Raw genomic sequence first — 57,419 nt, 5'->3', positions numbered from 1 at the left:
CTCTGTCTGGATCCACTTGCCCATCGGTTATGGCAAGACCATGTGGAGCCCTCAATACAACTGGCGTTTCGAGACAGACCCTGACCCCAATATGAACGGACGAAGAATCTATTGGCCCAGAGGCAAGACCTTGGGTGGAAGCAGTTCCATCAACGGCCTGATCTACGTGCGAGGCCAGGCACAGGACTACGATCACTGGGCCGCGCTGGGCAACCCGGGCTGGTCTTATGAGGATGTGCTGCCCTACTTCATCAAGTCCGAAGGCAATGCACGCGGCGAGTTTCCCTCGCATGGCGGCACAGGCCCTCTCAGAGTCTCCGACATCGGCGCAAAACATGAGCTGATCGAAGCCTTCATCGGCGGAGCTCAGCAGATTGGCGTGCCCCGCACCGATGACTTCAACGGCCGTCTGCAGGAAGGTGCCGGCTACTACCAACTCACCACCCACAAAGGCCTGCGCTGCAGCACCGCCAAAGGCTATCTGGGGCCGGCTCGCAACCGCCCCAATCTGCACATCGAAACCGATGCCATGGCAACCAGCTTGATCATGCGAGGCAAACGGGCCATAGGCGTGAACTTCTTTCAGCGCGGGAAGACACGCAAAGCCATGGCCAATGCCGAGGTCATTCTGAGTGCGGGAGCCATACAGTCCCCCCAGCTCATGCAGCTTTCAGGCCTGGGGCCACGTGCGCTGCTGCAAAGCAAAGGGATCCCCGTGGTGCTGGACTTACCGGGCGTCGGCGAGAACCTGCAGGACCATTTGCAGATTCGTCTAAGCTTTGAATGCAGCAAACCCATTACCACCAACGATCAGCTGAATTCCTGGATAGGTACAACAAAGCTGGGGTTGGAGTGGCTGCTGTACCGATCTGGCCCGCTGGCCGTGGGCATCAATCAAGGCGGCTGTTTCATGCGTGCACTCAAGCATGTGGATGGCCGGCCCGTGGCGAGCACGCCAGATATTCAATTTCACGTCTCCACGCTTTCGGCAGACATGGCGGGTGGCAAGGTGCATCCCTATTCGGGCTTCACCATGTCGGTATGCCAGTTGCGCCCCGAGTCGCGCGGCCATGTGCGCATACGCTCACAAGATCCGTTTGAGCCGCCATCGATGCAGCCCAACTACCTGAGCACCGAACTCGATCGCCGCACCAATGTCGCTGCCGTGCGCGCGGCCAGAGAGATTGCGCAGACCTCGGCCATGGCGCCTTATGTAAAGCAGGAAATCAAGCCTGGCCCGGCTCAGCAAAGCGATGAAGAGCTGCTGGAGTTCTGCCGTAACAACGGGGCCACCATCTTCCACCCCAGCGGCACCTGCAGCATGGGCCCGGCCCAGAACCCCATGTCCGTCGTAGATGCCCGCCTGCGCGTGCACGGAATTCAGGGTCTGCGTGTGGTCGATTGCTCGGTCATGCCCACTCTGGTCTCCGGCAACACCAACGCCCCCGTCGTGATGATGGCCGAGAAGGCCGCAGACCTGATCAAGGAAGACGCAAAGCAGTTCCAAGTCGCATGACTGCTTTTATTCCAAGAAACCGCGACAAGACACCAGGAGACATCATGGCAAAAGACAGTGATCCCAAGGTCGTTCGTAAGGTAGTCACCTCTGCTCTCATCGGCGCCACCATCGAGTGGTATGACTTCTTTCTTTACGGCGTTGTCGCCGGCATCGTTTTCAGCAAACTCTACTTTCCCGGAGAAGACCCGCTCATCTCCACCTTGCTGGCCTACACCACATTCGCGGTCGGCTTTGTCACGCGCCCTCTTGGCGGCATCATCTTCGGCCACTTCGGCGACAAGGTGGGTCGCAAGAGCATGCTGGTCATCACGCTCATGATCATGGGCGTTTCTACCTTTCTCATCGGACTGACTCCGACCTACGCGCAAATCGGCATCGCCGCACCCGTTTTGCTGTTGCTGCTGCGTATCGCGCAAGGCATAGGGCTAGGCGGAGAATGGGGCGGAGCCGTGTTGATGGCCTATGAATATGCACCCAAGAACCAGCAAGGCTTCTACGCATCACTGCCTCAGATCGGGCTGGCCATAGGCTTGTTCATGGCATCGGGCGTCGTGGCACTGCTGTCCTGGCTGTGTACCGACGAGCAGTTCATGACCTGGGGCTGGCGCATCGCCTTCCTGATATCGGGACTGATGGTACTGGTAGGCATGTACATCCGCCTGCACGTCAAGGAGACGCCGGAATTTGCTGCCATCAAGGAGCGCAACGCAGAAACGGCGATTCCCTTTTTTGACATGATGCGCCGCTATCCCGGCAACGTGCTCAAGGGCATGGGAGCCCGCTATATCGACGGCGTGTTCTTCAACGTCTTCGGCGTGTTTTCCATCAGCTACCTGACCAACACTGTGAAGATATCGCGCACCGATGCGCTGATGGGCGTAATGCTGGCGGCCGTGGTGATGTGCGTGACCATCCCGTTCTTTGGCCGTATGTCGGACAGACTGGGGCGAGCCCGCACCTATATGTGGGGCTCACTCATTACTGCCATCTCGGCTTTTCCAGCCTTCTGGCTGATGACGAATAGCAACGGCAATGCGATGCTGATCTGGGCTGCCATCGTCATTCCGTTTGGCGTGCTTTATGCATCGGTCTATGGTCCGGAAGCAGCGCTTTTCTGCGACCTTTTCGACGCCAAGGTTCGCTACACCGGCATCTCCTTCGTCTATCAGTTCTCGGGCATCTTTGCGGCGGGCATCACTCCCATCATCGCGACCAGCCTGATCAAGGCAGGTGACGGCTCGCCCTGGCTGATCTGCCTATACGTCCTGTTTGCCGGCCTGGTCTCCGCCTTGTGCGCCATGTCCATAGGCCGCAGCCCGCAAGCGCAGGCTGAAAGCCAGCCCGACACTCGCCCGGCAAGCACGTACAGAAGCGCTTGAACGTCGATCCGAGACGGGGCAATACCCGACCCTGGGCCACGGCATCAGCCTCTGCCCAGCACAGGCGCCAGTGCCTTGCCGGTGTGGGTGCCGATGCTGACCAGCGCCTCGGAGGTTCCCGTAACCACGCGCGTGTTCATCACCGAGCTGACGCGCGAGATGCCGCTGTTCCTGCTGGCCCACTTCGTCGTGCTGTGCCTGCTGACCTTCATTCCGGCACTGTCCACCTGGCTGCCGCATACGCTGGGCTTCCAGTAAAGCGGACTGTGCTGGACCACAAGGCCTGCGTGCATCACGCGGGCCTTTTTTCGATCAAATAATCGGTGCCGCGGCCCCATGAACACCATGCACCTGCCTTGGCAGAAATGGCACTGGTGATGCGTGATGATGGTGAGGTGTGTTGTGGAAGGACGCGCTACAAGCGACGTTCGCTCACTTCCACGCGCGCGCCCAGCGCCCCGAAATGCTGCACCAGGCGGTCCTTTTGCAAGGCGCTGACGCTATCGTCGAGCAGCGTCAGCGGCAGCCTGGTCTTGAGTTTCAGCAGCTCCTGCACAGACAGCGTCGTGAAGATTTTCCTGAGCGCCAGCATGACCCTGGCCGGATCGGGCCCCAGCTCCAGCAGGCGCACGGTGTAGAAGATGGTGGAAGAGCGCGTTTCACGCGGCACCAGTGGCGCTTTGGCTGCCTTGGCCTGCACATGCGCCATCAACTCCTCGAGCGAGGCGAACAATGGCCTGGCAGCGCGGTGCGGCTCGTCATGCCACTTCCACAGCACAGGCACTTCGGGCCGACTCATGTCACCGATCAGCGGGTCGCCATCCAGGCCATGGGTCAGCACCAGCCAGTGCGGGCTCCAGCCATCCGCCATCGCACCATCGATCCAGCGCAGATCACCGGTCGTGCTGGCCTTGAGGTCCAGGCCGAAGCGGTACTCACCAGTCTGAGACCACAGCCCTTCCGCATCGGTGGCACGCTGCATCGCGAGCCAGTTGCCTGCGCCTTCACGCCATGCAGGAAGCTGCAACCACGGCATCGCATCCCTGCAGCCAAGCGCCCAGGTCATCCAGGTCTGCACCGCCGGCGGCAGCGGTGGGCGCGCGATCTGCGCCATCCACGCGACACGCGAGGCCGCCAGCTCAGCCGGTGCAGGAAAGTTGCTACGCGAGAAGGACATGGTGCGCGCCGCCTCTTACCGCGCCAGGACCGGCGCCAGCGCCTTGCCGGTATGGGTGCCGATCTTCACCAGCTCCTCGGGAGTTCCCGTGGCCACGATGCGCCCGCCGTCCTTGCCGCCTTCGGGGCCCAGATCGATGATCCAGTCCGCCTCGGCAATCACGTCGAGGTCATGCTCGATGACCACCACGCTGTGGCCGCCGTCGACAAGGCGGTGCAGCACATGGATGAGCTTGTCCACATCGGCCATGTGCAGGCCCACGGTGGGCTCGTCCAGCACGTACAGCGTGTGCGGAGCCTTCTGCCCGCGGCGGCCGATATCATCGCGCACCTTGGTCAGCTCGGTCACCAGCTTGATGCGCTGGGCCTCGCCGCCCGACAGCGTGGGCGATGGCTGACCCAGGGTGAGATAGCCCAGGCCCACGTCTTTCAGCAACTGCAGCGGATGGGCAATCGAGGGCATGGAGGCGAAGAACTCCACGGCCTCGTCGACCTCCATCTTCAGCACATCGCCAATGCTCTTGCCGCGCCAGCTCACGGCCAGGGTTTCGGGGTTGAAGCGCGCACCATGGCAGACCTCACAAGGCACTTTCACATCGGGCAGAAAGCTCATCTCGATGGTGCGCACGCCCTGGCCTTCGCAGGCCGGGCAACGGCCTTCGCCGGTGTTGAACGAGAAGCGGCCCGCCGCATAACCCCGGGCCTTGGCTTCCAGGGTCTCGGCAAACAGCTTGCGAATCGTGTCCCAGAAGCCGATATAGGTCGCAGGGCAGGAGCGCGGTGTCTTGCCGATCGGCGTCTGGTCGACTTCGAGCACGCGATCAATCGTCTCGAAACCCTTGAGTCCCTTGCAGCCCACGAGCGCCGGCGACTTGCCGTCATCCATGGCATCGCGGCCGGCCTTGGTCGAGCGCTGCTGCACCCAGGCCGCCACATTGCTCAGCAGCACATCGCGCGCCAGCGTGGACTTGCCCGAGCCGGACACCCCAGTCACGGCTACCAGCCGCTTGAGCGGAACCCGGGCCTCCACGCTCTGCAGATTGTGCAGATTCGCGCCCAGCACCGTGAGCCAGTGCAGTGCGTCGCTGTCTTGCTGCACCACATTTTCAGTAGCAGCTACCGCTTTCTTTTTCTTGGCTTTGGATGGTTTCGTATCTGAAACCGCCTTATCACCAGCGTCAGCAGCTTCTGTATTAATAGCATCTGGCTGCACCGGAGGCTCACCCTCGCCCACCCACAGACGCGGCTTGAAAGGGTGGCGCATGGCGTGCAGCAGATAGCGCCCCGTGACCGAGTCCTTGGCCGCCATGATGTCATCCACCGTGCCCTCGGCCACCAGACGGCCGCCGCGAATGCCGGCGCTGGGGCCGATGTCGATCACGTGGTCGGCGCGGCGAATCGTGTCTTCGTCGTGCTCCACCACCACCAGCGTGTTGCCCTTGTCGCCTAGCTTGTGCAGGGCATTGAGCAGAATCTGGTTGTCGCGCGCATGCAGGCCGATGGTGGGCTCATCCAGCACATAGCAGACGCCTTGCAGATTGCTGCCCAGCTGCGCGGCCAGACGGATGCGCTGGGCTTCGCCCCCGCTCAGCGTGGGTGCGCCGCGATCCAGCGTCAGATAGTTGAGACCGACTTCTTCAAGGAATTCGAGACGACTCTGGATCTCGGGAATCAGATCGCGCGCAATATCGGCTTCGCGGCCCGTGAGCTCCAGGCTCTGTATCCAGTGGCGCACATCGCTGACCGACAGTTGGGCAATATCGGTAATCGCCTCGTCGTGAAACTTCACGGCTCGCGCCACAGGGTTCAGACGTGTGCCATGGCATTTGGGACAAACGACTTCAGCCAGGTCTTCCACTTCCTGGCCTTCGAACTTCACCTCACGGCCCCGGTTGTCGTCGGCCAGCAAGGTGTCGTCATAGACCTTGCGCTGGTCCTTGGTCAGCTTCACGCCCGTGCCCACGCAATCGGGACACCAGCCATGCTTGCTGTTGTAGGAGAACAGACGCGGGTCCAGCTCGGCATAGCTGGTGGCGCAGACCGGGCAGGCGCGCTGGGTGGAGAACACCTGCAGCGCACCGATGCCGGCCGTGCTCCGGCCGCCCTGCATGGCGTCGGCCAGATTCTCGATGCCCGAGAGTACATGCAGCACGCCCTTGCCGATCTCCAGCGCCTGGCGCAGATGGCCGCGCAACTCCTTCTCGTTGGCCGCTGTCACCGTCACGCTGGCCACGGGCAGCTCGATGGTGTGCTCCTTGAAACGGTCTATGCGCGGAAAGCCCGTGGTCGGCAGAAACTCGCCGTCCACGCGCAGATGCGTGTAGCCCTTGGGTCTGGCCCAGTCGGCCAGCTCGGTATAGACGCCCTTGCGGTTGACGACCAGCGGACTCAAGAGGCCTATGGTCTGGCCACGGAAGTTCGTCATCAGCTGCGCGGCAATGCTTTCCTCGGTCTGCGGCTGCACGATGGCATCGTCGTGTATGCAGTGCTGCACGCCCAGCTTCACATAGAGCAGACGCAGAAAGTGCCAGACCTCGGTGGTCGTGCCCACCGTGGACTTGCGCCCGCCGCGCGACAGGCGCTGCTCGATGGCCACCGTGGGCGGAATGCCGTAGACCGCATCGACCTCGGGACGGCCCGCAGGCTGCACGATGGAGCGCGCATAGGCATTGAGCGATTCGAGATAGCGACGCTGGCCTTCGTTGAACAGAATGTCGAAAGCCAGCGTGGATTTTCCGGAACCCGAGACACCGGTCACCACATTGAACTTGCCGCGCGGCACATCGACCGTCAGCGACTTGAGGTTGTGCTCCTTGGCGTTGACGATTTCAATCGAATTCTTGGCCTGCAGCGCTTGTGCGGCCTTGGCTTTGCGCTCTGGTTTGTAGAGCATGGGCGCGACTTCGCGCACCGCCTCGCCGCCCACGCCCATGGCCAGGTCGTATTCACGCAAGGCCTGGGCCGTGTGCGACTCTTGCACATGGCGCACATCTTCAGGCGTGCCCTGGGCCACTATCAGACCGCCGCCATCGCCGCCTTCGGGGCCCAGATCGATGAGCCAGTCACTGGCGCGAATCACGTCCAGGTTGTGCTCGATGACGATCAGCGAGTGGCCCGCTTCAAGCAGCTTGCGCAATGCGCGCATGAGCTTGGCAATATCTTCGAAATGCAGGCCGGTCGTGGGCTCGTCGAACAGGAACAGCGTGCCTTTCCTGGCCAGCGACTGCTTGGATTTGGACTGCGCCTTGGCCGCCTCGGCCAGGAAGCCTGCCAGTTTCAAGCGCTGCGCCTCGCCGCCCGACAGCGTGGGCACCGGCTGGCCGAGCTTCACGTATTCCAGGCCCACATCGACGATAGGCTGCAGCGCGCGGATCACATCGCGGTCCTGCGCAAACAGCAGCGCGGCTTCGGCCACCGTGAGCTCCAGCACATCGGCCACATTCAGCGGCTGGCCGTTGCGCTCGATTTTCACCTCCAGAATCTCGGGGCGATAACGCGTGCCGTTGCAATCGGGGCAGCGCAGATAGACATCCGAGAGGAACTGCATCTCCACATGCTCGAAGCCCGAGCCGCCGCAGGTCGGGCAGCGGCCGTCGCCGCTGTTGAAGCTGAACTTGGCAGCCGTGTAGCCGCGCTGGCGCGACAGCGGCGCCACGGCGAACAGCTCGCGGATCGCATCCCAGGCGCCCACATAGCTGACCGGGTTGGAGCGCGCCGTCTTGCCGATGGGCGACTGGTCCACGAACATCACATCGGCCAGATGGTCCGCGCCCAGCAGGCGCTCGAACGCGCCCGCCGCATCGGTGGGCTTGCCGAAATGGCGCATCAGCGCTGGCACCAGCACATCCTGGATCAGCGTGGATTTGCCCGAGCCCGAAACGCCGGTGATGGTGACCAGGCGCTGCAGCGGAAAGTCCACGCTGATATCGCGCAGATTGTGCTCGCGCGCGCCTTCGAGAATCAGGCGCGGCGTGCTCTCGGTCACCATGCGCTTGAGACCGAAGCCCACCTGCTTGCGCCCGCCCAGATAGGCGCCGGTGAGGGTATCGGCCTGGCGCAGATCCTCGGGCGTGCCGTCGAACACGATCTGGCCGCCGCGTGCACCGGGGCCCGGCCCCATGTCTATCATGCGGTCGGCGGCAAACATCACGGCCGGGTCATGCTCCACCACAACCAGCGTATTGCCCGCATCGCGCAGGCGCTGCATGGCCTCGGTGATGCGTTCCATATCGCGCGGGTGCAGACCTATCGATGGCTCGTCGAGCACGAACAAGGTATTGACCAGCGAAGTGCCCAAAGCGGTGGTCAGATTGATGCGCTGCACCTCGCCACCGCTCAGCGTGCGGCTCTGACGGTCCAGCGTGAGATAGCCTATGCCCACATCGCACAGATACTGCAGCCGCGTCATGACTTCTGCATGCAGCATCTTCAAGGCCTGGGCTTCACCATCATTTTTAACGGCGTTGTTGTCTGGCGCCAGCTGCGCAAAGAAGTCACGCAGGCGCGTGATCGGCAGGCGCATCAGGTCATGCAGACACAGGCCAGGCAGGCTTTCCAGCTGCTCGCGGCTCCAGCCCACCGCCTGCGGCATGAAGCGCTGGTATCTGCCGCTCTCGTCGCCGGGCGGCAGCACGGCATCCGCAGCCTGCTTGCCGCCTATGCGCCAGAGCAGGCTTTCGGTCTTGAGACGCGCACCTCCGCATGTCGGGCATTCGGTATAGCTGCGGTACTTGGACAGCAGCACCCGGATATGCATCTTGTAGGCCTTGCTTTCGAGATACTCGAAAAAGCGGCGAATGCCATACCAGGTCTGGCTCCACTTGCCGTTCCAATTGGGCGAGCCTTCGATCACCCAGTCCTTCTGCGCCTGGGTCAGCTTGGACCAGGCCGTATCGCGTGGAATGCCCTCGGCCTCGGAATGGCGCATCAAATCGTCCTGAATCTCCTTCCAGGCCGGCGTCTGGATCGGCTTGATGACACCGGTGCGCAAGGTGAGCTTTTCATTGGGAATCACCAGTCCCCAGTCCACCCCTATGACTCGGCCGAAACCACGGCAGGCATCGCAGGCGCCCACCGCGGAGTTGAAGGAAAACAGCGAGGGAATCGGCTCCTGATAGGTCAGATTGCTCTCGGGGCAATGCAGACCCAGCGAGAACTTCCACAGCTCGGGCTCGGCCGACTCAACACCGCTTTCAGGCAACACATAGACCGTGAGCCTGCCGCTGCCGCGCTTGAGGCCCACCTCGATCGCCTCCATGGCGCGGGACCGCTCGGCCTTGCCGAGGCGAAAGCGGTCGGCAATCACATCCAGCACCTTGATCTTCTCGGGGGCTGGCTTGGCCTTTTTCTTGCCCTTGGCGACCTCATCAGCTGCTGGGTGAGCGCGCTCCACTTCGCGCTCGGCCTGCACCTTGGTGAAGCCGCTGGCAGACAGCCATTGCTCCACCTCTTCGGCCGAGGTATTGGCCGGCAGCTCCACCGGGAAGGTGATGGCAATGCGCGGATCGCCCGCGGCCTCGCAGCGCTGGGCCAGTTCGGCATAGATGCTGTCCGCCGTATCGTGGCGCACCGGCAGGGCCGTCCTGCTGTCGAACAACTGGGCCGCGCGCGCAAACAGCAGCTTGAGGTGATCGTTGATCTCCGTCATCGTGCCCACGGTGGAGCGCGAGTTGCGCACCGGGTTGGTCTGATCGATGGCAATCGCGGGAGGCACACCCTCGACCTTGTCCACGGCCGGCTTGTCCATGCGATCGAGGAACTGGCGCGCATAGGCGGAGAAGGTCTCGACATAGCGGCGCTGACCTTCGGCGTACAAGGTGTCGAACACCAGACTGGACTTGCCCGAGCCGCTGGGGCCGGTGACCACGGTCAGCTCACCGGTACGGATATCGATGTCCAGATTGCGAAGATTGTGCTGGCGAGCACCACGGATACGGATCAGGCCCTGCGTCATGTTCTGCGGTCTTTTCTATGGAGGCCAAACATTCTAGGCAGTCCTGACAAGAGCCTGGGGTGCGCATGTGCATTACCGTTTCAACGTGCAGCCAGGGCCTCCACAAAAAAGCCCCGGCTGGCGGGACTTTGATCGAGAGCTGCTGCCCTCATTTGGATTCTGCCGGTGCATGAATCGCATCCGCACCATGCTTTTCTCCACTCATATCCACCTTGTCGCCCGCCTTCATGATGACAAACAGCGCCACGGCAGCAAACACCACAAAACCAATCGCCAGCTTCCACATATCAGTCTCCAGAGTGTTATGAATAAGCAGCTGGTGCAGCCGCTCGTGCCACGCCAGTCAGCACGACCATTGAGCCTGAGCGAGTTTGCGCGTGGCTTACTGCCAGACAGGCTGCACATAAGAAAAAACCCCATGCCTTGCGACATGGGGTATGAACTTGGAGTAATGGTCTGCATTATCAGCTGCAGCTGCTGGAGACACCGCTTACGCGGTGCACAAATTAGAAGTTGTGGCGGATACCCACGGCGATGGAGCTGAAGTCCTTGCCAGCTGGTGCGTTATATGCAGCACCGCTGTCGTTGTTCACACGGGTGTAGTAACCGTAAACCTTGGAGCGCTTGCTCAGGTTGTAGTTGTAGCCCAGAGTCCACTGGGTAGCTGCGGAGTCGGCAACCTTGCTCCACTTGTTGGCGTGACCAACGTTCACGTGGAACTCGGAAGCGCCCATGGTGTACATACCGGACAGGCGGAAGTTGTTGCGTGTGCCGATCAGGTCTTGGTCATTGCGCTGGTAGTAGGCGCCAACCGTGAACTGACCAAATGTGTACAGACCGCGCAGTGCGGCTTGCCAGTTATCGCCCACCTTGCTGAAACCGGCACCCAGGTGCAGAGGACCGGTGGCGTAGTTGGCGGCCAGATCGTAGCCGTTCTTGCGGGGACCGACCGTGGGGTCCTTCTCGTGCATGGACACGGAGGCATCCACCGTCAGGCCGCCCATGCTGGGAGTGCGATAGCCGATCTTGTTCTTGGTGCTCAGACCGCCGAACCAGACGGGATCGTAGTACAGCGCATCGGAAGAAGAACCGGTGTTGTGGTTGTGCATGCTGATGTAGTCAGCAGTTGCGTAGTAGGACTCGGGAACGAAGTTACCCAGACGGATCATGCCGAAACCGCCGGACAGGTTCACTTCGCTCTGACGTGCAAAGGACATGCCGGTGGTGGGGTGGGTCCAGGCGGAACCGGTACCGGTGTCGGAGTTGAAGCCGGACTCCAGGGTGAAGCCTGCCTTCAGGCCGCCACCCAGATCCTCGGTACCGCGAATGCCCCAGCGGGAAGCATTGTTGTACAGGCCGGACACCGACTCATCACCCACCTTCTGGCGTTCGACTGTGGTGTTGATACGGCCATACAGCGTCACGCTGCTCTGTGCCATTGCGGTGGTTGCGCCCATCACAGCCAGTGCGGCCAGTGCGATGCGAGTCATCTTGGTCATTCAATGCTCCTATGTTCTGGGATAGTGTTTTTTGCACCGCATTGGCTTGTAGGTTGTTGGCCCTCTCGCGGCTAGGTGTGATTCTAGGTTGCCCCCTCTCAAAAGCATGATTTCCATCGCAAAAAAGTAACGCAATGATGCTTTGTTGCCACACTGCTGTAACCCATTAGTGCCGAAGCAAACAAAAAAGACCTGCAAAGCACAAGCCTTGCAGATCTTTGATGCGATGCTGCATAAATTGCAGCATCAGCGCCCGGCATCAGTCTTCGGCGTAGATGTCGCGATCCTTGGTTTCGGGCACGAACAGCGTACCGATCACGGCCGTCACACCAGCGATGATGATGGGGTACCAGAGACCGTTGTACATATTGCCGGTCTGCGCCACGATGGCGAAGGACATGGTGGGCAGCAGACCGCCAAACCAGCCGTTGCCGATGTGATAGGGCAAGCTCATCGAGGTGTAGCGGATGCGTGTCGGGAACAGCTCCACCAGCATGGCCGCGATGGGGCCGTAGACCATGGTCACCAGCAGCACCAGATAGGTCAGGATCACGACCATCATGACCTTGTTCATCTTGGCGGGGTCGGCCTTGGTGGGATAGCCATCCTTGGCCAGTTCTTCAGCCACAGTCTTCTTGAACGCACCGTCCTTGGCCTTGGCGTCTTCAGGGCTCAGGCCCTTGAGCGAGAACGAAGGAATCTCGGTCGCACCGATACGGATCATGGCCTGCGTGCCTGCAGCAGCCTCTTCGGTTTCATAACTCACGGAACCCGCAGCCAGCACCTGCTTGGCCACGTCGCAGGAACTGGTGAACTTGGTCGTGCCTGTGGGGTTGAACTGGAAGGAGCACTCCGCAGGATCGGCCACGATGACCACCTTGTTCTTGGCTTGAGCCGCAGCCAGGTCTGGGTTGGCGGCTTCGGTCAGCGCCTTGAAGACCGGGAAGTAGGTCAACACGGCCAGAATGCAGCCCAGCATGATGATGGGCTTGCGACCGATCTTGTCGGACAGCGTGCCGAAGATCACAAAGAAAGGCGTGCCGATCAGCAGTGCGGCGGCAATCATCAGATTGGCCGTCACGGCATCGACCTTGAGCTGCTGCGTCAAAAAGAACAACGCATAGAACTGGCCGGTATACCAGACCACAGCCTGGCCGGCAGTCAGGCCGACCAGCGCCAGAATCACGATCTTGAGGTTCTTCCACTGACCGAACGACTCAGTCAGAGGCGCCTTGGACACCTTGCCCTCGGCCTTCATCTTCTGGAAGGCTGGAGACTCGGACAGCGTCATGCGAATCCAGACCGAGATGGCCAGCAGCAAAATGGAAACCAGGAAGGGAATACGCCAGCCCCAGTCGGCAAACTTCTCTTCGCCCATCGAGGTACGCACACCCAGAATCACCAGCAGCGACAGGAACAGGCCCAGCGTTGCCGTGGTCTGAATCCACGAGGTGTAAGCACCGCGCTTGCCATGCGGCGCATGTTCTGCCACATAGGTGGCAGCGCCGCCGTACTCACCGCCCAGGGCCAGACCTTGCAGCATGCGCAGCGCGATCAGGATGACGGGAGCGGCCACGCCAATGCTGGCGTAGTTGGGCAAGATGCCGACGATGAAGGTGGACAGGCCCATGATCAGAATCGTCACCAGGAAGGTGTACTTGCGCCCGATCATGTCGCCCAGACGGCCGAACACCAGCGCGCCGAAGGGGCGCACGATGAAGCCTGCCGCAAAGGCCAGCAACGCGAAGATGAATGCCGATCCTGCATCCAGACCGCTGAAGAACTGCTTGGCGATGATGGCTGCCAGAGATCCGTACAGATAGAAGTCGTACCACTCGAAAACGGTTCCGAGGGAAGACGCAAAGATGACTTTGCGCTCTTCCGGGCTCATCGGCCTTGGGGCCGATTTACCTCCCATATGTGCTGTCGCATTGATGGCCATGTTTGTCTCCTAGGTTTTGGAATTTCAGGCGCTGCCAACTCACCTGTTTGCCCAATATCAAAGCGACAACTGACCGCTAACTTACAAAAAAATGCTTCTCAAAAATTCAAGACTGGGCATTACCCGACCCTCTCCGCACTTACCCGGATTGGTTTTTTTTTGATGTGAAAAACCAGGGGCAAACACCGATATCGTAAGTAAGGAGACGGTCAGACGGGCTTCTCAGAATGCATCGCAAGCAAGCCACCGAGCACCTGATGGCAGGCTGGAAAACTTCAAAGGAGACAACGCTGTGCGAGACCCGGTGATAGAGACCATCCAAAGCAACCCCGCCTACCAGCAGCTGCGCCGCAAGCGCAATCGCCTCGGCCTGGCGCTGACCGTCCTGATGCTGATCGTGTACTACGGCTATGTCGCGCTGATCGCATTCGACAAGGAATTCCTGGCTCGGCCCATAGGCGCTGGAGTGACCACGCTGGGCATTCCCATCGGCATGGGCGTCATCATTTTTTCCGTGATCATTACCGGCCTCTATGTGCGCCGCGCCAACAACGAGTTTGATCAGCTCACCCGCGACATTCTCAAAGGCATCAAGCAATGAAGCAGCGCATCTCTTCCCAATGGCTGGCGGGCGCTGCGGCGCTGGTCGCGACAGCTCCCGTGCTGGCCGCTGGCGGCGACGTCGGCAACGCCGCCAAGCAGGCCACCAACTGGACGGCCATCATCATGTTCACCGCCTTTGTGGTGGCAACCCTGTGGATCACCAAATGGGCGGCGGGCCGCACCAAGTCGGCTTCCGATTTCTATACTGCAGGCGGCGGCATCACCGGCTTTCAGAACGGTCTGGCGATTGCGGGCGACTATATGTCCGCCGCCTCCTTCCTGGGCATCTCGGCCTCCGTCATGGCCAGCGGCTATGACGGCCTGATCTACTCCATCGGCTTTCTGGTCGGCTGGCCGATTCTGACTTTTCTGCTGGCGGAACGCCTGCGCAATCTGGGCCGCTTCACTTTTGCCGACGTGGCCGGCTACCGTTTCGAGCAAAAGCCCTTCCGGATTTTTGCCTCCTGCGGCACGCTGGTCGTGGTGGCCTTCTATCTGATTGCCCAGATGGTGGGCGCAGGCCAGCTGATCAAGCTGCTGTTCGGTCTGGACTACTGGATTGCCGTGGTGCTGGTCGGCGGCCTGATGATGATCTATGTGCTGTTCGGCGGCATGACGGCCACCACCTGGGTGCAGATCATTAAGGCCTGCCTGCTGCTGGCCGGCGTGACCTTCATGGGCTTCATGGTGCTGGCCAAGTACGGCTTCAGCCCCGAGGCACTGTTTGCCGAAGGTGTGAAGGTTCGCACCCAGATCGCCGCAAATGGCGGCGCAGAGCCATCCGTGGCGGAAAAGCTCGGCCTGGCCATCATGGGTCCGGGCGGCTTCATCAAGGACCCGATCTCCGCCATCAGCTTCGGCATGGCGCTGATGTTCGGCACCTTGGGCCTGCCCCACATCCTGATGCGCTTCTTCACCGTGCCTGACGCCAAGGAAGCACGCAAGAGCGTGTTCTGGGCCACGACCTGGATCGGCTACTTCTATGTGCTGATCTTCATCATCGGCTTCGGCGCCATCACCCTGGTGCTCACCAACCCCGAAATGGCGGACACGGCCAAGGGCGTGATCCACGGCGGCGCAGGCACGGCCAATATGGCGGCCGTGCTGGTGGCCAAGACCGTGGGCGGCGATGTGTTCTACGGCTTCATCTCGGCCGTGGCCTTTGCCACGATTCTCGCCGTGGTCGCAGGTCTGACCCTGTCCGGCGCCTCGGCCGTCTCGCACGACCTCTACGCCACCGTCATCAAGAAGGGCAAGGCCGACAGCGCCTCCGAACTCAAGGTCTCGCGCATCACCACGCTGTGCCTGGGCTTTGTGGCCGTGCTGCTGGGCATCGTGTTCGAGAAGCAGAACATCGCCTTCATGGTCTCGCTGGCCTTTGCCGTGGCGGCTTCGGCCAACTTCCCGCCGCTGCTGCTGTCCGTGCTGTGGAAGAACTGCACCACCAAGGGCGCCGTCATCGGCGGCTTCATGGGCCTGGTCTCCTCCGTGGGCCTGACCATTGTGTCGCCCTCGGTATGGGAAGGCACCTTGGGCAACCCGGCCGGCTCGGCATGGTTCCCCTACGCCTCGCCTGCACTGTTCTCCATGGCGATCGGCTTCTTCGGCGTGTGGCTGTTCTCCGTGCTCGACAAGAGCGCTCAGGCTGCCAAGGAGCGCGCCGTGTTCCCTGCGCAGCAAGTGCGTTCGGAAACCGGTCTGGGTGCGGCAGGCGCATCCGGCCACTGATGATGTGAATGGCCCGGCGCCATGCCGGGCCCCGGCAGGAATCTGCCCTCACCTCGGCCCGCAGAAACCGCCACGGTTTCTGCGGGCCGCGCTCATTCCACGTCCATCCCGCCGGCCTGCGCCAACTCGAACAACAGCTCTCGCGCCCACTGGTGCCCCGCAGAGCGATGGGTGCGCGCATGCCAGGCAGCCGTCTTGGTGAAGCCCGGAATCTCCAGCGGCGGATCCAGCACTACCAGCCCCGAGTCGGGCTTGACCAGACGCCGCGGCACGACGGCAATCAGATCGCTGCTGCGCAGGATTTCGGGCAGCACCAGAAAGCTGGTCACGGACAGCGCCACGCGCCGGCGCCGCCCCAATCGCTCCAGCGCCTCGTCCGTCACACCATGAAAACCGCCTCCGTCATAGGACACCAGCGCATGGTCCAGAGCGCAGAAACGCTCCAGTGACAGGCCACGCCGGCGCGCATCGGGATGGCCCTGGCGCATCACGCAGACATAGCGTTCATCGAACAGCCGGCGCGCATGCAGATCGGGGGCCGTGCGCTCCGGCGTAACCAGCGCCAGATCGATATCGCCGCGCTCCAGTCGCTCGTGCAGCGGCAGATGCTGTGCCGGTACCACGGCCACACACAGACCGGGCGCGCGTTGGCGCAACACGGCCAGAAACGGCAGCACCACCGCCTGCAGCGCGTAATCCGTGGCGGCAATGCGCAGCGTCATATGTGCTGTGGCCGGATCAAAGGCCTGGGGACGCAGCAGCGCTTCGGCATTGCACAGCAATTCCTTGAGCGGCCCTGCCAGTGCCAGCGCGCGCAGCGTGGGGGCGATGCCGCGCTGCGTGCGCACTAACAAGGGATCGTCGAAGCTCTCGCGCAGCCGCGTCAGCATGCCGCTGACCGCCGGCTGGGTCAGCGCCAGACGCTCGGCCGCGCGCGTCACGCTGCGCTCGTCCAGCAGCGCATCCAGGGCCTTGAGCAGATTCAGGTCCAGACTCTTGATATCAGTCGGCATGATTTCACAAATCAGAAATATCGATTGGATTTATTTCATCACAGACCCCATCATTTCCCCACTCCCTTCGACAGAAGCCCTGCATGCACCGCATTCACTGGCCCGCCGACTACATGCCGGGCAACACCGAAAACTTCGCCTCCGGCGAGATCATTGCCCAGGACCTGTATCCGCCGCTTTCCGAACCCGCTTTCCTTGATTTTTTGATAGCTGTCAGCAACTTCATTCATTGGGTTTCAGATTGATTTCATTCTGAAAACAAGCAATGAAAAGCGCTAGTCGCTATCAAACCTTTTGCATCCTGCATTGCCACAGGACTGCTGGCTCACTCCATTCGCACCACCGCTACTTCGCATGTCTGCACTCTTTACCCCTTTCACCCTCAAAAGCCTGACCCTGCGCAATCGCATCGCCATTCCGCCGATGTGCCAGTACAGCGCCGTGGACGGTCTCACCAATGACTGGCACCAGGTCCACTACGCCTCCATGGCGCGCGGCGGCGCGGGGCTGGTGATTGTCGAAGCCACGGGCGTGTCGCCCGAGGGCCGCATCTCGCCCGACTGCACCGGTCTTTGGAACGACGGCCAGATCGAAGGCATGTCGCGCATTGCCGCCGGCATCAAGGCCGCAGGCGCTGTGCCCGGCATCCAGATCGGCCATGCCGGACGCAAGGCCAGCGCCAACAATCCCTGGGAAGGCGACGACCATATTGCCGAAGGCGATGCCCGAGGCTGGCAGCCGATTGCGCCATCGGCCATCGCCTTTGGCGGCGGTCTGCCCCGTGTTCCCCGCGCTATGACGCTTGCGGACATCGCCCGCGTGCAGGACGACTTTGTCGCGGCAGCCCGCCGCGCCCTTGCGGCCGGTTTCGAATGGCTGGAGCTGCACTTTGCCCACGGCTATCTGGCGCAGAGCTTTTTCTCGCCCCACAGCAACCAGCGCGACGACGCCTATGGCGGCAGCTTCAGCAACCGCGCCCGCTTTCTGCTGGAGACCGTGGCCAAGGTGCGCGAGGTCTGGCCCGAGCATCTGCCGCTGACAGCGCGTTTCGGCGTCATCGAGTACGACGGCCGCGACGAAGAAACCCTGGAGGAATCCATCGCCGTCACGCGCCAGATGCGCGAGCGCGGCCTGGACCTGCTCAATGTCAGCGTCAACTTCGTGATTCCCGATGTGAAGATTCCCTGGGGAACGCCCGCCTTCCTCGCTCCCATTGCCCAGCGCGTGAGCCGCAGCGCCGGCCTGCCCGTTGCCTCAGGTTGGGGCATGGATGATCCACAGATTGCCGAGCGCATCGTGGCAGACGGCCAGGTGGACCTGGTGATGATCGGCCGCGCCCATCTGGCCAACCCGCATTACACCTATCAGCTGGCGCAAAGCCTGGGCGTGGACCGCCCCGACTGGACCTTGCCCGCACCCTATGCCCACTGGCTGGAGCGCTATCGCGGCGCGGCCAAGCAGGCCGCAGCCTGAGTCGGCCGTCGCCCCTCGACGCGCCACAGATATCGACCGCAAGGAGGCCGGGCTGCCTGCGCTCCTGCGCTCCCGCGCCATGCAGTCGGCCAAGGTTTTCACCGGCGGCCCGCCCCACGACCTGCACCGCAGAACTGGACGCCACCGCGCGCTAGGGCGGGAAAGAGCGCACCGCATCGATGCCTCACCCGCCCGCAGCAAAGCCCGCAACCAGTCTCATCGGCCTTGCAAGGCAGGCGCCGGCTCAGGAGACGCTCGCGCGCTCCAGCACCGCCAGCACGTTGCGCGCCGCTCCCACTCCCATGTTCACATAGGCATCCGAGGTCACGCCGCCGATGTGCGGGCTGAGGATGAAACCCGGCTGGTGCAGGAACGGGTGGCCAGCCGCCATGGGCTCAACGGCAAAGCTGTCCAGGCCCGCGGCGCTGACCTGGCCTTGCTGCACGGCGGCCAGCAGCGCGGCCTCGTCGATGAGACCGCCGCGCGCGGTGTTGACCACAATCACGCCGCGCCTACAGCACGCCAGGGTTGTGGCGTTGAGCAGATTGCGGTTGTCGTCGGTCAGCGGGCAGTGCAGCGAGATCGCATCGCTTTCGCGCCACAGCGTATCCAGGTCCACGGCCTGCACGTAGCTGGGCAGCTGGCCCGCAAAGGGATCAAAGCCGATCACGCGCATGCCCAGTGCATCGGCCATCTTCGCAAAGCGCAGGCCTATGGCGCCCAGGCCGACCAGGCCCACGGTGCGCCCGGCCAGCTCCAGGCTTTTGTGCGTGGCCTTGTCCCAATGGCCGGAGTGCATGCGCGAGTCCAGTTGCACCACCGACTTGGCGCAGGCCAGCAGCAGGGCCAGAGCCTGTTCGGCCACGGCCGCCGCGTTGGCGCCAACCGCAGCCACGACCTCGATGCCGCGCTGCGCGGCCTCGGCCTTGTCTATGGTGTCCGTGCCGCTGCCGTGCTTGGAAATCACCTTGAGCGAAGGTCCGGCGTCCATGACCGCAGCCCCCACCTTGCCGTAGCGCACGATGATGGCGACGGGATCATGCCGGCGGCACAGGGCCACCAGGTCTTGCTCGGTGGGCGTCTTGCCCGCGTAGACTATGTCGTGGCCTTGCAGCAAATCCAGTGCCTGCTGCGCCAGGTCAGCGCCCGTGACGATGATGGTGCTCACAGCGTCTCTCCTTCCTTGAGCACGCCGGCCGCGCGCAGCGCAGCGGGCAGCCACCTCGAGGCCGTGTCGCCGCGGGCGATGGCCTCGATGCGCGCGGCCTCGTCGACCACTTTCCTGTCGGCCAGCGCCAACATGGCGGGCGCCTTGGCGCGCTCGATCACGACCACGCCGTCGGCGTCGCCCACCACCAGGTCGCCCGGGTTCACCGTCGCACCGCCGCAGGAGATGGGGTGGTTGATGCGACCGGGCACGAACTTGGTCGGACCTGCAGGATTGAAGCCGGCGCTGAACACCGGAAAGCCAAGCTCCAGCAGCTCGAGCTTGTCGCGGATCGCGCCATCCACGATCACGCCGCCAAGGCCTGTCTTCTTGCAGGCGCTGAGCATCAGCGTACCCATCAGGGCCGCAGTCTGGTCTCCCTTGCCGTCGATGACCAGGATATCGCCGGGCTTGGCCAGGGCGATGGCGGCGTGGATCATCAGGTTGTCTCCGGGGCGCACCTCGACGGTGAAGGCCGGACCGGCGAGCTTCATATCCTGATGCACGGGCGCCACGCGTGCGTTCATGGTGCCGCGGCGGCCTGCCACGTCGGCCAGGATGGCGGCCTGGAAGCTCGATGCCTTCTGGACGACCTCGGCGCTGACGCGCTCGATGTCACGGATGATTTCTGAAAGTTGGCTCATGATGGTTAGGTCCGCGGTTCGGTCCGGTTGCAGGGGTGAAAGTAAAGAAGGAGCAGGAGTGGCAGGGCGCACGGCGTCCTGCCCACAAGGGCACATGCCAGACATATGCGCCAGGCATGGCGCGCCAGGTGGGCTGGGTGGGTGGCTTGTTGGCGCGATGACGCGGTGGCGTGATCGGACTCAGTCCAGGCTGGCGCCCGAGTCCTTGACGATGCGGCCCCAGCGCGGCACCTCGGTGCGCAGCAGCTGGGCAAAGGCCTGGGGCGTGCCGCCCAACACATCGCCGCCCTCGGAGCGCAGTTTCTCGGCCACATCGGGCTGCTTCAGGGCCAGGTTGATGGCCTTGTTGAGCTGCTGCACGATGGCCTCGGGCGTGCCCGCGGGCGCCAGCACGCCGTACCAGGAGCTGGCCTCGAAGTCCTTGTAGCCGAGCTCGGCCAGCGTGGGCGTGTCGGGCAGCTGGCTGGAGCGCGCCAGCGAGGTCACGACAATGGGTCGCAGCTTGCCGTTGCGCACCTGGCCCAGCAGCGTGGGAATGGCGGACATGTACAGGTCGATCTGTCCGCCCACCAGGTCCGTCATGGCCTGGCCTGCTCCCTTGTAGGGCACATGGCGCAGGCTCATGCCCGAAATCTTCTGGGCCTGCTCGCCCGCCAGATGAGCCACGGTGCCGTTACCCGAATAGCCCAGGGTGATGCCGTCGGGCCTGGCCTTGGCCGCCGTCACCAGCTCGGCAAAGGTCTTGTAGGGCGTGTTGGCGGGAGCGGCCATGACGATGGGCGCCGAGGACACCAGGGCCACGGGCGCCAGGCTCTTGATCGGGTCGTAGGGCAGTTTGGCGTAGAGCCTGGGGTTGATGGCGAGATTGCTGGTCTGGCCCATGACCAGGGTGTAGCCGTCGGGCGCGGCCTTGGCCGCGGCGTCCACGCCCAGGTTGCCGCCCGCGCCGGGGCGGTTGTCCACCACCACGCTCCACTTGTTCTGCTCGGCCATCTTCTGCGCCACGGTGCGCGCAATCATGTCCGTGCCGCCGCCGGGCGGGAACGGCACGATCAGGCGGATCGGCTTGGCCGGATAGGCGGGCTGCGCCAGCGCGCCGGCGAAGGGGGTGACTACGGCCACGATGCCGAGCACGGCGGCATGCAAGGCGCGCGAAAGCGGGCGAAAGTTCATCTGTTGTCTCCTGTTGGTCGCTTTGAAGCGTGTTCTGATGCGTGCGGCCGGAAGCCCGACCGCTGGAGGCGACTTTAGGCAAACGTTTCAACCCATACAATGCTGTTTCGTAGAATGAAACACATTGCATCATGAGCAACCCAACCCAATCCGCACAGAAGTCCGGCGACGGCGTCATTGCCGTCACCCGCGCACTGCAGCTGCTAGAGGCCTTTGCGCTGGGCGAATCGCATCTTTCGCTGGCCGAACTCAGCCGGCGCTGCGGCCTGCACAAGACCACGGTGCTGCGGCTGGCGCGCACGCTGGCCCGGTCGGGCTACATGGTGCAGCGCGAGGACGGGGAATGGCGGCTGGGTCCTTCCTCGGGCTGGCTGGGCGCGCGCTACCAGGCAGGCTTCGATGTGCAGAACGTGCTGGAGCCCGCGCTGCGCGAGCTCACACAACTCAGCGGCGAGAGCGCCGCCTTCTACGTGCGCGAGGGCCATGTGCGTACCTGCCTGGTACGCGTGGAAGGGCCGCAGGCCCTGCGCCACCATGCGCGCATGGGCGAGGGGCTGCCACTGGACAAGGGCTCGCCGGGCCGCGTCATCCTCGCGTTCTCGGGCGAGCCCGGCGAGATCTACGAGCAGATCCGCCAAAAGGGCTACCACTGCTCCATCGGCGAGCGCGAGCAAGGTGTGGCGACGGTCTCGGCGCCGGTGTTCGGCATGCACTGGCGGCTCATGGGGTCGGTCTGCATCTCGGGCCCCGCATCGCGACTGCCCGAGGCCAGGCTCGAAGCCCTGGCCCGGACCGTGATCGCCGCAGCCAACAAGCTGTCCTATGCGCTGGCCGGCAACTCCGCCACACCGGCCGCCAGCCCTGTGCGCGCGACGCAGTGGCATCCCTGAGGGCAGGAAACCAGCCCCCGAAAGGATTCATTTTTGTCGGAATGAAGGTTCAAAAAACAATAGCTTTTCTCGCTTATTGAAATTGAAACTCAGATACTTTTGCATCTGAATTACTTATCCATAAAGCGGCAGAAGCTATCTTTTTATGCAATGACTGCGCTCGGGTGAGCTCAGCGCGCCCAGGCGCAACCGCCATCCACGACCAGGGTGGAGCCCACCACATAGTCGCCGGCGCGCGAGGCCAGGAAGATGGCGGCGCCAGCCATATCCTCGGGCTCGCCGATGCGGCCCAGGGGCACGCGCCCCGCGGCCTCGTCCGCATGGTCGCGCGCGTTCTTGTTCATCTCCGAGGCGAACGGGCCGGGCGCGATGGCGCTGACCACGATGCGCTCGGGCGCCAGGCGCAGGGCCATGCGCTTGGTCAGGTGGATCAGGCCGGCCTTGCTGGCCGCGTAGGAGTAGGTCTCCCAGGGGTTGACGGAGACGCCGTCGATGGAGGCAATGTTGATGACCTTGGCCAGCTGCGCGCCCGCGGCCGACTTGCGCAGCATGGGCGTGAGCGCCTGGGTCAGGAAGAAGGGCGACTTCATGTTCAGGTCCACGACCTTGTCCCAGCCGCTTTCGGGAAATTCGTCATAGGGCGCACCCCAGGCCGCGCCCGCGTTGTTGACGAGGATGCCCAGCTCGCCTTCGTGCGCCGCATAGGCATCGACCAGCGACTTCACGCCGTCCATGGTGGACACGTCGGCGGGCAGCGAAACGCAGTGGCCCAGCTCCGACAGCTCGCGCGCCGTCTGGTCGCAGGCCTCGGCCTTGCGCGCCGAGATGTACACGCGCGCGCCCTGGCGCACAAAGCCTTCGGCGATCATGCGGCCGATACCGCGCGAACCACCGGTGACAAGAGCCGTGCGGCCCTTGAGCGAAAACATCTGCAGGGTATCCATGGTGCGGTCTCCTTGATGGTCTTGAAAACCGCACCAGCTTATGCAAGGCCCGCCACGCCCGGCGTCGCCTAGGCGCCATGGCCGATGCCAGAGAGAAAGCACCGTCCTGCGTGTCGATCCCGGCTCCGGCCCGTACCTGCCGCCCTACTCCAGCCCCCAGGACACGCCGGCTGCGGCCTCCCACTGCTGCGCAAACCACTCATCGCCACGCAGATAGGCCTGCAACATGGGCAGGCCATCCAGGCCCCAGAATACATGGCCGTCCACTACCCAGGCCGGCACGCCGAACACGCCGGCCTGCTGCGCCTGCTCCGTATTGCTGCGCAGCCATTGCTTGACCTCGGCACTGTCCTCTTCCTTGCGCAACTGCTCCTTCAGCTGCTCGCGCAGCTCCTGCAGGCGCTGCGCATCATTGGCCTCCTGGCCACCCTGCCAGACATGCTGCATCACGGCCTGCGCCACAAAGCGGTTGATGCTGCCGTCACGCCCATGGGCCAGCGCCAGCCGCAGCAGCGGCAGCGGCTTGAACGGATGCCGGGCCGGCATCTGCAGAGGTATGCCCAGCGACCGGCCAAGCCATGTGACATGGCGGTAGGTCCAGGTGCGCTTTGCAGGAATACCGGCCGGTCCGGGGTTGGCATTGCCTTGCAGCAAGGCACCCAGCAGCACCGGGCGGTAATCAACGTGATAGCTGAGCCCTTGCAGCGCCTTGGGCATTTGCTCCAGCGCCAGCCATGCATAGGGCGACACAAAGTCCAGATAACAGGTGATGTGCTTCATGTCGGCTCTCCTCAAAGGGTGATCAAATCTCGGCTTTGCGCGGGTCCTCGAGGCCGGCGCGCTGCAGCAGTTGGCCCCAGATCTCCAGGCGCAGCTCGGCATCACCCTTGGACCAGGCGCGAATCTCGTCAATGGTTCTGAAGCAGCCCTGGCAATGGCTGCGGTCCGCCGTCATGCGGCAGACGTTGATGCAGGGCGAAGCCACGGGCTGGTCGGCCTCGGCCCAGACCAGGGCCACTTCGGCCTTGGCGGCAAGTTGTGCCAGTTGCTGAGCCTGCTGGGCCTGCTGTTCCTGAAGAAGTTCGGTACTCATGCCTGCTCCACCACATCCGACCAGGGGGCGGCAGTAAGAGCCTGCAGCTGCGCAGGCGATGCGGGAAACACGCCGTGCGGATGGCCTGCTGCGGCCCACACCGTCTCGAAGCGCTGCAACTCGGCATCCATCAAGGTCACTACCTTGGTTGCATGGGCCACGGGGCTGACGCCGCCAATCGAGAAGCCGGTGCTGGACTTGACGAAATCCGCATCGGCGCGACCGACCTTGCCCACCAGCTGCGTCACTTTCTTTTCATCGACACGCCTGTCGCCCGAGGCCACGACCAGCACGGCCGCGCCATCGCTCCTGCGCTTGAAGATGATGCTCTTGGCCACCTGCCCGACCAGAATGCTGAGCTGATCGGCTGCCTCCTGGGCGGTACGCGCCGCGCCGTCCAGCATCTGCGGCGCATGCGGATGACCGGCATCCTGCAAAAAGCGGCTGACGCGCTGCACGCCTTCCGGCAGCGCATGAAGTTCTGACCCACACATGATGTTTTCCTGAAAATCGCGCCGCCATCCGGCAGCGTCACGGCCCCTACTGTGCCAGCTTGAGCCTGAGCTGCACCAGCTCCAGCTGCAAATCACGCAGGTCTTTCTGGACATAGGCGATATGTCCGGCACTGTTCTTGGCGTCACGCGCCTCGCGCAGCTCTTTTTTCTTGGCCTCGATGCGGCGCTCCAGCTCAAGCACCGACTGCCTGTCCTGATAGCGCTCGCGCGCCGGCGCATAGCCTTGCAAAAACGCGGCCTCCAGCGGCGCCGGGCAATAGCCCAGCTGGAACTTGCGGCCGGCTTCCGCATAGGCCTTGCCGCTTTCCGGGGTGCAGAAATCCTGCAGGCCGCGCAGCCAGCCCTGCTGATAGGCCCGCGCATCCATCTGCACGCCCTGGTCCTTGCAGGCCTTGAAGTGGCGTCTGGCGCGGGTGGACAGGTCCAGCCTGCCGTCCATGGCATCGAGCTGGCCCAGATAGGCCCAGTCCGTGTCCCTGCACTCCTGGGCATCCATGCCGGCGCAGCCGCCCAGCAGGGCAGCTGCCGCCAGACACAGGGCCAGTGAAAAACGTGATCTTGCTTGCATGGCGGCGATGGTAACAACGCCCATGCCTGCCCGGGCCGGGCTTGGCCTCAACCCGCGCGCTTGGTCAGCAAGGCCTTGGCCACGCGCGACTGCGTGGGGCGACCCAGATGCTCGCTGATGAACTGGCCCGCATCGATCAGCTTGTCGAGGTCGATGCCGGTCTCTATGCCCATGCCCTGCAGCAGATAGACCACGTCTTCGGTGGCCACATTGCCCGTGGCGCCCTTGGCATAGGGACAGCCGCCAAGGCCTGCGACCGAGGACTGGAAGTTCCAGACCCCCAGATCCAGCGCCGCCAGCGTGTTGCTCAGGGCCTGGCCATAGGTATCGTGGAAATGGCCGGACACCTGGTCGATATCGAAGTGCGCCAGCGTGGCCTCCAGCGCCTTCTGCACCTTGACGGGCGTGCCCACGCCAATGGTGTCGGCCACGTCCACACGCTGCACGCCGATATTCTTCATGAGCCCGGCCAGATAGCCCACCTTCTCGGGCGCGATCTCGCCTTCATAAGGGCAGCCCACGGTACAGCTCATGGCGCCGCGCACGGCAATGCCGGCCTGAAGGGCCGCCTGCACCACAGGCGCAAAGCGCTCTATGCTCTCGGCAATCGAGCAGTTGATGTTGCGCTGGCTGAAAGCCTCGCTGGCCGCACCGAACACCACGATCTCGTCGGGCTTGCCGGCCAGCGCGGCCTCGAAGCCCTTGAGATTCGGCGTGAGCACCGAATACAGCACCCCGCCTCGGCGCGCTATTCCAGCCATGACTTCGGCGTTGTCCGCCATCTGCGGCACCCATTTGGGCGACACATAGCTGGTGACCTCGATCTCCTTGAGGCCGGCGTCCTGCAGGCGCTGCACCAGCTCGATCTTGACGGCGGCAGGCACAGGCTGCTTTTCGTTTTGCAGGCCGTCGCGCGGGCCCACATCGATGATCTTGACGCGTGCGGGGTATTTCATTTCGTTCTCCTATCGCTTCTTTACCTGAACCACTGAACAATCCCCCGTCGCAAGAGACGCCCAGCAAGGGCCTGGGCGGCCCCGCCGCCCCACAGCGTTGGCGTCGTCCCCCTTCCGCAGAGAAAGGGGGAAGCCGCTAAGCCGCCTAGGCGCAACGGCTCAGGGGGTTAATACCCTTTTCTCAGATCGACTCGACCTGTGACGGGCTCGCCCCGGCTCATGGCTGCGACCTTGCCCACGATCTGGGCAATGCTGTCCGCCGCCAGCGTGCGGGCCGAGGTATGGGGGGTGAGAATGATTCTGGACTGCTTCCAGAACGGGTGATTCTCGGGCAGCGGCTCCTCGCGGAACACATCCAGCATGGCGCCGCTGACATGGCCGGACTCGATCTGCGCAATCAGGTCGGCATCGACCACATGGCCGCCGCGCCCCACATTGATCACATAGGCTCCGGGGTGCAGCAGCGCCAGCGTGCGGGCGTTGATGATGTCGCGGGTCTCGTCGTGCAGCGGCAGCAGATTGACCAGAATGCGCGTCTCGGACAGAAAGCGGTCCAGGCTGTCCATGCCGCTGAAGCATTCAACGCCCTGCAGCTCGCGCGGCGAGCGGCTCCAGCCATTGACCTTGAAATCGAACACCGTCAGCGCCCTGGCCACGCGCTCGCCCATCTTGCCCAGGCCCATCACGCCCACGGGATAGTCCACCCGCCTGGGGTTGCGCTGGTGCTGCCACAGGCCTTGCGCCATATCGGCCTCATACTGATCGAGGCCACGGAAGAAGCGGATCACGGCCTGGGCCACATACTCGGCCATCTGCACGGCCATGCCCGCATCTTCGAGGCGGTAGACGGGCAGCTCGGCGGGAATGCGCAGCGGCAGCAGCGCATCCACGCCCGCGCCGATGTTGAACATGGCCTTCAGGCCGGCCGCCTGCTCGTCAAGAAACTGCTGGGGCGGCGCCCAGACCAGTGCATAGTCGGCCTGGGGCGCGCCCGGCTCCCAGATGGCAATCTCCGCGCCCGGCAGCGCGTCATGCAAACCTTTGAGCCAGGGTTCCGGCCGCGTATCGTCACAGCAAAATAAGACTTTCATGGATGCGAAGCCTAACGCTTTGGCATTCCTGCTGCAGACGCGGATGGCCAATGGACAACTATCAAAAAAGAAGCATCCTGCGCTTTATCTGTATTGATTTCATCATTGAAAGTGACTGAATTCATGGATAGTCCAGCACAAGCTGCTCTTTTTGTTAAACAGTTCAACCCTGGGCGGATCAGGCGGCAACCTCGATGCGCAGCAGCTCGGCGCCTTCGCTGACCTGGTCGCCAGGCACATACAGCAGCTCCAGCACCACGCCATCGCCAGGGGCGGCAATCGTATGCTCCATCTTCATGGCCTCCATCACGGCCAGCGGCTGGCCCTTGCTGACCTTGTCGCCGGCCTTGACCGTGAAAGACACCACCTTGCCGGGCATGGGCGCAGTCAGGCGACCGCCTTCATGGCCGGTATCGCCGGCGTGGGCCAGTTGGTCAACCACGGTGATCTGGGTACTGCCCGCCTCGGTGAAGATGGACAGCTGGTCGCCCTGGGCATGGACCACGACCACCGTGCGCTTGCCGTCCAGGCCCAGCTCCAGCCGCCCGTCGGCCAGCGCGCGCCACTGCAGCGCGGCATCGCTGCGGCTCTCGCCCTCGCCAATGCCTAGCTGATAGGTCTGCGCCGCCTGCGTGTCGCGACCATAGGCCAGGCCGGCCGTGAAGTCCTCGCCGCGGTAGGCAAAGCCGAAGGAGCGCACATAGCGGCCCGACATGCGCCAGCCGTCGCGGCGGCTGAAGGGGTCGACGCCCTGGCCTGCCTGCTCGCCCTGCAGCTGCCAGGCCATGGCAGCGGCGACGGCCAGGTCGCGGCCCACGAAATCCTTGCCGAACAAGGCCTCGCGCTCGCGCTCGATCAGCGCGGTATCGAGCAAGGCATTGGAGAAAGCCTGGCTCTTCACCACCTGGCGCAGAAACTGCACATTGGTCGTCAGGCCCACGATATGGGTCTGGGCCAGCGCCGCGTCCAGACGCGCCAGCGCCTGGGCGCGGTCCTCGCCATGGACGATGAGCTTGGCGATCATGGAGTCGTAGAAGGGGCTGATCGCGTCGCCCTCGCGCACGCCGTCGTCCACTCGCACATCGCTGATCTCGAAGCTGCTGCATTCTGGCTTGCGATAGACGGCCAGATGACCGGTGGCGGGCAGGAAGTTGTTCTCGGGGTTCTCGGCGCAGATGCGTGCCTCGATGGCATGCCCCAGGATACGAAGCTGCGACTGTGCCTTGGGCAAAGGCTGTCCCGAAGCCACCAGCAGCTGCCACCGCACCAGGTCCTCACCAGTGATGGCTTCGGTCACGGGGTGCTCCACCTGCAACCGGGTGTTCATTTCCATGAAGTAGAACTTCATGGCTTCGGGCTGGTCGTAGCCGCCGGGCTGCTCGACGATGAACTCCACCGTGCCCGCGCCCACATAGTTCACGGCCTTGGCGGCGGCCACGGCGGCCTCGCCCATCTTCTGGCGCAGCGCGGCAGTCATGCCCGGCGCCGGCGCTTCCTCGAGCACCTTCTGGTGGCGGCGCTGCACCGAGCAGTCGCGCTCGAACAGATAGACGCAGTTGCCTTGTGTATCGCCAAACACCTGGATCTCGATATGGCGCGGACGCAGCACGTATTTCTCGATCAGCACGGCATCGTTGCCGAAGCTGTTGATGGCCTCGCGCTTGCAGGACTCCAGCGAAGCCGCAAAGTCCTCGCTCCTTTCCACCAGCCGCATGCCCTTGCCGCCACCGCCCGCGCTGGCCTTGATGAGCACGGGATAGCCGATGCGGTCGGCCTCGCGTTGCAGCAGCTCGGGGTTCTGGTCGTGACCGTGATAGCCTGGCACCAGCGGCACGCCGGCTTTTTCCATCAGTTGCTTGGACTCGGCCTTGAGACCCATGGCGCGAATCGCACTGGCGGGCGGGCCGATGAAGACCAGACCAGCCGCCGCGCAGGCATTGGCAAAGTCTTCGTTCTCGGAGAGAAATCCGTAACCAGGGTGAATGGCTTCGGCACCCGTGGCCTGGGCGGCCTCCAGAATGCGCTCCCAGCGCAGATAGCTGTCCTTGGGCGCACTGCCGCCGATGTGCACGGCCTCGTCGCAGGCCGCGACATGCTTGGCCCTGGCATCGGCATCCGAATACACGGCCACGGTCTTCACACCCATGCGACGGGCGGTGGCGGCTACGCGGCAGGCGATTTCACCTCTATTCGCAATCAGAATTTTCTTGAACATATCGTCTCCGTTTATCGGTCAAATCACCACTCAGCGCATATCCATCAAACGCAAGCAGCTATGTTTTTTGCAAGGGTTCCTGCGCATCGCCAGTGCCGCGCAGGCGTCGAAAAATCGCCTTGAGAAAGCGCCAAAGCGCCCAGATCACCAGCCACATCGCAATCACCACGACCAGCAGCACTGCGGCAAACACCAGCGGATTGGTCAGCGCCAGCCAGATGGCGCCCAGCGACACCGTGTCTTCAGCCAGACTGGCTCCCAGGTTGGAGAACGGTTCGGGCGAGGTGTTGATGAGGGCACGCGTGGTGGTCTTGGCGGCCTGGCTGGTCGCGGCCAGCGTTCCGCCCATCAAGGCGGCAGCCATGGCCATGGTGGTGCTGTCGGCAGCAAAGACCGAGGCCGCCAGCGCCGCCCCGGCGGGAATGCGCAGCACGCTCTGGAACAGGTCCCAGACCGAATCGACCACGGGAATCTTGTCGGCAAAGAACTCCACGAACAGCAGACCGCCGCTGATGACCAGCACCATGGGATGCTGCAGCACATGCAGACCGCCGGGCAGCGGCATCAAACCACTTGCACCCAACAGGCCCACGACAAACACCACGGCATAGAGGCGAAAGCCGCTGGCCCAGCCCAGAGCCGCGGCCAGCGCAAGCATCGAGGCCATGTCCATCTGCCCCACGGCTTGCCCGGCCCTGGCAGCCACATCTCCGACCTGGCCGGCAGCATCGCCCACGGCCCTGGCCGTTTCGGGGTCGATATGCAGGCCGATGCGGTGCAGCCAGTCGATGATGGTTTGCCAGATATCCATGGTGTTCATTCCTTATGTCTCGCCCGGACTCTAAAGCGCCCCGGACACAAGGTTTGTCATCTCATCCGGGCAGCCAGTTGGGTTTGCGCTTGTTGAGAAAGGCCTGCACGCCTTCCTTGCCTTCGCTACTGGCGCGGATGGTGGCAATCGACTCCACAGTCGCCGCAATCAGCTGCTCGCTGATCTCGCGCTCGGCCATGTCCAGCACCAGGCGCTTGCAGGCCCGCACCGCTGCGGGGCCGGCGCTCAGCAAATGCTTGAGCCAGCCGTCGACCACGGCGTCCAGCCCGTCGGCATCGACCACCTCATGTACATAGCCGATGCGATGTGCCTCCTGCGCCGAAAAGCGCTCGCCCGTGAGAAAGTAGCGGTGCGCAGCCCTGGCACCCATGGCGCGGATCACATAGGGGCTGATGGTGGCGGGAATCAGGCCGATCTTGACCTCGCTGAGACAAAAGCCCGCCGTATCAGCCGCCACTGCCATATCGCAGCAGGCCACCAGGCCCATGCCCCCCGCATAGACATCGCCCTGCACACACGCAATCGTGGGTTTGGGGCATTCGTAGATGACGCGCAGCATCTCGGCCAGCAGACCCGCATCAACGCGGTTTTCGTCGCGCGAGTAATCGGCCATGCGGCGCATCCAGTTCAGGTCCGCGCCCGCGCAGAATGCGGGTCCTTCGGCGGCCAACACCACGGCGCGCACATCGGCACGCTCGCCGACCTGGAGGAAGGCGGCGGTGATCTCGGCAATCGCCGCATCGCTGAAGGCGTTGCGAATGGCGGGCTGAGCCAGCGTGACGCGGGCGATGCCGCCATCCACGGTCAAAGTCAAAGCAGTCATGGCTTGTCTCCCAGTGAGTTAGGGCGTTGCAGTTGCGCAGCCGCCGTACCCGGCAGCAGCTGCATCAGGAATTCACGGACCTGCGGCAACCATTGCCCGATATTGGCTGCACGGTCAAAGAACTGGTGTCCCTCAGCGCCGCTGGATGGAGCAAACACCAGTTTCAGGTTCTGGCCTGCGGCCAGATAGCTTTCAGCCATCTTGCGCACCAGCGGCGGGCGAAAGTAGCTATCGTTTTCGGCATAAATCCACAGCTGGGGCACACGGCTGGTGGCGGCAAAGCCGGCCACGGTCTTGAGCAGTTGCGCCTCGCCGCAAACCGCGGCTTTCTCACGCATCTGCGGCTGCGAACCGCGGCCGCCGGCAAAGTTGACGACGCCGCGCAAGCCCACGGGCTGCTGCGCCGCCAGCGCCAGCGACGCAAAGCCGCCGGCAGACTTGCCCAGCAGCAGCACATGCGAGCCATCGACATAAGGCAGCTTTTGCCCGTAAGTCATGATGGCCGCCACATCGCGCGCTGCCTCCTGGGCCGCATGGGCGTAGTCGGGGTCATCGCAGCTGCCGTAGCGGTCGGCCAGAGGACCATCCGATGCGCCATAGCCGCGGCGCAAGCCCGTCACCACCACATAGCCCAGCTCGGCCAGAGCGCGCGCCTGCGGGCCGTAGCGATCGCGCATGGTTTCGCGCGCCTCTTTGCCGCTGGGTGTGCCATGGTTGAGCACGATCAATCCCCAAGGACCCTGCCCATGAGGACGATAGACATGACCTGCCAACTCGGCGCTGTGCGCGGGCGAATCGCCGCTCGCTGGCACCCAGACCGGAATGCGCGCGTCCATGCGCTGCACCGCTGGCTCGGCAGCGCCAGCCATGGGCATGGGCATGGCCAGCGCAGCCGACAGCAGGACTGGCGGCAAGCAGGTGAGGAAATGGCGACGCGACATGATTGGCAGCCTCTAGCCGCTTACATGCGGAATACGCCGAAGCGCGTGTCCTCAATCGGCGCATTGCGTGCCGCAGCCAGGCCCAGCGCCAGCACGCGGCGCGTGTCGGCGGGATCGATCACGCCGTCGTCCCAGAGACGCGCCGTGGCGTAATAGGGATGGCCCTGGTCTTCATACTGCTGGCGAATGGGCGCCTTGAAGCGCTCCTCTTCTTCGGCACTCCAGCTGCCGCCCTTGGCTTCGATGCCGTCGCGCTTGACGGTGGCGAGCACGCTGGCCGCCTGCTCGCCGCCCATGACGCTGATGCGCGCGTTGGGCCACATCCAGAGAAAACGGGGCGAATAGGCGCGGCCGCACATGCCGTAATTGCCCGCGCCAAAGCTGCCGCCGATGATGATGGTGAACTTGGGCACCGCAGCCGTGGCCACGGCCGTGACCAGCTTGGCGCCATGACGGGCAATGCCTTCGTTTTCGTATTTACGGCCGACCATAAAGCCCGTGATGTTCTGCAGGAACACCAGTGGCACCTTGCGCTGGCAGCACAGCTCGATAAAGTGTGCCCCCTTGACGGCCGACTCGGAAAACAGAATGCCGTTGTTGGCGATGATGCCGACCTGCATGCCCTCGATGCGCGCAAAGCCGCAGACCAGGGTGTTGCCGAAGCGGGCCTTGAACTCGTCGAACTGGCTGCCGTCCACGATACGGGCGATGATCTCGCGCACATCGAAGGGCTTGCGCGTATCGACGGGAATCACGCCATACAGCTCTTCGCTCTCGAACAGCGGCGCCGCAGGCGCATGGTCGGTCTGCGACTGGGGCTTGTCCTTGTTCAGGTTTGCCACTGCCTGGCGTGCCAGCGCCAGTGCATGCAGATCGTTCTCGGCCAGATGGTCGGCCACACCCGACAGGCGCGTGTGAACATCGCCGCCGCCCAGGTCCTCGGCACTGACCACCTCGCCGGTGGCGGCCTTGACCAGAGGAGGGCCGCCCAGGAAGATGGTGCCCTGGTTCTTGACGATGATGGACTCGTCACTCATGGCCGGCACATAGGCGCCGCCTGCCGTGCACGAGCCCATGACCACGGCGATCTGGGCGACGCCCTGAGCGCTCATATTGGCCTGGTTGTAGAAGATGCGGCCGAAGTGCTCGCGGTCGGGGAAAACCTCATCCTGATTGGGCAGATTGGCACCGCCCGAATCGACCAGATAGATGCAGGGCAGACGGTTCTGCGCGGCCACTTCCTGCGCGCGCAGATGCTTTTTCACCGTCATCGGGTAGTAGGTTCCGCCCTTCACGGTGGCGTCGTTGCAGACGATCATGCAGTCCACGCCGCTGACGCGACCCACGCCGACAATCACGCCAGCGCCCGGCGCATCGTTGTTATACATATTGAGCGCGGCCAACGGCGACAGCTCCAGAAACGGCGTGCCGGGGTCCAGCAGCCGCTGCACGCGCTCGCGCGGCAACAGCTTGCCGCGCGCCACATGCTTGGCGCGCGCGGCTTCATTGCCGCCCAGCGCGTTCTGATCGCAGCGTGCATGCAGCTCATTGACCAGCGCCTGCATGGCAGCGGCGTTGGCCAGGAAATCTGCCGAACGCGGATTCAGTTGTGTGCCCAGAATGCTCATCGCTTGCCTCTTGTCTTGATTACTTTGCCCGATACGGGAACTTGGTTTTTTTCTTGCTCAGACACAGCGCTGCCACTGCAGTTGAAGAAAATGCCTTATGCACGCTGTTGAAACTGTTCTGCTTGTCTTGCTGCTGGGAGCGCTGACAGGCATTGTGGCCCGCTATATCCGGGCCATTCCCCTGCCTCTGATTCAAATCGCACTGGGTGCGCTGATTGCCTGGCCGCAAGCCGGCCTGCACATCGCGTTCGACCCCGAGCTGTTCCTGCTGCTCTTCATTCCGCCGCTGCTGTTCGCCGACGGCTGGCGCATCCCCAAGCGTGAATTTTTCGCGCTGGCCAAACCCATTTTGCTGCTGGCCCTGGGCCTGGTTCTGTTCACCGTGCTGGGCCTGGGCTATCTCATCCACTGGATGATTCCCGAGATTCCGCTGACCGTGGCCTTTGCCCTGGCCGCCGTGATCTCGCCCACCGATGCCGTGGCCGTTTCGGCCATCACGCGCAATCTGGGCATGCCCGAGAAGACCATGCATGTGCTGGAGGGCGAGTCGCTGCTCAATGACGCATCGGGCCTTGTGGCGCTGAAGTTTGCGATTGCAGCCACGCTGACCGGCATGTTCTCCTGGGGCGAAGTCGCCAAGGAGTTCACCTGGATGGCCGTCGGCGGCCTGGGTGTGGGTACGCTGATAGGCTGGGGCTTCAGCCATGCGCGCGGCACCATCACACGCCGCCTGGGCGATGTCGCAGCCACGCAGATGGTGCTGCTGCTGGTGCTGCTGCCTTTTGCCGCTTATATCGTGGGTGAGAAGATCGGTGTCTCCGGCATTCTGGCTGCCGTGGCCGCAGGCATCGCCACCAATTTCGCCGACCTGGAGCGCAGCAGCTATATCAGCGAACGCCTGCAGACCGAAGGCACCTGGAGCATGGTGGAGGCCGCCTTCAACGGCGCCATCTTCCTGCTGCTGGGCCTGCAGCTGCCCTCCATCATCGGCGTGCCGCTGCATCAGGCCGGCCATGACTGGTGGATTCTGGTCGGCTATGTGGCCGCGATTTCGTTTGCGCTGCTGCTGATGCGCTGGATCTGGCTGGTGCTGGGTGTGCATGGCTCGCTGCTGCGCGCCCACCGGCAGGGCAAGATGTCCGAGCGCCCCTCGCCACTGCTGAATCTGGCCACCACGCTGGCCGGCATTCGCGGTGCGGTCACGCTGGCCGGCGCGCTGTCCGTGCCCATGCTGCTGAACAATGGCCAGCCTTTCCCGGGTCGCGACATGCTGGTCTTTCTCGCCACCGGCACGATTTTGTTCACGCTGGTGATCGGCGCCGTGGGCCTTCCCATCGTGCTGCGCCATCTGCCCCCGCACGAAGAGTCGCCCACCGTGCGTGAGGAGCGCCTGGCCCGCGAACAGGCCTGCATGGCGGCCATGGCCAAGCTCACGCTGAGCGAGGAGGAAGTGCTGCGCCGCGACCCCGAATGGGTGGCGATGCGCCAGGAGGTCAACGGCCACCTGACCCAGGAATACCGTAACCGCATCCAGTTGCTGGACGACGGCAGCGGCGCCGCGCAAAGCATAGAACTGCTGCGCGAAGCGCCCGAAGTCGTGCGCCAGCGCAAGCTGCGCTATGTGATGGAGATCGAAACCCGCATCGAGTGCATTCATGCCGAGCGGGACTTTTACTACGCCGAAAGACAGGCCCACCGCATCAACGACGAATCGCTGCGCAGTCTGGTCAGCGAGCTGGACATGCAGGAAATCGCCATGCGCAAGCGCCTCGCTGTCGCACGCCGCGCCGCCGGCCTTCCCAAGAGCGAAACCAGCGCCCACCAGCACTGAACATGCCTCTTCCCAAGCCCCGCAAATGCGGGGCTTTTGGCAGGGGGCGCAGGCATGGTTCAACATGGCATTCAGGCAGTCTTGATCACGCGCAGATCCAGCAACTCGATCATCTCGTCGCGAATCCTGAACTTCTGGATCTTTCCCGTCACCGTCATCGGGAAGGCCTGGACAAAGCGGATATAGCGCGGCACCTTGTAGTGCGCAATCTGCCCCTTGCAGAACTCACGGATCTCATCTTCGCCGAGTTCCAGGCCGGGCTTGACAATGATCCAGGCACAGAGCTCCTCGCCATAGCGCACATCGGGCACGCCCACCACCTGCACGTCCTGCACCTTGGGGTGGCGATAGAGGAATTCCTCGAGTTCACGCGGGTAGATGTTCTCGCCGCCACGGATCACCATGTCCTTGATGCGGCCCACGATATTCACATAGCCTTCGCCGTCCATGGTCGCCAGATCGCCGGTGTGCATCCACTGCTCGGCATCGATGGCCTCGCGGGTTCTGGCCTCGTCTTCCCAGTAACCGTGCATGACGGAATAGCCACGCGTGCACAGCTCGCCCGACTGGCCCGGCGGCATGATCTCGCCCGTGGACGGGTCCACGATCTTCACCTCCAGATGCGGCTGCACCTTGCCCACGGTGGCCACGCGCTTTTCCAGAGGCGTGTCGGCATCGCTCTGGCAGCTCACGGGGCTGGTTTCCGTCATGCCGTAGGCGATGGTGATTTCGCTCAGATGCATGTCGCGCACCACGCGCTTCATCACCTCGATGGGACAGGGCGAGCCGGCCATGATGCCGGTGCGCAGCGTGGACAGATCGAACTCGGCAAAGCGCGGATGGTCGAGCTCGGCAATGAACATGGTGGGCACGCCGTGCAGACCCGTGCATTTCTCGGCCTGCACTGCCTCCAGCACGGTGATGGGGTCAAAGCCATCATTGGGATAGACGATGGTCGAGCCATGGGTGAAGCAGGCCAGATTGCCCAGAACCATGCCGAAGCAGTGATACAGGGGCACGGGAATGCACAGTCGGTCCTCGGGCGTGAGGCGCATGCATTCACCAATGAAAAAGCCATTGTTGAGGATGTTGCGGTGCGTCAGCGTCGCGCCCTTGGGGAAGCCCGTGGTGCCGCTCGTGAACTGGATATTGATGGGGTCGCGATTGCTGAGCGTGGCCGCAATCGCATCAATGCGCTCATCCGCACTGGTTCCTTGTGCCATCAACTGCGAAAAGCGCAGCATGCCGGGCTGTTCGGCGTCCAGATCCGCCGCACCTGGGCCGGCCGCATCAATCCACGCCACGGTGCGCAAGGCCGGCAGGCGTTTGGATTGCAGCTGGCCTGGCGCGCAGCTCGCCAGCTCGGGCGCCAGCTCGCGCAGCATGCCCAGATAGTCGCTGGTCTTGAATCGCGGCATGGACACCAGCGCCTTGCAGCCCACCTTGTTGAGCGCGTATTCGACTTCAGAGGTGCGGTAGGCCGGGTTGATATTGACCAGCACCAGTCCCACCTGCGCCGTTGCCAGCTGCATCAGCACCCACTCGGCGTTGTTATGGCTCCAGATACCCACCCTGTCGCCCTTGACCAGCCCTTGCGACAGCAGCGCACTGGCCAGCTGGCGCGCAGCCATATGCAGCTGGGCATAGCTGTAGCGCAGGCCCTGATGACGGCTGACCAGCGCGTCACGCGAGCCCTGGCGCTGTGCCATTGCAGCAAAAAAATCGCCAATCGTCTGCTCGATCAGCGGCACATCCGTGCCCCCCTTGGCATAGCTGGCGGTCAGCGCGTTCACTTGCGATGGCATGGTCTTGTGTCTCCTTGCGTGCCGGCAGCCACCTGCGAACTGGCTGCACGGCGTCCATTCAGCACCGTTTTCTGCACCTCAGAATAAGGGCAAGCCCTGTCCAGAAGAGGTCACAAAGGTTGCAATAATTGCCAAATGCTCACCCCCTCTCTGGTCAAGACTCCTCTACCGCACCATGCCAGCTCCGTGCTCAAATCGCACCCAGCAATTACCCCCATGGCGTTTGTCAAAGCCATTGTCAGCGCTTATGAAGCCAGGCAGATGTCAGCGCTAGGTGCTCTGGAAAAGGCACAAATCCCGCCAGATCTGATTAACGATGCCAATGAGCGCATCACGGCCCTGCAGATGGAGGCTCTATCCGACGCAGCCATGCGCGAGCTGGACGATGAAGCCTTGGGCTGGTTCGAGCGCCGCCTGCCCTGGGGCAGCTACGGCATGCTGGCCCGCGCCAGCATCAGCGCACCGCAACTGGGCCTGGCGCTGGCGCGCTGGTGCCGCCATCACGGACTGATTGCGCAGGACATACAGCTTCAGCTCAGCGAGCAGGCCGGCATTGCCACCCTCACCCTGCATGAAAGCCGCCCGCTGGAAAGCATGCGCGAGTTCTGCATGGTGTCGGTGCTGCGCAATATCCACGGCTTTGCCAGCTGGTTGATCAACGAACCGATCAGCCTGCTGCATGCCAGCTTTCCGTTTTCCGAGCCCGCGCATGCCGATGTCTACAAGGTGCTGTTCGCACCGGGCAGCATCGCTTTTGATGCCCCCGTCGCCAGTCTGCAGTTTGAAGCACGCTGGCTGCAGGCACCGCTGGCGCGCGACGAGGCGGCCCTCAACCGGATGCTGCAGCGCGCCTTGCCGATCCAGGTGCGCCCCTACCAGCGCGAGAAGACTCTGGTGCAGCGCGTGCGCCATCTGTTGGCCGCCAGCGGGGAGGAGCAGCAGACGGCTGAAACACTGTCCCGCCAGCTGCATCTGTCACAGCGCAGCCTGCACCGCCAGCTCAAGGAAGAAGGTATTTCGCTGCAGGCCCTCAAGGACGATATCCGGCGTGAACGCGCGATTGCGCTGCTGCTGCGCACCAGCCGCCCCATCAAGCGCGTGGCCCAGGCCTGCGGCTTTCTCAACGACAAAAGCTTTATCCGCGCCTTTCGCCTCTGGACAGGGCTCTCCCCTTCGGAATTCCGTAAAACCGCCGGCCAGCGCGCCGCCTGACGCAAGGAGCTCTCCATGCAGGAATCCTCAGAAAACTGGCAGGCAATCGCTGATGGGGTATGGGCACTCAGCTATCACTTCAGCAATGCAGGGCTGAAGGTCAGCACACGCATGACGGTGATCCGGCTGGCCGACGGCAGCCTGTTCTCGCACTCTGCAGTGCCGCTGACAGGCGGGCAGAAAGCTGCGCTCGACGCCCTGGGACCGCTGCAACACATAGTCGCACCCAGCGCCATGCACCATTTGTTCGTGGGCAAGCTGGCCAGGCTTTATCCACAGGCCAGGATCTATGGCACACAGGGCGTGCTGCGCAAGCGACCTGATCTGCCGCTGCTGGAGCCCTTGCCTCCGGACTCCGAAGCACCCTGGACAGGCGAGCTGCAGTGCCTGCGGCTGGACGGCATTCCCATGCTCGACGAGACGCTGTGGTTCCACCCGGCCAGCGGCAGCCTCATCGCCACCGACGTGCTGCAATGCTGGCAGGGACCGCTAAGCCTGCCGGTACGCATGTATCTGGGTCTGACGGGCGGACATGAGCGCCTGACCGTGCCGCGCACCGTGCGCCTGCTGGTCAGGGACAGGGCCGCCGTGCGCAGCTGGGTGAAGCGGGTCGAAAGCTGGCCCGTACGGCGCGTGATCCTGCTGCACAACAGCGTGATCGACGATCAGCCAGTGAAACGGCTGCGCGAGGCGCTGTCGATCTGGGACTGAGCGCGCTTTAGCGCAGGTCGTGCTCGTCCTCTTCGCCAACCGAGGCGCTTGCGGCACTCCTGCGCACGGCCTCGAACATGGCGGGCAGATCGCCCATATCGCCGAACACGCAGGCTGCGCCAGCCTCGAGCAGTTGTTCTGCCGAGGCATGACCCTGATCGGCCGGGAAATAGCCCCAGACGGTGGCACCGGCGGCCACGCCGGCCTGCACGCCGGTCATGGTGTCCTCGATCACCAGGCACTTGGCAGGATCGGCCTTCAGCGCTTCGGCCGCTGCCAGATACACATCGGGGAAGGGCTTGCTGCGCGGCATTTCATGGCCGCTGTAGACATGACCTTCGAAATAGGGCGCCATGCCCACCTTGGCGAGCTGCATCTCCACCTTGGCACGGTCCGCCCCCGAGGCGCAGGCAATGCGACCGTTGCACAGCGCATGAATCCGCCTGACCGCTTCCAGCGCGCCATCGATGGCCACCAGCTCGGCACGCAGGGCGGCATTGCGGCGCTCGTAGAACTCGGCCATCCAGGCATCGGTCAGCGGCTTGCCGGTATGGGCCTCGATCACGGCCGCCTGGCTGCGCACCGTCTTGCCGATGAAGTCGCGCGTGCACTGCTCCTGGCTGATGGCCCAGCCGGATTCGTTGAGCATGGAGCACAGCACACGATTGGTGATGGATTCGCTGTCCACCAGCACACCATCACAGTCGAAAAGCACAGCGTCAAAAGCAGTCATGGAAGCATTACCAGCGCATCGTCGGATGCAAAAAAGGCGCCCAACGGCGCCTAGTATCAAGAAACAGAGGGCGTGATTATGCGCTCACGCCCTTTTCGAGTTCAGGGGAAGGTCACTCCGGCCAGCGGATTGATCATCCACACGCTGTTCTTGGCGTAGATGGTGCTGGTCTTGCCGTCGGCGGTCATGATTCCGCTGAAGTAGAAGAATCCATTGGCCGCGTTGGCATTCATATTGTTCAGCTGGGTCGTGAGCGAGTCACTGCTTGCCGAGGCCTCGACCAGGTATTCGATGGCGCCATTCTGTACCGAACTCTTCTCGAAGACATCCACATAGTTCATGTTCATCAGGTCGCTGCCCAGCCCCTGCGTGCCGCGTATGAACCAGCCGTCCGCACCCTTTTGGGCCAGACGCGCTCTCATCTCCGCAGCATCGGCGGCCGAGGATGAGCTGGCGAGCTTGTCGACCTGATAGGTATAGGTGACGCTGTCATTGCGCTTGGCATACAGGCTGAAGAACTCGTTGTTGATAATCTGGGGCCCCAGATAGCGATAGCCTTCGGCCCCTTGTCCATTGAGCTCCGCGGCAAAGGCTTCGGCGGTCGTGGCCACGGGCGTCACTGTTCTGTAGCTGAACTGGTCGCTGCGGCTGTTGTCCTTGACATAGACGCTGCGGATGTCGCCGACATCGCTGAACACCGCATCGGATTTGTACATATAGCCGCTGCTGCCCTGTTGGTTCAGCTGTGCCAGAAAGCCGATGCGCGATAGCTGCGCCGCAGGATTGACATAGCTGAACTTTCGCCCTGCATGTGCGGTATCCGTGAGATAGAAGTCGCCGATCTCCGAACCGGTCGAGCTGATCGAGCCCGCCAGGGAGCTGAACAGCGCATAGCCGTCAGCCCCCATGCTGTTGGCGGCATCCATCATCTGCGCATGGCTGGTAGCCGTCTGGCCGCCCAACTTGTAGGTTCCCGTGACGGTCTGATTGCCGTTGCCGCCACCGTTGCCGCCACCCGTATTGCCTCCGCCGCCTTCGGAGCCACCGCCTCCGCCTCCGCTTTCGCTGCTGCCGCCATCTCCACCGCCGCCACAGGCTGCCAGGGTGGAAATCAGCAGCAAGGCTGCAGTTCTACGGGTGATTTGCATAAGAGATGGCACGGGCTTGCTCCTCGGTCTTGATGTTGGTTGAAAATGTCCATATCCCGACACTGAGATAACAAGCAGCGTCGTCTTACAGACATTGTCAGAAGGCTTGCGAGCAGATCACTCCCTACCGAGGAGGGGTCTTTGTTACCAAGCCCCAAAGGAACGCTCATGCCCGATCTACTGCAAATCCTGAGCACCACTCAACTGAGCGCACAGCCCTATGCGCTGGTGGTGGATGATCACCCGCTGGTCGCTGAAGGTGCAGCCCATGTGCTGATGACCAGCGCCGGCGTGCAGCGGGTGCGCTGTGCGGCACACGGCAATGAGGCTCTGGCAATGATTGCTGCGCTGGGTGAGCCCGTTATCACCGTGATGGACTTCTGGCTGGAGGACGGCGCATCACTGGAATTTGTGCATAGCATCCTGGCCTTGGCGCCTGGCACACGCATTCTGGTGACCAGCGGCGACAAGCACCCGGCCATCGCCAGCAAGGCCGCTGCCGCAGGTGTGCATGGCTTTGTGCACAAAAGCAGCCCGTCTCACGAGTTTCAGGCAGCAGTGCAAGCCCTGCTGGCCGGTCGCACCTGGTTTGAGGCCCTGCCTCCCATCCCCACTGCCCCTCCGGCGCCAACTGCGGGCAGCATCCTGCACATGAGCGCCAGAGAACTCGGCATCACTGCGCGCCAGGCTCAGGTGCTGAGCCTGTTGCTGCAGGGCAAGCCCAATCGCGCCATTGCACAGGCGCTGAACCTGTCCGAATACACGGTCAAGGAACATGTCACCGCCCTGCTGCAGCGCCTGGGCGCCAGCAACCGCGTGGCGCTGATCACGCGCATGCGAGGCATCGAGGTCGACTTGGACTAAGGCTGACGGATCGCCATACAGCGCGCCAGCACGGCATGCAGCTGGTCGGGCTGCAGCGGGGTCGCCAGAGCCAGATAGCCCTGATCCTGGACCTGCTCCAGCATCTCCTCATCGCCGCTCATCAAAGCACCGCTGGCTTGCGGATGCTCCTCCAGCAGCTGCATCAAACACTCAAGCCCGCTTGCACCATCCTTCAATCGCTGGTCGCACAGCACAAAGTCTGGCCGCAGTCCATCGGCCAGCAGTTGCTGCGCCTCAAGCAAGCTGCGCGCTCTTTGCACCTGCACACCCCAGCTCTGCAAAATCTGCACCAGCACCGGGGCCAGCTGCGCATCGTTTTCCACGACTAGGCAGTGCCCCTGCAAGGGGGCAAACCACTGCGGCCCAGTCGATATCGGCGGTGCCGGCAGCACAGACGAGGTCTGCCACTGCTCGGCATCCTGCGGCCAGCGCAGCCAGAAACATGAACCCTTGCCCGGCAGCGACTGAACTCCGCATTCCACGCCCAGCCGCTGCGCCGCCAGCGCCACCACGGACAAGCCCAGGCCACGCCCGCGCAATGGAGCCGGCACGCCATCCCTGGCATCGCGCTGCTGGCGCGCAGGGCTGCGATAGTGACGCATGAAGACCTGTGCGCATTCCTGCTCGCTCATGCCGCAGCCGCTGTCCCACACCTGCAAAAGCCAGCGCCCCTGCCTGTGCCGCAGCGCCAGCAGCACCCCGCCCTGGTCGGTGTAGCGCAGCGCGTTTTGCAGCAGATTGAAAACCATCTGCCGCAACAGCACCGCATCCGTGCACAGCGCCGGCATATGAGCCGGCTGCCTCACGCGCAGACGCAGACCGCGCTGCGCTGCCTCGCGCGAGAACAGGCGCCGAGCCTCGTCCAGCACCGCACTCATGGATACCGCCTGCCATTGCGGCGCGAAGCTGTCGCCCTCAAGTCGCGACAGATCCATCAGGTCGTTGAACATGGAGCCCAGATCGCGCGTGCAGGCCTTCATTTCCTGCAGCAGTTGTGCCAGCTCATCATCCTGATTGCGCTGATGGGCGGCTTGCAGCATCAGGCCCATGGCATGCAAGGGTTGCCGCAGATCATGGCTGGCGGCGGAGATGAACCAGTTTTTCTCGGCCAGCGCATTCTCGGCCTGCTCCTTGGCCTCGCGATAGCGCTCCGCCAGTGCCTGACGCTCCAGCTCGTGCGCCATCTGCTGCTGCACGAAGCGCCTCGCGCCCCAGGCGTGGCGTGCAAGTATGGCGCCGTACAGCAGCAGCAGCGGCAACAGATAAGGGCCTTTTTTCGGAAAGTAATGCAGCGTGCACAGCAACATGGGCAAGTAAATACCCGCCATGAAGGCGGCAAATACCTGCAGTACGGGCGCCAGAAAAGTGGCAGCCGATGCCATCACGCCCAGCAGCACCAGATAGATCAGCAGACGCAGCTCACTATGGCTTTCGCCCCAGGTAAAGGCCAGCACGCTGACCCAAAGCAGGCCGTTGATCAGTGCGGCCAGCGCCAGCTGTCGCTGCCAGGTCGTCAATGCCGCCTGCAGTCGCGATGGCTCCCAATCGCGCGCCGACCGCCACTGACGATGCAGGCTGCGGCGGAACAGCAGAAAGCCCAGCGCCATGACGATCATCAGCCCCCACCACCAGGCCAGCCCCGCGCTGACGGCGGGGCTGTTGCGGGTACTGACCCACAGCAACAGGGCCGGAATCAGCAAGGCCGCTATTTCGGAGGAGCCACGCGAAGCCAGGGACTGCAACAGGCGCAGACTGGCCTGCAGCCGGGTCAACTGCGCCGAATCGACTTCAGAACTGGTCGCCATCAACGTAGAACCATCGCCCACCCTCGAGCACAAAGCGGCTGCGCTCATGCAGGCGCACGGCACGACCCGCCAGACGATAGCGGGCGACGAATTCGACCTCCGCAGAAGCATCGCCGGTCAACTGAAACTGCTTCACATCCAGCCCCAGCCATTTGGTGGCTGCATCGAAATCCAGCTGCGACGGGCGCTGGCTGGCATGCCAGGTGGCTTGCAAATATTCCTGATTCTCAGACACGAAAGCCGTGTAGCGCGAGCGCATCAGCGCCTCGGCATCGGGAGCGGGCCGGGCATCCCAGTGATCGATGTAGCGGCCACAGCAATCGGCATAGGCCAGCAGCCGCCCCTTGGCATTCTTGCGTCCACAGGGACAGTCCCGCTTGTTCTCGGCTTCTTTCACAACTTTGGCAGTCTTGATTGGCAATGCTGCATTGTCGGCCAAGTCGAACAACGAGCAAGCCGGCTTGCGCAGTCGTTTGCCTCAGAGCACAGTAGCGGCAGTCCAAAGCTTGCTATTCAAAGGTTTGCCTATGTTCTCCATGGCTGCTCCCTGGTGGGAGTTCGTGATTCGCGGTGTCAGCGTCTACCTGTTTCTGCTGGTGTTTCTGCGTCTGACCGGCAGGCGCCAGACCGGCCAGTACGCACCTTTCGACCTGGTGCTGCTGCTGATTCTTTCCAACGCAGTACAGAACTCCATGAATGCAGGCGACAACTCGCTGATCGGCGGCCTGATCAGTGCCGGCACGCTGCTGGCCTGCCATGCGCTGCTCTCCCGCCTGAGTTACCGCTTTGCGAGGCTTCGCAGGCTGGTGAATGGCAAACCCAAGGTTCTGATTCACCAGGGCATTGTGCAACCCAGTCTGATGACGCAGGAGCAGATCACTGCCGAAGACCTGGCGGCAGCCCTGCGCTCCAATGGCTGCCTCAACGCGCATGAGGTGGAGCGCGCCACGATCGAGACCAACGGCCAGATCACCGTGGTGCTGCGCAAGCGCAGCATGGCTGAGCTGGGGGAGGCCTGAGAGCCTCAGAACGTATTTAGGTTCTCAGTGCAGGCCGTCCAGAAACTGCCTGATGGCCGCATTCACGGGTTCCGGGTGCGTGAGATTGGCCGCATGGCCTGCGCCTGCCACATCCACCCACTGGGCCTGGGACAGGCCCTTGAACATGGCCCGCGCACGCTCCACGCCGATGGCCGCATCCTTGTCGCCATGAATCACCAGCGCAGGCACCTTGATTTCGGCCAGGCGCGGACTGATGTCATCGCGCAGCGCCAGCGTCGCAAAGCTCTGCCCCAGGTTGATCGGCGAGGCCTGTTTCCATTTGGCGCGCCACTGCGCAGCCCCGGGCCAGCCCTGGCCCAGAATCGTGTGCTCCACGATGGTGGCCATGTCATCTGACAGGCCATGCTCCATCCAGGCCTTGAGCAGCGCCTCGTGGTGGGGCATCTGCTCGGGGTCTTCCAGCATGGCCTGAGTGTCTATCAGCACCAGCGCGCCCACGACATCGGGGTGAATCAGCGCGCAGCGCAGCGACAGATAGCCGCCTTGCGACATGCCCACCAGCACCGCTTTTTCCACACCCAGATATTTGAGCAAGGCCGCCAGATCGTCGGCCGAGTCATAGTAGCTGAACGCTTCGCAATGCTCGGGATCGGCCGTCTGCCCGTGACCGCGCTCGTCCCAGCTGATGCAGCGATACTGCCCCTGCAAAGCCTGTATCTGCGGCTCGAACATGGTTTGGTCCATGAGCAGGCCGTGCGAGAACACAATGGCCGGGCCACGCCCTCCCGTGTCCTCGTAGTAGATATTCTGACCATTGACCTGGGCAAAAGGCATGCCGGACTCCTGCTGCAAATGGTTGAAACCCCTGTGGGAACTCCCCACACTGAGCACATCCTAAGCAGGCCTTGTGACATCGGCAACCGGCCCGTCCCCTGATGTGCCACAGCCTCGTGCACGGCAGTTGACAACGGCGGGCTTTTGCCGCCAGGCGTAGATCAGGCCAGCGCCCGCTGGATCAGGATCTTCTGCACATCGCTGGTGCCTTCGTAGATCTGGCATACGCGCACATCACGATAGATGCGCTCCACGGGAAAGTCGCTCACCACGCCATAGCCGCCCAGGGTCTGGATGGCGGCGCTGCATACGCGCTCGGCCATCTCACTGGCAAAGAGCTTGGCCATGGCGGCTTCCTTGAGGCAGGGAAGACCCGCATCACGCAGGCTGGCGGCATGCCAGATCAGTTGCCGTGCCGCTTCGATCTGCGTCGCGCATTCGGCAAGCCTGAAGCCCACGGCCTGATGGTTGAAGATGGGCTGACCAAAGCTCTCGCGTTCCTTGCTGTATTGCAGCGCGCATTCAAAGGCCGCACGTGCCATGCCCACGCTTTGCGCGGCAATGCCGATACGCCCGCCCTCCAGTGCGGAAAGTGCAATCTTGTAGCCCTCGCCCTCGGCCCCGATCAGGTTCGCGGCGGGAATGCGGCAGTTCTCGAAATTGATCTGCGCCGTATCGCTGCTGTGCTGGCCCAGCTTGTCTTCGAGACGTGCCACCTGGTAGCCGGGATTGCCGGTGGGCACGATGAAGGCACTCATGCCCTTCTTGCCCGCCGTCTTGTCGGTGACGGCGATGACGATGGCTACATCGCCATTCTTGCCACTGGTGATGAACTGCTTGACGCCGTTGATGACGTAGTCGCCGCCATCGCGCACGGCCGTGGTACGCAGCGCCGAGGCATCGCTGCCCACATGGGGCTCGGTCAGGCAGAAAGCACCCAGCATCTGACCCTGTGCCAGCGGACGCAGCCATTGCTCCTGCTGGCTGGCATTGCCGTACTTCATGAGGATGGCATTGACCGGGCAATTGGTCACGCTGATGACGGTGCTGGTGCCACCGTCGCCAGCGGCGATTTCCTCGAGCACCAGCGCCAGGCTCACATAGTCCAGGCCCGCACCGCCGAGCTCCTCGGGCACGCAGATGCCATAGGCACCGAGCGCGGCAAGCCCCTGGTGCACGTCCTTGGGGAACTCGTGTTCCTTGTCCCAGCGCGCGGCATGGGGTGTGATCTGCTCGCGCACAAAATCGCGCAAAGCGTCGCGGATCATTTCCTGGTCCTGATTCAGCAGCATGTTGTCTCCGATATTTATAGCTATATGCCCGTTGTTCAGCCTGGGCTAGGCGTCTAGAAGCTTGATGTATCTGCCGTCGTGGCGCAGCAGCTGACCACGGTCTTCGGGCTTGACCTGCGCCAGGGCCTGCATCAGTCCCTGCACGCTTTGAGCCACCGACAGCGGGGCCGCAGCGCCGCCCATCGCGGTCTGCACCCAGCCCGGGTCCAGCGCCAGCAGCGTCAGCCCCGGCCATTGGCGGCAGGCCGAGACCACGGCCATATTGAGCGCAGCCTTGCTGACGCGGTACAGCCAGGCGCTCTCGTCCGCATCGGCCAGCAGGGACATACCGCTGGAGAAGGCGCCGATCACGCCGCCAGCCTCCTGCACCATGGGAGCAATCTGCGGCAGGGCCTGCATAAAGCCCAGCACATTGCTGTGCATCACCAGGTCGAACTGCTGCTGGGTAGGCGGCACGCCTGCGTCATGACCGTCCCAGACACCGGCCACGTACAGCGCGACGTCAATGCTGGCCCCGTCGAGCTGCCAGGCCAGGCCGCTGACGCTGGCGGGATCTGCCAGATCGACCTGCAGCACCCGGGCGCCGCGTGCCTGCAGGTCGACCATGTCTTCAGCCTTGCGCACGGTGGCAATCACCTGGTGGCCCTGTGCCAGATAGGCCTCGGCCAGGGCTCGGCCCAGGCCGCGTGATGCGCCAAGAATCAGTATCAAAGCCATAGCTGTTTGCGCCTGTGAATGGTGTGTTTCAAAACGTTTTCCATCGAAAATCCTTTCATGACAAGCGCTGTAAGCTATCAATTTTTCTTGATCTGCTCGGCGGCAATCATGGCGCCATAGCGGGCCACCATGCTTTCCTGCGATTCAGGCTGGGCGGTCAGTCCCATTTGGGCATGGATGATCTGATTGAGCGTGGGCATGACGTTGCGCGCCACCCTGGCCTCCTCGCTCCACAGGCGCGAGCGCATCAGCGCCTTGGCACAGTGCAGATAGGCCTCCTGCACATGGACTTCGATCACCAGCTTGGGGCGGAAATGATCGCTGGCAAACAAGGCCGTGTAATGCGCCTCGTCACGCAGCTGGGCCGTGCCGTTGACGCGCAGGGTTTCGTCGAAGCCCGGCACAAAGAACAGCAAACCCAGGCGCGGGTCGTCGAGCAGATTGCTCAGGCTGTCCAGCCGGTTGTTGCCGCCCGCATCGGGAATGAGCAAGGTATTGGCGTCCGGTGCCTTGACGAAGCCAGGCTTGCCGCCTCGTGGCGAAGCATCGAGCAAGGTGCCGCCCGCACCGCCGGTGGCCATGACCAGAAACGGCGACAGCGCGATAAAGCGCAGGCAGTGCCGATCCAGCTCCCACTGCTGCTTGAGCAGCGCCCGCTCGGCAGGAGGCTCGTACAACTGCAGCAGTTGTTCGCGCGAAGTGATCATGAAGCCAGGACCTCCTCGGGACGGTCGTTGCGGTGGATGGCGGCATACAGTGACAGGAACTCGTTCCAGGAAGGGTCGAAGCTCACGCTGAGCTCGCCCTCCAGCTCGGGCACATGCTGTCTGCCCAGTTGTCCGGCCAATTGCACCGCATGGGCCGGATCTTCCACATAGTAGGTGGCCACGCGGGCACTCATGTTTTCCACGCGCGAGAAGGCAAGAATGCCGCGCTGTTCACGGCTGAGTTGTTCATCCAGCGCATCCTGGGCGTCACGCACCCCGTCCAGCTCTTGCTGGCTGGAGAAATTGAAGCGCCATTCCATGAAATGCGACAGATCGGCGCGCGTGGCCACGGCATTGGCACCGTCGTGGAAGGTCAGGATGTCGGGCGGCGCATCTTCGTCGGCATCCTGCGCGCGCACTTCGAGCGAGAGCCAGCGGTCGCTGTCTTCCTGGGGGAATTCATAGCTGCGGCCCAGTTGCTGGCGGATGAAGCCATCGAACAGCGGCGGAAACTCCGACAGCAGAGCGGAGCCGTAGACATCGGCCGCAGCCTCGGAGGCAAACTCCACCGGACCCACGCGTACGGAAAAATCCCACTCGCCCAGCACATGGTCCAGCATGATGAAAGCCATGTGCTGTGCATGCTCGGCCATGTCCCTGGCAATGGGCTTCTCGAACGAGAGCTTGAGGCCGATGATGCCTCCCGCATCGTAATAGCCCACCCGGATATCGGAGCAGGCCAGCTCGAAGCCGTCCATGCGCATGCCGAAGTTGCTGCCCAGCGCGCGGCTGCGAAACGCCTGCACGCTGTAATGCTCGAAACGCGGCGCCTGGCGCACCAGTGCCTGGGCATTCTCGAACTGCGCCGTGTTGCCATGGGCCGAGATCACCAGACGGGAGCCGGCCTCCCCGAGCTTGCCCTCCAGCTCCAGACTCAGGCCCGGTGCATATTGGTGCAGCAACTCATTGGAGCTTTCCACAAACTCATGGCGATCGAGCGCCTCCAGCTGGCTCAGCTGGTTGGAAAAATCGCCCCAGAAAGCATCAATCTGCTGCGGCTCCAGCGGCTTGATGGTCTCGCTCTCGTCGTGGTGAATGTCTGCGCTCATGAATGATTTCCGCAATGTGAGCTGCACACATTCAGCGCGAATGCGTGCAATCCGTTGAACATGCGTTCACTGTAGAGCAAACCGGTGACGGTTCTGAGCAAATGGCGTCAGATCAGCTCAACGGCCATGGCCGTGGCCTCGCCGCCGCCGATGCACAGCGTGGCCAGGCCCTTCTTCTTGCCGCGTGTCTTGAGCGCATGCAGCAGGGTGACCAGAATGCGCGCACCGCTGGCGCCAATCGGGTGTCCGAGAGCGCAGGCGCCGCCATTCACGTTGACCTTGTCATGCGAGACCTTGAGATCGGCCATCAGCGCCATGGGCACCACGGCAAAGGCTTCATTGATTTCCCACAGGTCCACATCCTCCACGGCCCAGCCAGCCTTCTTGAGCGCCTTTTCGGTGGCGCCCACGGGCGCGGTAGTGAACCACTCGGGGGCCTGTGCAAAGGTCGCGTGCGAGACGATGCGCGCCAGCGGCTTGCAGCCCAGCTGCTTGGCCGTGGACTCGCGCATCAGCACCATGGCGGCGGCGCCGTCGTTGATGCTGGAGCTCGACGCCGCGGTGATGGTGCCGTCCTTCTTGAACGCAGGCTTGAGGCTGGAGATCTTGTCCAGCTTGGCCTTGGCCGGGCCTTCGTCAACGCTGACGGTCACGTCGCCCTTGCGGGTCTTGACGGTGACGGGAGTGATTTCGGCGTCAAAAGCACCGCTTTGCGCGGCGGCCTGGGCTCGCTGCACGCTGGCAATGGCAAACGCGTCCTGCGCTTCACGCGTGAACTGGTATTTGGCGGCGCAGTCCTCTCCGAAAGTGCCCATGGAGCGGCCGGCCTCATAGGCGTCCTCCAGACCGTCGAGCATCATGTGATCGAAGATCTTGTCGTGCCCCATGCGATAGCCGCCACGCCCCTTCTTGAGCAGATAAGGGGCATTGGTCATGCTCTCCATGCCGCCGGCAATCATCACATCGCGGCTGCCGGCGATGAGCTGGTCGTGCGCCAGAATGGTGGCCTCCATGCCGGCGCCGCACATCTTGGACAGGGTCACGGCGCCTGTGCTTTGCGGCAGGCCGCCCTTGAAGCCGGCCTGACGAGCCGGAGCCTGGCCCTGGCCGGCCATCAGGCAGTTGCCGAACAGCACTTCCTCCACCAGCTCGGGCCGGATGCCGGCGCGCTCGACTGCCGCCTTGATGGCTGCTCCGCCCAGATCATGGGCGGCCAGATCGGAAAAGTCGCCCTGAAACGCGCCCATGGGAGTGCGGGCAGCGCTGACGATGACTACGGGATCCTGATGCATGGTTTGTCTCCTTGAAAAATGGATGGATGTGATCTGCCTCTTCAAGCGAGGCTATTGGCGGGAATCTCGAAACGCAGCGTGTCCAGGCCTGCGTCGCCGGCATGCAGAAAGCGGCTGCGCTCGTAGGGGAACACGTCCAGAAAATGACCGTCACGGATACGGCTCTGGTGGCCGCGCCAGAACTCGGCCTCCAGCAGGTCGGCGTGATGGCGCATGAAGATGTCGCGCACAGCCGGATGGCCCAGCAGAAAAGGCCCGAAGGTCTCGGGGAAGACATCCCTGGGGCCGACCGAGTACCAGATGTCGCCCGACATCTCCTCTTCCTCGGTTCGCGGCTGCGGCACCTCGCGGAAATTGCAATCGGTCAGGTATTCGATCTCGTCATAGTCGTAGAACACCACCTTGCCGCCGCGCGTGACGCCGAAGTTCTTCCACAGCATGTCGCCGGGAAAGATATTCGTGGCGACCAGATCCTTGATGGCATTGCCGTACTCGAGAATCGCCCTCTCCATGGCAGCGCGGCGCTCCGGCTTGGTGTCTGCCTCGGCCAGGCACTCCATCAGGAACAGGTTCAGCGGCACCAGGCGGCGCTCTATGTAGAGGTGGCTGATGATGACCTCCATCTGCCCGTCGCCATCACGGTCGCTGATCTCGATCTGCTCGGGGGCCTGAGCGTGCAGCTCGGCCAGCAGCTCGTCGCTGAACCGCTCCTTGGGAAAAGCCACCAGGCTGTACTCCATGGTGTCGGCCATGCGGCCGCCACGATCATGCTTCTTGACCAGCTGGTACTTGGCCTTGACCTGGGGACGCGAGACATCCTTGCTGCTGGCGATACGATCCTTGATGAGCTTGAACACATAGGGAAAGCTCGGCAGGTCGAACACCAGCATGACCAGACCCTTGATGCCGGGCGCAATGCGCAGCTGATCGCTGGAATGGCGCAGATGATGCAGAAAGTCGCGGTAGAACAGGGTCTTGCCCTGCTTGGCCAGACCCAGGGCGTTATAGATTTCCGCCTTGGGCTTGCGCGGCATGAGGCTGCGCAGAAAGCTCACATAGGCGCTGGGCACTTCCATGTCCACCATGAAGTAGGCGCGCGCAAAGCTGAACAGCGCATGCAGGTCGTCCTCGCCGAACAGGGCCGCATGCACTATGAGCTGCTCCTGCTCTCCATGCAGGATGGGAATCGCCAGCGGCAGCTCGGTATAGCCGGTGATGATCTTGCCGACCAGGTAAGCCCCCTTGTTGCGATAGAACAGGCTGGACAGCACCTGGAGCTGGAAGTTGGCCCTGAGCGTCAGGCCCGCCAGCCTCTCGCGTATGCGCTCGGCCAGCAGATGCACGTCGCGCTGCAGGTCTTCGAAGCGGCATTGCAGCTGCAGTTGCTCGAACAGGGTCTGCAGCGTGCCTTCGAGCTGGGCGAGGTTGCCGGGGTAATAGGCGCGGTAGATGGGTACGGCACCCGGCGCGGTATTTTCCAGGTATTCGGTGCTGACAGCCGCACGCACGAAGATGAAGTCGTTCTGGAAGTGGGTGCGGTGCAGAATCTTGGTCGTGACCGAGTTGAAGAAGGTCTCGGCCAGCTCCGGCTGCAGATGATCGACCATCAGGCCGATGTAATGAAGCTTGACCTGCTGCCAGACAGCCATGCTCTGCAGGCTGGCGGCAAACTCCTCTTCCAACCTCTGGATGCAGGCACGCACCTGCCGGTCGTAGAACTCTATGCGCTCACGCTGAGCCTGCTGCTGGCCCGGCCAGTCCATGGTCTCGAAGCGCTGCTTGGCTCGGGCAGCTTCCGCACTGAACATGCGGTAATGCTGGTTGTAGCCATGCATCAGGGCCTGCGCAATGGCATAGGCCTCGGGGGCGTCCAGTCGTTGCGGAAACATGGCGGGCCAGTCGCTCCAGATAAGTGAGCAGCACTCTCAAACGGAACAAGCGACACAGGCCTTGAGTCCGCTTGAGGGCACTGCAACTGCGCAGCGGCAGCGATCAGTCGCGCTTGCGCGCAGCGACCTTCTCGACAGCCTTGTTGTAGACATCCTCCAGACCGCCCACACCAGGCACGGTCATTTCGAGGTTGGTGATGTGGCCGTTGTTGAGGCTGTAGCACCAGCCGTGCAGAGTCACCTTCTGGCCACGGGCCCAGGCATCCTGCATCACGGTGGACTGGGCCACGTTGACCACCTGCTCGATGGCGTTGAGTTCGCACAGCACATCGTGGCGGAACTGGGTGGAGATGCCTTCCAGCAGCTTGATGTGCTTGTCGCGCACGTCGCGCACATGGCGGGTCCAGTTGTCCACCAGACCCAGACGCAGATTATTGAGCGCCGCATACACGCCGCCGCAGCCATAGTGGCCCACAACCATCAGGTGCTCGATCTTCAGATGATCGACCGAGTACTGGATAGTGGACAGGCAGTTCAGATCGCTGGGCACCACCACGTTGGCCACGTTGCGGTGCACGAACACCTCGCCAGGCTCCAGACCCGTGATCTGGTTGGCTGGCACGCGGCTGTCCGAGCAGCCGATCCACATGTATTTGGGCTTTTGCTGCGCCATCAGTCCGGTAAAGAAACCAGGACGATCACGCTCCATCTGGTCTGCCCATTGGCGGTTGTGGACAAACAGTTCTTCGATGGAGGTCGTTGTCATGAAGCTATCCTTCTTTTTGTGGTTGAAAGAACGGCGCAGCTCCTGCTTTTTCAGCAGGTTTCAGCAAACAGCTCGCGGCCTATGAGCATGCGGCGAATTTCGCTGGTGCCAGCGCCAATCTCGTAGAGTTTCGCATCTCGCCACAGACGACCGAGCGGATACTCGTTGATATACCCATTGCCGCCATAGATTTGCACGCCCTCGCCGGCCATCCAGGTGGCCTTCTCAGCGCACCACAAGATCACGCTGGCGCAGTCCTTGCGAACCTGGCGCACATGATCGGTTCCCAGAAGATCCAGGTTTTTAGCGACCGTATAGGCAAAAGAGCGGCCTGCTTGCAGCACGGTGTACATATCCGCCACCTTGCCCTGGATCAGCTGGAACTCGCCGATGCTCTGGCCGAACTGCTTGCGGTCGTGGATATAGGGGACGACATTGTCCATGACGGACTGCATGATGCCCAGCGGACCGCCGGTCAGGACGGCGCGCTCATAGTCCAGGCCGCTCATCAATACCTTGGCGCCCATGTTCAGGCCGCCAAGAATGTTTTCAGCCGGCACTTCCACATCCTGGAACACCAGCTCGCCCGTGTGGCTGCCTCGCATACCCAGCTTGTCGAGCTTTTGCGCGATCGAGAAGCCCTTCATGCCCTTCTCGATCAGAAAGGCCGTCACGCCACGAGCGCCCATCTCCGGCTCAGTCTTGGCATAGACCACCAGGGTGTCGGCATCGGGCCCGTTGGTGATCCACATCTTGTTGCCGTTGAGCAGGTAGTAGCCGCCCTTGTCCTCGGCCTTGAGCTTCATGCTGATGACGTCAGAGCCGGCACCGGGCTCGCTCATGGCCAGCGCGCCCACATGCTCCCCAGTGATGAGCTTGGGCAGGTATTTGGCCTTCTGCGCCTCGCTGCCGTTGCGATTGATCTGGTTCACACACAGATTGCTGTGGGCGCCATAGGACAGGCCCACCGAGGCACTGGCGCGCGATATTTCCTCCATGGCCACCATATGCGCCAGATAGCCCATATCGGCGCCGCCGTACTGCTCGGGCACGGTGATGCCGAGCACGCCCAGCTCGCCGAACTTGCGCCACACGTCCATGGGGAACTGGTCGCTGCGATCAATCTCGGCCGCACGCGGAGCAATCTCGCTCTGTGCGAATTCACGCACCGCATCACGCAGCGCATCGATGTCTTCACCGAGCTGGAAGTTCAGTCCGGGCAGATTGGCAAGGCTCATGGTTGTCTCCTGTAGATATGGGTCTGACGAATCGTCTTGTCAGTGTTGTATGCCTTCACGGTTCTGCACACACATCAGAGTGCAGCCCATTGTGGCAATCAGTTTCTCTTTTCCCTGGTCAATGGCAAACGCCTTGCCTTCGGATACGGTGATGGTGCGTCCGGGCTTGATGACCCGGCCCTCCATGCGAAAGCGCTGGCCTTTGGCAGGAGCGAGCAGGTTGATCTTGAATTCGATGGTGAGCACGGCCGCATCGGCCGGCATCAGCGTCAGGCCCGCGTAGCCGCAGGCCGAGTCGAGTGCGGTGGATACCATGCCGGCGTGCAAAAAGCCATGCTGCTGCGTCAGGCCCGGAGCCCAGTCCAGACAGATATCGACAACGCCTGGCTCCACCAGGCTCAGCTCCGCGCCAATCGTGACCATGGCGCCTTGCTTGGCAAAGCTCTGCTTCACTCGATGAACAAAATCCAGAGACTCGGTGACACCTGCAACAGACATGGCAACTCTCCAGCAAAGCTTTGCAATTGACGTTTACGTAAACGTCAATTATGCGCCATTTTTGCTCTCGCTCCTCTTCAATAGCGTGCGAGCCTCTTTTTCCTGCTCTCGCACCTCATCCAGGGTCACCTGTAGATCGGCCATCTGCGCTTCGAGCTGCTTGCGGTGGATGGCCAGCACATCGAGAAACTTGCGCAGTTGCACGCCCGTATCACGCGGGCTGTCATACATGTCGATGATTTCCTTGGCCTCCGACAGCGACAGTCCCAGGCGCTTGGCCCGCAGCGTCAGGCGCAGACGTGCGCGATCTCGGGACGAGTACACGCGATTGCGACCGCCTGCGCCGGAGCGCTCCGGCTGCAGCAAGCCCATGTCCTCATAAAAACGGATGGCCCGGGTCGTGAGATCGAACTCTTTGGCAAGGTCACTGATGGTGTAAATGGTCGACATGATTCTGTGGGGTTGTAAGTCTTGCATCGCACAGGCGACTGCCAGAGGCGGCTTGATCTCTAAAATGCTTTGACAAAACTGACGTTTACGTTAACGTCAATGCTAAACGAAATACCGCCCCATGACCTCAAGCCAAGAATCCGCTCTTCATTACCCGCTCGGCGATACCTTGCCCGGTCCTGCCCAGACTCTGGAAGTGACACCCGGCGTCAAGTGGATCCGCATGACCTTGCCGTTTGCCCTCGATCACATCAACCTCTGGCTGCTGCGTGATCGCCAGACCAATCTGCATGGCCAGGTACGCGAGGGCTGGACGGTCATCGACTGCTGCGTCAATCGCACCGAGGCGCGCGAGCAATGGGAACAGATTTTTGCCTCTGCGCTTGAAGACCTGCCTATTTTGCGTGTCATCGTCACCCATATGCACCCCGACCATATCGGCTTGGCCGGCTGGCTCTGCCAGCAATGGAATGCGCCCTTGTGGATCAGTGCCACCGATTACAACGTCGCCCGCGTCGCCATGAAGGACAGAGACGGCTTCGGCGGCGAATCCGGTGCGGACTTCTACAGCCTGCACGGACAAAGAGATGAGGAATTTCTGCTCCATGTGCGCGGCCGGGGCAGCTATTACTCTTCGCTAGTCGCCCCCATCCCCGACATCTATCACCGCATCATGGATGGCGACGAGATAGACATCAACGGCCGCACGTGGCAGTGCATTGCCGGCTATGGTCACGCCCCGGAGCACATGGCGCTTTACTGCGCCGAGCTCGAGACACTGATCAGCGGCGACATGGTGCTTCCCCGTATTTCCGCCAATGTCAGCGTGCATTCTTCCGAACCCGAAGCCAACCCGCTGCAGCTGTTTCTCACATCGCTGAAGCGCTACTTCGCGCTCCCACAGAATACCTATGTTCTGCCCTCGCATGGCAAACCATTCACGGGATTGCATGTCCGTGTCCAGCAGTTGCTCGACCATCATCAGGAACGTCTGAACGACATCATGCAAGCCTCGCAGCTACAGGGGCTGAGCGCTGCCGACATCCTTCCCATCCTCTTCAAACGCCAACTGGACACCCATCAGATGACTTTCGCCATGGGCGAAGCTCTGGCCCATCTGCACTATCTCTGGTTCAGCCGGCAACTGACACGGCGGCTGGATGAAAACGGCATCCTGCGCTTCTACGCCCCGAATATGCAGAAATAAAAAGAGAGCGCCAGGCGCTCTCTTTTTATGGGTTTCCGGTATTTTTGCAGCAGTAATGCAGTGACCGCCTGCGGTAGCCGCTCCTCGTTTTGAAGCGCCCAATAAAAAAACCCCGTAATCTTTCGACTACGGGGTTTTCACTGTAAGAGCCTGACGATGACCTACTTTCACACGGGAACCCGCACTATCATCGGCGCAAAGTCGTTTCACTGTCCTGTTCGGGATGGGAAGGAGTGGTACCAACTTGCTATGGTCATCAGGCATAAACTTTTTGTCAGATCGATCGGTTGCCATTAACTTCTTAATGACGCTCCTCTCTATCCAACGAATTCATAGAGTCTTCAATCAGCTTTTCGATTGCGCTATTTCGGCATAACTAGAACTTGCGTTCTGTCTTTTGTTTTTCCAGGCTTACCCAAAGTTATAGGGTCAAGCCGCACGGGCAATTAGTACTGGTTAGCTTAACGCATTACTGCGCTTCCAC

General features: G+C 62.7%; 50 protein-coding genes, 1 rRNA gene and 1 pseudogene (1 of these 52 running past the window's edge). 14 read left to right on the top strand and 38 right to left on the bottom strand.

Annotated elements, in window-relative coordinates; all coding sequences use genetic code 11:
• The 3 genes and pseudogenes from FSY45_RS11210 to FSY45_RS11200 form a co-directional block, all read left to right on the top strand.
• Nucleotides 1-1,516, top strand: the 3' portion of a protein-coding gene (locus tag FSY45_RS11210; protein ID WP_046460975.1) for a GMC family oxidoreductase. Its footprint begins 131 nt before the window's first position; the window shows 1,516 of its 1,647 coding nt (coding positions 132-1,647); its start codon lies beyond the left edge, outside the window; the stop codon is at nt 1,514-1,516.
• A 44-nt stretch (nt 1,517-1,560) separates the two neighbouring features.
• Nucleotides 1,561-2,898 (top strand): MFS transporter, encoded by a 1,338-nt coding sequence (locus tag FSY45_RS11205; RefSeq protein WP_046460974.1) that lies wholly within the window; start codon nt 1,561-1,563, stop codon nt 2,896-2,898.
• Between the two features lie 120 nt (nt 2,899-3,018).
• Nucleotides 3,019-3,156, top strand: a pseudogene (locus tag FSY45_RS11200) (TRAP transporter large permease); the annotation flags it as partial.
• Nucleotides 3,157-3,313: 157 nt separating this feature from the next.
• On the opposite strand, the gene FSY45_RS11195 reads toward FSY45_RS11200, so the two are convergent.
• The 5 genes from FSY45_RS11195 to FSY45_RS11180 form a co-directional block, all read right to left on the bottom strand.
• The gene (locus FSY45_RS11195) at nt 3,314-4,075 is read right to left on the bottom strand and encodes a hypothetical protein (RefSeq protein ID WP_046460973.1); all 762 of its coding nucleotides are present in this window, start codon (nt 4,073-4,075) and stop codon (nt 3,314-3,316) included.
• Between the two features lie 15 nt (nt 4,076-4,090).
• Nucleotides 4,091-10,027, bottom strand: coding sequence for an excinuclease ABC subunit UvrA (gene uvrA, locus FSY45_RS11190; protein WP_046460972.1), 5,937 nt, complete (start codon nt 10,025-10,027; stop codon nt 4,091-4,093).
• 148 nt (nt 10,028-10,175) lie between these two features.
• Nucleotides 10,176-10,313, bottom strand: coding sequence for a hypothetical protein (locus FSY45_RS27825; protein WP_003059044.1), 138 nt, complete (start codon nt 10,311-10,313; stop codon nt 10,176-10,178).
• A 220-nt stretch (nt 10,314-10,533) separates the two neighbouring features.
• Nucleotides 10,534-11,526, bottom strand: coding sequence for a porin (locus tag FSY45_RS11185; protein ID WP_046460971.1), 993 nt, complete (start codon nt 11,524-11,526; stop codon nt 10,534-10,536).
• Nucleotides 11,527-11,785: 259 nt separating this feature from the next.
• Nucleotides 11,786-13,468, bottom strand: coding sequence for an MFS transporter (locus FSY45_RS11180; RefSeq protein ID WP_046460970.1), 1,683 nt, complete (start codon nt 13,466-13,468; stop codon nt 11,786-11,788).
• A gap of 292 nt (nt 13,469-13,760) precedes the next feature.
• Between FSY45_RS11180 and FSY45_RS11175 the strand changes: the two genes are divergently transcribed.
• Both FSY45_RS11175 and FSY45_RS11170 read left to right on the top strand, forming a co-directional pair.
• A complete protein-coding gene (locus FSY45_RS11175) occupies nt 13,761-14,069 on the top strand; it encodes a DUF485 domain-containing protein (RefSeq protein WP_003061686.1) in 309 nt (102 codons plus the stop codon).
• Nucleotides 14,066-15,799 (top strand): cation acetate symporter, encoded by a 1,734-nt coding sequence (locus tag FSY45_RS11170; RefSeq protein WP_003061684.1) that lies wholly within the window; start codon nt 14,066-14,068, stop codon nt 15,797-15,799. Before FSY45_RS11175 ends, FSY45_RS11170 begins: the two co-directional genes overlap by 4 nt.
• Before the next feature lie 92 nt (nt 15,800-15,891).
• On the opposite strand, the gene FSY45_RS11165 is transcribed toward FSY45_RS11170, so the two are convergent.
• A complete protein-coding gene (locus tag FSY45_RS11165; RefSeq protein ID WP_046460969.1) occupies nt 15,892-16,812 on the bottom strand; it encodes a LysR family transcriptional regulator in 921 nt (306 codons plus the stop codon).
• An 83-nt stretch (nt 16,813-16,895) separates the two neighbouring features.
• On the opposite strand from FSY45_RS11165, the gene FSY45_RS27820 reads away from it, so the two are divergent.
• The gene (locus FSY45_RS27820) at nt 16,896-17,057 is read left to right on the top strand and encodes a hypothetical protein (RefSeq protein WP_003061681.1); all 162 of its coding nucleotides are present in this window, start codon (nt 16,896-16,898) and stop codon (nt 17,055-17,057) included.
• 109 nt (nt 17,058-17,166) lie between these two features.
• On the top strand, nt 17,167-18,285 hold the full coding sequence (locus FSY45_RS11160; protein WP_046460968.1) for an NADH:flavin oxidoreductase/NADH oxidase: 1,119 nt from the start codon (nt 17,167-17,169) through the stop codon (nt 18,283-18,285).
• Nucleotides 18,286-18,529: 244 nt separating this feature from the next.
• On the opposite strand, the gene FSY45_RS11155 is transcribed toward FSY45_RS11160, so the two are convergent.
• From FSY45_RS11155 to FSY45_RS11145, 3 genes are all read right to left on the bottom strand, one after another.
• Complete coding sequence (locus FSY45_RS11155; RefSeq protein WP_046460967.1) at nt 18,530-19,453, bottom strand: NAD(P)-dependent oxidoreductase; 924 nt, start codon at nt 19,451-19,453, stop codon at nt 18,530-18,532.
• Entirely contained in the window at nt 19,450-20,136 is a 687-nt protein-coding gene (locus FSY45_RS11150) for a diguanylate cyclase (RefSeq protein WP_046460966.1), read from the bottom strand. The genes FSY45_RS11155 and FSY45_RS11150 overlap by 4 nt, the downstream gene beginning before the upstream one ends.
• A 180-nt stretch (nt 20,137-20,316) precedes the next feature.
• A complete protein-coding gene (locus FSY45_RS11145; RefSeq protein ID WP_046460965.1) occupies nt 20,317-21,309 on the bottom strand; it encodes a tripartite tricarboxylate transporter substrate binding protein in 993 nt (330 codons plus the stop codon).
• Between the two features lie 131 nt (nt 21,310-21,440).
• On the opposite strand from FSY45_RS11145, the gene FSY45_RS11140 reads away from it, so the two are divergent.
• Nucleotides 21,441-22,199 carry an IclR family transcriptional regulator gene (locus FSY45_RS11140; RefSeq protein ID WP_003061673.1) on the top strand — a complete coding sequence of 253 codons (759 nt, stop codon included), beginning with the start codon at nt 21,441-21,443 and terminating at the stop codon, nt 22,197-22,199.
• 170 nt (nt 22,200-22,369) lie between these two features.
• On the opposite strand, the gene FSY45_RS11135 is transcribed toward FSY45_RS11140, so the two are convergent.
• From FSY45_RS11135 to FSY45_RS11080, 12 genes are all read right to left on the bottom strand, one after another.
• The gene (locus tag FSY45_RS11135) at nt 22,370-23,143 is read right to left on the bottom strand and encodes a glucose 1-dehydrogenase (protein WP_046460964.1); all 774 of its coding nucleotides are present in this window, start codon (nt 23,141-23,143) and stop codon (nt 22,370-22,372) included.
• A gap of 144 nt (nt 23,144-23,287) precedes the next feature.
• A complete protein-coding gene (locus FSY45_RS11130; RefSeq protein WP_046460963.1) occupies nt 23,288-23,923 on the bottom strand; it encodes a 2-hydroxychromene-2-carboxylate isomerase in 636 nt (211 codons plus the stop codon).
• A gap of 22 nt (nt 23,924-23,945) precedes the next feature.
• Complete coding sequence (locus tag FSY45_RS11125) at nt 23,946-24,236, bottom strand: DUF1289 domain-containing protein (protein WP_046460962.1); 291 nt, start codon at nt 24,234-24,236, stop codon at nt 23,946-23,948.
• Nucleotides 24,233-24,730 carry a YbaK/EbsC family protein gene (locus FSY45_RS11120; RefSeq protein ID WP_003061666.1) on the bottom strand — a complete coding sequence of 166 codons (498 nt, stop codon included), beginning with the start codon at nt 24,728-24,730 and terminating at the stop codon, nt 24,233-24,235. Before FSY45_RS11120 ends, FSY45_RS11125 begins: the two co-directional genes overlap by 4 nt.
• A gap of 46 nt (nt 24,731-24,776) precedes the next feature.
• Entirely contained in the window at nt 24,777-25,343 is a 567-nt protein-coding gene (locus FSY45_RS11115; protein WP_003061664.1) for a DUF2799 domain-containing protein, read from the bottom strand.
• A gap of 23 nt (nt 25,344-25,366) precedes the next feature.
• On the bottom strand, nt 25,367-26,275 hold the full coding sequence (locus tag FSY45_RS11110; RefSeq protein WP_046460961.1) for a hydroxymethylglutaryl-CoA lyase: 909 nt from the start codon (nt 26,273-26,275) through the stop codon (nt 25,367-25,369).
• A gap of 167 nt (nt 26,276-26,442) precedes the next feature.
• On the bottom strand, nt 26,443-27,366 hold the full coding sequence (locus FSY45_RS11105; RefSeq protein ID WP_046460960.1) for a glyoxylate/hydroxypyruvate reductase A: 924 nt from the start codon (nt 27,364-27,366) through the stop codon (nt 26,443-26,445).
• Between the two features lie 178 nt (nt 27,367-27,544).
• A complete protein-coding gene (locus FSY45_RS11100) occupies nt 27,545-29,581 on the bottom strand; it encodes an acetyl/propionyl/methylcrotonyl-CoA carboxylase subunit alpha (RefSeq protein ID WP_003061659.1) in 2,037 nt (678 codons plus the stop codon).
• A gap of 58 nt (nt 29,582-29,639) precedes the next feature.
• On the bottom strand, nt 29,640-30,392 hold the full coding sequence (locus tag FSY45_RS11095; RefSeq protein WP_003061657.1) for a DUF4126 domain-containing protein: 753 nt from the start codon (nt 30,390-30,392) through the stop codon (nt 29,640-29,642).
• Between the two features lie 61 nt (nt 30,393-30,453).
• Nucleotides 30,454-31,236, bottom strand: coding sequence for an enoyl-CoA hydratase/isomerase family protein (locus FSY45_RS11090; RefSeq protein ID WP_046460959.1), 783 nt, complete (start codon nt 31,234-31,236; stop codon nt 30,454-30,456).
• Nucleotides 31,233-32,177, bottom strand: a complete 945-nt coding sequence (locus FSY45_RS11085) for a S9 family peptidase (protein WP_046460958.1) — start codon at nt 32,175-32,177, stop codon at nt 31,233-31,235. The genes FSY45_RS11090 and FSY45_RS11085 overlap by 4 nt, the downstream gene beginning before the upstream one ends.
• 20 nt (nt 32,178-32,197) lie before the next feature.
• Nucleotides 32,198-33,805, bottom strand: a complete 1,608-nt coding sequence (locus FSY45_RS11080) for a carboxyl transferase domain-containing protein (protein ID WP_046460957.1) — start codon at nt 33,803-33,805, stop codon at nt 32,198-32,200.
• 97 nt (nt 33,806-33,902) lie between these two features.
• Here FSY45_RS11080 and FSY45_RS11075 point away from each other — a divergent pair, with 97 nt between their 5' ends.
• Nucleotides 33,903-35,636 carry a Na+/H+ antiporter gene (locus FSY45_RS11075; protein WP_046460956.1) on the top strand — a complete coding sequence of 578 codons (1,734 nt, stop codon included), beginning with the start codon at nt 33,903-33,905 and terminating at the stop codon, nt 35,634-35,636.
• A 71-nt stretch (nt 35,637-35,707) separates the two neighbouring features.
• Here the strand turns inward: FSY45_RS11075 and FSY45_RS11070 are convergent, their stop codons facing one another.
• Nucleotides 35,708-37,441, bottom strand: coding sequence for an AMP-binding protein (locus tag FSY45_RS11070; protein ID WP_046460955.1), 1,734 nt, complete (start codon nt 37,439-37,441; stop codon nt 35,708-35,710).
• 135 nt (nt 37,442-37,576) lie between these two features.
• On the opposite strand from FSY45_RS11070, the gene FSY45_RS11065 reads away from it, so the two are divergent.
• Both FSY45_RS11065 and FSY45_RS11060 read left to right on the top strand, forming a co-directional pair.
• Nucleotides 37,577-38,653 (top strand): AraC family transcriptional regulator, encoded by a 1,077-nt coding sequence (locus FSY45_RS11065; protein WP_046460954.1) that lies wholly within the window; start codon nt 37,577-37,579, stop codon nt 38,651-38,653.
• A gap of 15 nt (nt 38,654-38,668) precedes the next feature.
• Entirely contained in the window at nt 38,669-39,364 is a 696-nt protein-coding gene (locus FSY45_RS11060; RefSeq protein ID WP_046460953.1) for a DUF4336 domain-containing protein, read from the top strand.
• 7 nt (nt 39,365-39,371) lie between these two features.
• Here the strand turns inward: FSY45_RS11060 and FSY45_RS11055 are convergent, their stop codons facing one another.
• Together FSY45_RS11055 and FSY45_RS11050 are read right to left on the bottom strand one after the other, a co-directional pair.
• A complete protein-coding gene (locus tag FSY45_RS11055) occupies nt 39,372-40,097 on the bottom strand; it encodes an HAD family phosphatase (protein WP_046460952.1) in 726 nt (241 codons plus the stop codon).
• Between the two features lie 101 nt (nt 40,098-40,198).
• On the bottom strand, nt 40,199-41,257 hold the full coding sequence (locus FSY45_RS11050; RefSeq protein ID WP_052951063.1) for a hypothetical protein: 1,059 nt from the start codon (nt 41,255-41,257) through the stop codon (nt 40,199-40,201).
• A gap of 156 nt (nt 41,258-41,413) precedes the next feature.
• Between FSY45_RS11050 and FSY45_RS11040 the strand changes: the two genes are divergently transcribed.
• On the top strand, nt 41,414-42,109 hold the full coding sequence (locus tag FSY45_RS11040; protein ID WP_003061639.1) for a response regulator transcription factor: 696 nt from the start codon (nt 41,414-41,416) through the stop codon (nt 42,107-42,109).
• Here the strand turns inward: FSY45_RS11040 and FSY45_RS11035 are convergent.
• Nucleotides 42,106-43,935 carry a hybrid sensor histidine kinase/response regulator gene (locus tag FSY45_RS11035; RefSeq protein ID WP_046460950.1) on the bottom strand — a complete coding sequence of 610 codons (1,830 nt, stop codon included), beginning with the start codon at nt 43,933-43,935 and terminating at the stop codon, nt 42,106-42,108. The two genes, FSY45_RS11040 and FSY45_RS11035, sit on opposite strands and share 4 nt — an antisense overlap.
• Nucleotides 43,919-44,332: a YchJ family protein gene (locus FSY45_RS11030; protein ID WP_034361355.1), complete on the bottom strand. Its 414-nt coding sequence runs from the start codon at nt 44,330-44,332 to the stop codon at nt 43,919-43,921. The genes FSY45_RS11035 and FSY45_RS11030 overlap by 17 nt, the downstream gene beginning before the upstream one ends.
• A gap of 130 nt (nt 44,333-44,462) precedes the next feature.
• Between FSY45_RS11030 and FSY45_RS11025 the strand changes: the two genes are divergently transcribed.
• Nucleotides 44,463-44,954: a DUF421 domain-containing protein gene (locus FSY45_RS11025; RefSeq protein ID WP_034357088.1), complete on the top strand. Its 492-nt coding sequence runs from the start codon at nt 44,463-44,465 to the stop codon at nt 44,952-44,954.
• A 24-nt stretch (nt 44,955-44,978) separates the two neighbouring features.
• On the opposite strand, the gene FSY45_RS11020 is transcribed toward FSY45_RS11025, so the two are convergent.
• From FSY45_RS11020 to FSY45_RS10970, 11 genes are all read right to left on the bottom strand, one after another.
• Entirely contained in the window at nt 44,979-45,770 is a 792-nt protein-coding gene (locus tag FSY45_RS11020) for an alpha/beta fold hydrolase (protein WP_046461113.1), read from the bottom strand.
• 161 nt (nt 45,771-45,931) lie between these two features.
• A complete protein-coding gene (locus tag FSY45_RS11015) occupies nt 45,932-47,062 on the bottom strand; it encodes an acyl-CoA dehydrogenase family protein (protein ID WP_003061626.1) in 1,131 nt (376 codons plus the stop codon).
• A 45-nt stretch (nt 47,063-47,107) separates the two neighbouring features.
• On the bottom strand, nt 47,108-47,779 hold the full coding sequence (locus FSY45_RS11010; RefSeq protein WP_046460939.1) for an SDR family oxidoreductase: 672 nt from the start codon (nt 47,777-47,779) through the stop codon (nt 47,108-47,110).
• Between the two features lie 77 nt (nt 47,780-47,856).
• The gene (locus FSY45_RS11005; RefSeq protein ID WP_003061621.1) at nt 47,857-48,486 is read right to left on the bottom strand and encodes an MSMEG_1061 family FMN-dependent PPOX-type flavoprotein; all 630 of its coding nucleotides are present in this window, start codon (nt 48,484-48,486) and stop codon (nt 47,857-47,859) included.
• Nucleotides 48,483-49,595 carry a hypothetical protein gene (locus FSY45_RS11000; protein WP_046460938.1) on the bottom strand — a complete coding sequence of 371 codons (1,113 nt, stop codon included), beginning with the start codon at nt 49,593-49,595 and terminating at the stop codon, nt 48,483-48,485. The genes FSY45_RS11005 and FSY45_RS11000 overlap by 4 nt, the downstream gene beginning before the upstream one ends.
• Nucleotides 49,596-49,702: 107 nt before the next feature.
• The gene (locus FSY45_RS10995) at nt 49,703-50,887 is read right to left on the bottom strand and encodes an acetyl-CoA C-acyltransferase (RefSeq protein ID WP_003073161.1); all 1,185 of its coding nucleotides are present in this window, start codon (nt 50,885-50,887) and stop codon (nt 49,703-49,705) included.
• Between the two features lie 41 nt (nt 50,888-50,928).
• Nucleotides 50,929-52,776 (bottom strand): bifunctional isocitrate dehydrogenase kinase/phosphatase, encoded by a 1,848-nt coding sequence (gene aceK, locus FSY45_RS10990; RefSeq protein ID WP_046460937.1) that lies wholly within the window; start codon nt 52,774-52,776, stop codon nt 50,929-50,931.
• Between the two features lie 103 nt (nt 52,777-52,879).
• A complete protein-coding gene (can, locus tag FSY45_RS10985) occupies nt 52,880-53,542 on the bottom strand; it encodes a carbonate dehydratase (protein WP_003061612.1) in 663 nt (220 codons plus the stop codon).
• Between the two features lie 50 nt (nt 53,543-53,592).
• Nucleotides 53,593-54,780 carry an isovaleryl-CoA dehydrogenase gene (locus tag FSY45_RS10980; protein ID WP_003061608.1) on the bottom strand — a complete coding sequence of 396 codons (1,188 nt, stop codon included), beginning with the start codon at nt 54,778-54,780 and terminating at the stop codon, nt 53,593-53,595.
• A gap of 39 nt (nt 54,781-54,819) precedes the next feature.
• Complete coding sequence (locus FSY45_RS10975) at nt 54,820-55,278, bottom strand: PaaI family thioesterase (protein WP_046460936.1); 459 nt, start codon at nt 55,276-55,278, stop codon at nt 54,820-54,822.
• Nucleotides 55,279-55,326: 48 nt separating this feature from the next.
• The gene (locus tag FSY45_RS10970; protein WP_003061601.1) at nt 55,327-55,728 is read right to left on the bottom strand and encodes a MerR family DNA-binding transcriptional regulator; all 402 of its coding nucleotides are present in this window, start codon (nt 55,726-55,728) and stop codon (nt 55,327-55,329) included.
• 121 nt (nt 55,729-55,849) lie between these two features.
• Here FSY45_RS10970 and FSY45_RS10965 point away from each other — a divergent pair, with 121 nt between their 5' ends.
• Nucleotides 55,850-56,935, top strand: a complete 1,086-nt coding sequence (locus FSY45_RS10965; protein WP_046460935.1) for an MBL fold metallo-hydrolase — start codon at nt 55,850-55,852, stop codon at nt 56,933-56,935.
• A gap of 148 nt (nt 56,936-57,083) precedes the next feature.
• Here the strand turns inward: FSY45_RS10965 and rrf are convergent.
• Nucleotides 57,084-57,196 (bottom strand): 5S ribosomal RNA (rrf, locus tag FSY45_RS10960).
• Nucleotides 57,197-57,419 lie beyond the last annotated feature (223 nt).

It is taken from the genome of Comamonas sp. Z1 (genome assembly GCF_008121555.1).
GTDB lineage: Bacteria > Pseudomonadota > Gammaproteobacteria > Burkholderiales > Burkholderiaceae_C > Comamonas > Comamonas thiooxydans.
The sequence above is the reverse complement of the archived record's forward strand: the minus strand, read 5'-3'. Positions and strand labels throughout refer to the sequence as shown.

Coding starts and splice junctions, on each gene's coding strand:
- FSY45_RS11205 (WP_046460974.1), top strand. CDS start 1,561: ATGGCAAAAGACAGTGATCCCAAGGTCGTTCGTAAGGTAGTCACCTCT.
- FSY45_RS11195 (WP_046460973.1), bottom strand. CDS start 4,075: ATGTCCTTCTCGCGTAGCAACTTTCCTGCACCGGCTGAGCTGGCGGCC.
- uvrA (WP_046460972.1), bottom strand. CDS start 10,027: ATGACGCAGGGCCTGATCCGTATCCGTGGTGCTCGCCAGCACAATCTT.
- FSY45_RS27825 (WP_003059044.1), bottom strand. CDS start 10,313: ATGTGGAAGCTGGCGATTGGTTTTGTGGTGTTTGCTGCCGTGGCGCTG.
- FSY45_RS11185 (WP_046460971.1), bottom strand. CDS start 11,526: ATGACCAAGATGACTCGCATCGCACTGGCCGCACTGGCTGTGATGGGC.
- FSY45_RS11180 (WP_046460970.1), bottom strand. CDS start 13,468: ATGGCCATCAATGCGACAGCACATATGGGAGGTAAATCGGCCCCAAGG.
- FSY45_RS11170 (WP_003061684.1), top strand. CDS start 14,066: ATGAAGCAGCGCATCTCTTCCCAATGGCTGGCGGGCGCTGCGGCGCTG.
- FSY45_RS11165 (WP_046460969.1), bottom strand. CDS start 16,812: ATGCCGACTGATATCAAGAGTCTGGACCTGAATCTGCTCAAGGCCCTG.
- FSY45_RS27820 (WP_003061681.1), top strand. CDS start 16,896: ATGCACCGCATTCACTGGCCCGCCGACTACATGCCGGGCAACACCGAA.
- FSY45_RS11160 (WP_046460968.1), top strand. CDS start 17,167: ATGTCTGCACTCTTTACCCCTTTCACCCTCAAAAGCCTGACCCTGCGC.
- FSY45_RS11150 (WP_046460966.1), bottom strand. CDS start 20,136: ATGAGCCAACTTTCAGAAATCATCCGTGACATCGAGCGCGTCAGCGCC.
- FSY45_RS11145 (WP_046460965.1), bottom strand. CDS start 21,309: ATGAACTTTCGCCCGCTTTCGCGCGCCTTGCATGCCGCCGTGCTCGGC.
- FSY45_RS11140 (WP_003061673.1), top strand. CDS start 21,441: ATGAGCAACCCAACCCAATCCGCACAGAAGTCCGGCGACGGCGTCATT.
- FSY45_RS11135 (WP_046460964.1), bottom strand. CDS start 23,143: ATGGATACCCTGCAGATGTTTTCGCTCAAGGGCCGCACGGCTCTTGTC.
- FSY45_RS11130 (WP_046460963.1), bottom strand. CDS start 23,923: ATGAAGCACATCACCTGTTATCTGGACTTTGTGTCGCCCTATGCATGG.
- FSY45_RS11125 (WP_046460962.1), bottom strand. CDS start 24,236: ATGAGTACCGAACTTCTTCAGGAACAGCAGGCCCAGCAGGCTCAGCAA.
- FSY45_RS11120 (WP_003061666.1), bottom strand. CDS start 24,730: ATGTGTGGGTCAGAACTTCATGCGCTGCCGGAAGGCGTGCAGCGCGTC.
- FSY45_RS11115 (WP_003061664.1), bottom strand. CDS start 25,343: ATGGGCGTTGTTACCATCGCCGCCATGCAAGCAAGATCACGTTTTTCA.
- FSY45_RS11110 (WP_046460961.1), bottom strand. CDS start 26,275: ATGAAATACCCCGCACGCGTCAAGATCATCGATGTGGGCCCGCGCGAC.
- FSY45_RS11105 (WP_046460960.1), bottom strand. CDS start 27,366: ATGAAAGTCTTATTTTGCTGTGACGATACGCGGCCGGAACCCTGGCTC.
- FSY45_RS11100 (WP_003061659.1), bottom strand. CDS start 29,581: ATGTTCAAGAAAATTCTGATTGCGAATAGAGGTGAAATCGCCTGCCGC.
- FSY45_RS11095 (WP_003061657.1), bottom strand. CDS start 30,392: ATGGATATCTGGCAAACCATCATCGACTGGCTGCACCGCATCGGCCTG.
- FSY45_RS11090 (WP_046460959.1), bottom strand. CDS start 31,236: ATGACTGCTTTGACTTTGACCGTGGATGGCGGCATCGCCCGCGTCACG.
- FSY45_RS11085 (WP_046460958.1), bottom strand. CDS start 32,177: ATGTCGCGTCGCCATTTCCTCACCTGCTTGCCGCCAGTCCTGCTGTCG.
- FSY45_RS11080 (WP_046460957.1), bottom strand. CDS start 33,805: ATGAGCATTCTGGGCACACAACTGAATCCGCGTTCGGCAGATTTCCTG.
- FSY45_RS11075 (WP_046460956.1), top strand. CDS start 33,903: ATGCACGCTGTTGAAACTGTTCTGCTTGTCTTGCTGCTGGGAGCGCTG.
- FSY45_RS11070 (WP_046460955.1), bottom strand. CDS start 37,441: ATGCCATCGCAAGTGAACGCGCTGACCGCCAGCTATGCCAAGGGGGGC.
- FSY45_RS11065 (WP_046460954.1), top strand. CDS start 37,577: ATGCTCACCCCCTCTCTGGTCAAGACTCCTCTACCGCACCATGCCAGC.
- FSY45_RS11060 (WP_046460953.1), top strand. CDS start 38,669: ATGCAGGAATCCTCAGAAAACTGGCAGGCAATCGCTGATGGGGTATGG.
- FSY45_RS11055 (WP_046460952.1), bottom strand. CDS start 40,097: ATGACTGCTTTTGACGCTGTGCTTTTCGACTGTGATGGTGTGCTGGTG.
- FSY45_RS11040 (WP_003061639.1), top strand. CDS start 41,414: ATGCCCGATCTACTGCAAATCCTGAGCACCACTCAACTGAGCGCACAG.
- FSY45_RS11035 (WP_046460950.1), bottom strand. CDS start 43,935: ATGGCGACCAGTTCTGAAGTCGATTCGGCGCAGTTGACCCGGCTGCAG.
- FSY45_RS11025 (WP_034357088.1), top strand. CDS start 44,463: ATGTTCTCCATGGCTGCTCCCTGGTGGGAGTTCGTGATTCGCGGTGTC.
- FSY45_RS11020 (WP_046461113.1), bottom strand. CDS start 45,770: ATGCCTTTTGCCCAGGTCAATGGTCAGAATATCTACTACGAGGACACG.
- FSY45_RS11015 (WP_003061626.1), bottom strand. CDS start 47,062: ATGCTGCTGAATCAGGACCAGGAAATGATCCGCGACGCTTTGCGCGAT.
- FSY45_RS11010 (WP_046460939.1), bottom strand. CDS start 47,779: ATGGCTTTGATACTGATTCTTGGCGCATCACGCGGCCTGGGCCGAGCC.
- FSY45_RS11005 (WP_003061621.1), bottom strand. CDS start 48,486: ATGATCACTTCGCGCGAACAACTGCTGCAGTTGTACGAGCCTCCTGCC.
- FSY45_RS11000 (WP_046460938.1), bottom strand. CDS start 49,595: ATGAGCGCAGACATTCACCACGACGAGAGCGAGACCATCAAGCCGCTG.
- FSY45_RS10995 (WP_003073161.1), bottom strand. CDS start 50,887: ATGCATCAGGATCCCGTAGTCATCGTCAGCGCTGCCCGCACTCCCATG.
- aceK (WP_046460937.1), bottom strand. CDS start 52,776: ATGTTTCCGCAACGACTGGACGCCCCCGAGGCCTATGCCATTGCGCAG.
- can (WP_003061612.1), bottom strand. CDS start 53,542: ATGACAACGACCTCCATCGAAGAACTGTTTGTCCACAACCGCCAATGG.
- FSY45_RS10980 (WP_003061608.1), bottom strand. CDS start 54,780: ATGAGCCTTGCCAATCTGCCCGGACTGAACTTCCAGCTCGGTGAAGAC.
- FSY45_RS10975 (WP_046460936.1), bottom strand. CDS start 55,278: ATGTCTGTTGCAGGTGTCACCGAGTCTCTGGATTTTGTTCATCGAGTG.
- FSY45_RS10970 (WP_003061601.1), bottom strand. CDS start 55,728: ATGTCGACCATTTACACCATCAGTGACCTTGCCAAAGAGTTCGATCTC.
- FSY45_RS10965 (WP_046460935.1), top strand. CDS start 55,850: ATGACCTCAAGCCAAGAATCCGCTCTTCATTACCCGCTCGGCGATACC.